Origin of the sequence: Mucilaginibacter phenanthrenivorans (genome assembly GCF_024721155.1) — a bacterium.
Taxonomy (GTDB): domain Bacteria; phylum Bacteroidota; class Bacteroidia; order Sphingobacteriales; family Sphingobacteriaceae; genus Mucilaginibacter; species Mucilaginibacter phenanthrenivorans.
In genome coordinates this window covers 114,411-172,081 of record NZ_JAHVAP010000001.1, presented here as the reverse complement: position 1 = coordinate 172,081, position 57,671 = coordinate 114,411, and the positions used below count along the sequence as shown (strand labels likewise).

Annotated in this window: 47 protein-coding genes (2 of these 47 cut by a window edge); 31 read left to right on the top strand and 16 right to left on the bottom strand. The window is 41.9% G+C overall.

The window, feature by feature from the left end; all coding sequences use genetic code 11:
- Positions 1-115, bottom strand: the start of a protein-coding gene (locus KXD93_RS00820) for an MBL fold metallo-hydrolase (RefSeq protein ID WP_258134956.1). Its footprint begins 842 nt before the window's first position; the window shows 115 of its 957 coding nt (coding positions 1-115); it begins with the start codon at positions 113-115; its stop codon lies beyond the left edge, outside the window.
- A 207-nt stretch (positions 116-322) separates the two neighbouring features.
- On the opposite strand from KXD93_RS00820, the gene KXD93_RS00815 reads away from it, so the two are divergent.
- From KXD93_RS00815 to KXD93_RS00780, 8 genes are read left to right on the top strand one after another with little or no spacing between them, the layout of a single operon-like run.
- Positions 323-1,042 (top strand): SDR family NAD(P)-dependent oxidoreductase, encoded by a 720-nt coding sequence (locus KXD93_RS00815; protein ID WP_258134955.1) that lies wholly within the window; start codon positions 323-325, stop codon positions 1,040-1,042.
- Positions 1,039-1,635, top strand: a complete 597-nt coding sequence (locus KXD93_RS00810; RefSeq protein ID WP_258134954.1) for a hypothetical protein — start codon at positions 1,039-1,041, stop codon at positions 1,633-1,635. The genes KXD93_RS00815 and KXD93_RS00810 overlap by 4 nt, the downstream gene beginning before the upstream one ends.
- 1 nt (position 1,636) lies before the next feature.
- On the top strand, positions 1,637-1,912 hold the full coding sequence (locus tag KXD93_RS00805) for an acyl carrier protein (RefSeq protein WP_258134953.1): 276 nt from the start codon (positions 1,637-1,639) through the stop codon (positions 1,910-1,912).
- A gap of 3 nt (positions 1,913-1,915) precedes the next feature.
- Positions 1,916-3,265 carry a beta-ketoacyl-[acyl-carrier-protein] synthase family protein gene (locus KXD93_RS00800; RefSeq protein ID WP_258134952.1) on the top strand — a complete coding sequence of 450 codons (1,350 nt, stop codon included), beginning with the start codon at positions 1,916-1,918 and terminating at the stop codon, positions 3,263-3,265.
- Complete coding sequence (locus KXD93_RS00795; protein WP_258134951.1) at positions 3,266-4,084, top strand: enoyl-ACP reductase FabI; 819 nt, start codon at positions 3,266-3,268, stop codon at positions 4,082-4,084.
- Positions 4,068-4,466: a holo-ACP synthase gene (locus KXD93_RS00790; RefSeq protein WP_258134950.1), complete on the top strand. Its 399-nt coding sequence runs from the start codon at positions 4,068-4,070 to the stop codon at positions 4,464-4,466. The genes KXD93_RS00795 and KXD93_RS00790 overlap by 17 nt, the downstream gene beginning before the upstream one ends.
- Before the next feature lie 6 nt (positions 4,467-4,472).
- Positions 4,473-5,294: an alpha/beta fold hydrolase gene (locus KXD93_RS00785; RefSeq protein WP_258134949.1), complete on the top strand. Its 822-nt coding sequence runs from the start codon at positions 4,473-4,475 to the stop codon at positions 5,292-5,294.
- The gene (locus KXD93_RS00780; protein ID WP_258134948.1) at positions 5,291-5,956 is read left to right on the top strand and encodes a glycerol acyltransferase; all 666 of its coding nucleotides are present in this window, start codon (positions 5,291-5,293) and stop codon (positions 5,954-5,956) included. The genes KXD93_RS00785 and KXD93_RS00780 overlap by 4 nt, the downstream gene beginning before the upstream one ends.
- Here KXD93_RS00780 and KXD93_RS00775 read toward each other — a convergent pair.
- Entirely contained in the window at positions 5,950-7,431 is a 1,482-nt protein-coding gene (locus tag KXD93_RS00775; protein ID WP_258134947.1) for a tetratricopeptide repeat protein, read from the bottom strand. The genes KXD93_RS00780 and KXD93_RS00775 overlap by 7 nt on opposite strands.
- A 298-nt stretch (positions 7,432-7,729) precedes the next feature.
- Between KXD93_RS00775 and KXD93_RS00770 the strand changes: the two genes are divergently transcribed.
- From KXD93_RS00770 to KXD93_RS00695, 16 genes are all read left to right on the top strand, one after another.
- Entirely contained in the window at positions 7,730-14,314 is a 6,585-nt protein-coding gene (locus KXD93_RS00770; protein WP_258134946.1) for a polyketide synthase, read from the top strand.
- 17 nt (positions 14,315-14,331) lie between these two features.
- Entirely contained in the window at positions 14,332-18,348 is a 4,017-nt protein-coding gene (locus KXD93_RS00765; protein WP_258134945.1) for a non-ribosomal peptide synthetase, read from the top strand.
- A gap of 21 nt (positions 18,349-18,369) precedes the next feature.
- Positions 18,370-19,134: a 4'-phosphopantetheinyl transferase family protein gene (locus tag KXD93_RS00760; protein ID WP_258134944.1), complete on the top strand. Its 765-nt coding sequence runs from the start codon at positions 18,370-18,372 to the stop codon at positions 19,132-19,134.
- 275 nt (positions 19,135-19,409) lie between these two features.
- Positions 19,410-19,799, top strand: a complete 390-nt coding sequence (locus KXD93_RS00755) for a response regulator (RefSeq protein ID WP_258134943.1) — start codon at positions 19,410-19,412, stop codon at positions 19,797-19,799.
- Positions 19,777-20,865 (top strand): sugar transferase, encoded by a 1,089-nt coding sequence (locus KXD93_RS00750; protein ID WP_258134942.1) that lies wholly within the window; start codon positions 19,777-19,779, stop codon positions 20,863-20,865. Before KXD93_RS00755 ends, KXD93_RS00750 begins: the two co-directional genes overlap by 23 nt.
- Before the next feature lie 5 nt (positions 20,866-20,870).
- A complete protein-coding gene (locus KXD93_RS00745) occupies positions 20,871-21,551 on the top strand; it encodes a TolC family protein (protein ID WP_258134941.1) in 681 nt (226 codons plus the stop codon).
- Between the two features lie 4 nt (positions 21,552-21,555).
- Complete coding sequence (locus KXD93_RS00740; RefSeq protein WP_258134940.1) at positions 21,556-23,718, top strand: GumC family protein; 2,163 nt, start codon at positions 21,556-21,558, stop codon at positions 23,716-23,718.
- Positions 23,719-23,776: 58 nt separating this feature from the next.
- Complete coding sequence (locus KXD93_RS00735; RefSeq protein ID WP_258134939.1) at positions 23,777-23,917, top strand: hypothetical protein; 141 nt, start codon at positions 23,777-23,779, stop codon at positions 23,915-23,917.
- Between the two features lie 17 nt (positions 23,918-23,934).
- Positions 23,935-25,431, top strand: coding sequence for an O-antigen ligase family protein (locus KXD93_RS00730; RefSeq protein ID WP_258134938.1), 1,497 nt, complete (start codon positions 23,935-23,937; stop codon positions 25,429-25,431).
- Positions 25,432-25,459: 28 nt separating this feature from the next.
- Entirely contained in the window at positions 25,460-26,074 is a 615-nt protein-coding gene (locus tag KXD93_RS00725; protein WP_258134937.1) for an acyltransferase, read from the top strand.
- The gene (locus tag KXD93_RS00720) at positions 26,075-27,415 is read left to right on the top strand and encodes an oligosaccharide flippase family protein (RefSeq protein ID WP_258134936.1); all 1,341 of its coding nucleotides are present in this window, start codon (positions 26,075-26,077) and stop codon (positions 27,413-27,415) included.
- A 38-nt stretch (positions 27,416-27,453) separates the two neighbouring features.
- Complete coding sequence (locus KXD93_RS00715; protein WP_258134935.1) at positions 27,454-28,692, top strand: glycosyltransferase; 1,239 nt, start codon at positions 27,454-27,456, stop codon at positions 28,690-28,692.
- A 42-nt stretch (positions 28,693-28,734) separates the two neighbouring features.
- On the top strand, positions 28,735-29,919 hold the full coding sequence (locus KXD93_RS00710) for a glycosyltransferase family 2 protein (protein ID WP_258134934.1): 1,185 nt from the start codon (positions 28,735-28,737) through the stop codon (positions 29,917-29,919).
- A 104-nt stretch (positions 29,920-30,023) separates the two neighbouring features.
- Complete coding sequence (locus KXD93_RS00705; protein ID WP_258134933.1) at positions 30,024-32,681, top strand: non-ribosomal peptide synthetase; 2,658 nt, start codon at positions 30,024-30,026, stop codon at positions 32,679-32,681.
- 21 nt (positions 32,682-32,702) lie between these two features.
- On the top strand, positions 32,703-33,617 hold the full coding sequence (locus KXD93_RS00700) for a glycosyltransferase family 2 protein (RefSeq protein WP_258134932.1): 915 nt from the start codon (positions 32,703-32,705) through the stop codon (positions 33,615-33,617).
- Positions 33,614-34,780, top strand: coding sequence for a glycosyltransferase family 2 protein (locus KXD93_RS00695; protein ID WP_258134931.1), 1,167 nt, complete (start codon positions 33,614-33,616; stop codon positions 34,778-34,780). The genes KXD93_RS00700 and KXD93_RS00695 overlap by 4 nt, the downstream gene beginning before the upstream one ends.
- 49 nt (positions 34,781-34,829) lie before the next feature.
- Here KXD93_RS00695 and KXD93_RS00690 read toward each other — a convergent pair whose 3' ends face one another.
- The 5 genes from KXD93_RS00690 to KXD93_RS00670 all read right to left on the bottom strand — a co-directional run bounded on the left by KXD93_RS00690 (position 34,830) and on the right by KXD93_RS00670 (position 39,218).
- A complete protein-coding gene (locus KXD93_RS00690) occupies positions 34,830-35,240 on the bottom strand; it encodes a DUF2000 domain-containing protein (RefSeq protein WP_258134930.1) in 411 nt (136 codons plus the stop codon).
- A 9-nt stretch (positions 35,241-35,249) separates the two neighbouring features.
- Positions 35,250-36,194: a bifunctional helix-turn-helix transcriptional regulator/GNAT family N-acetyltransferase gene (locus KXD93_RS00685; protein WP_258134929.1), complete on the bottom strand. Its 945-nt coding sequence runs from the start codon at positions 36,192-36,194 to the stop codon at positions 35,250-35,252.
- 82 nt (positions 36,195-36,276) lie between these two features.
- Positions 36,277-36,636: a VOC family protein gene (locus KXD93_RS00680; protein WP_258134928.1), complete on the bottom strand. Its 360-nt coding sequence runs from the start codon at positions 36,634-36,636 to the stop codon at positions 36,277-36,279.
- Between the two features lie 199 nt (positions 36,637-36,835).
- Positions 36,836-37,723, bottom strand: coding sequence for an SMP-30/gluconolactonase/LRE family protein (locus KXD93_RS00675; RefSeq protein ID WP_258134927.1), 888 nt, complete (start codon positions 37,721-37,723; stop codon positions 36,836-36,838).
- Between the two features lie 13 nt (positions 37,724-37,736).
- A complete protein-coding gene (locus KXD93_RS00670) occupies positions 37,737-39,218 on the bottom strand; it encodes an alpha-L-fucosidase (protein ID WP_258134926.1) in 1,482 nt (493 codons plus the stop codon).
- A 127-nt stretch (positions 39,219-39,345) separates the two neighbouring features.
- Here KXD93_RS00670 and KXD93_RS00665 point away from each other — a divergent pair, with 127 nt between their 5' ends.
- Both KXD93_RS00665 and KXD93_RS00660 read left to right on the top strand, forming a co-directional pair.
- The gene (locus KXD93_RS00665) at positions 39,346-39,807 is read left to right on the top strand and encodes a DUF4268 domain-containing protein (protein ID WP_258134925.1); all 462 of its coding nucleotides are present in this window, start codon (positions 39,346-39,348) and stop codon (positions 39,805-39,807) included.
- A 19-nt stretch (positions 39,808-39,826) separates the two neighbouring features.
- Complete coding sequence (locus KXD93_RS00660; RefSeq protein WP_258134924.1) at positions 39,827-41,029, top strand: DUF763 domain-containing protein; 1,203 nt, start codon at positions 39,827-39,829, stop codon at positions 41,027-41,029.
- A 289-nt stretch (positions 41,030-41,318) separates the two neighbouring features.
- Here the strand turns inward: KXD93_RS00660 and tmk are convergent, their stop codons facing one another.
- The 3 genes from tmk to KXD93_RS00645 all read right to left on the bottom strand — a co-directional run bounded on the left by tmk (position 41,319) and on the right by KXD93_RS00645 (position 45,245).
- On the bottom strand, positions 41,319-41,963 hold the full coding sequence (gene tmk / locus KXD93_RS00655) for a dTMP kinase (RefSeq protein ID WP_258134923.1): 645 nt from the start codon (positions 41,961-41,963) through the stop codon (positions 41,319-41,321).
- Positions 41,964-42,049: 86 nt separating this feature from the next.
- Positions 42,050-42,574 carry a DUF4142 domain-containing protein gene (locus KXD93_RS00650; RefSeq protein WP_258134922.1) on the bottom strand — a complete coding sequence of 175 codons (525 nt, stop codon included), beginning with the start codon at positions 42,572-42,574 and terminating at the stop codon, positions 42,050-42,052.
- Positions 42,575-42,665: 91 nt separating this feature from the next.
- Complete coding sequence (locus KXD93_RS00645) at positions 42,666-45,245, bottom strand: phosphoenolpyruvate carboxylase (protein WP_258134921.1); 2,580 nt, start codon at positions 45,243-45,245, stop codon at positions 42,666-42,668.
- Positions 45,246-45,484: 239 nt separating this feature from the next.
- Between KXD93_RS00645 and KXD93_RS00640 the strand changes: the two genes are divergently transcribed.
- Complete coding sequence (locus KXD93_RS00640; protein ID WP_258134920.1) at positions 45,485-47,632, top strand: FUSC family membrane protein; 2,148 nt, start codon at positions 45,485-45,487, stop codon at positions 47,630-47,632.
- 194 nt (positions 47,633-47,826) lie between these two features.
- Here KXD93_RS00640 and KXD93_RS00635 read toward each other — a convergent pair whose 3' ends face one another.
- On the bottom strand, positions 47,827-49,179 hold the full coding sequence (locus KXD93_RS00635; protein ID WP_258134919.1) for a PhoH family protein: 1,353 nt from the start codon (positions 49,177-49,179) through the stop codon (positions 47,827-47,829).
- Between the two features lie 799 nt (positions 49,180-49,978).
- Here KXD93_RS00635 and KXD93_RS00630 point away from each other — a divergent pair.
- The 4 genes from KXD93_RS00630 to KXD93_RS00615 all read left to right on the top strand — a co-directional run bounded on the left by KXD93_RS00630 (position 49,979) and on the right by KXD93_RS00615 (position 53,622).
- A complete protein-coding gene (locus KXD93_RS00630) occupies positions 49,979-51,220 on the top strand; it encodes an MFS transporter (RefSeq protein WP_258134918.1) in 1,242 nt (413 codons plus the stop codon).
- Between the two features lie 2 nt (positions 51,221-51,222).
- A complete protein-coding gene (locus tag KXD93_RS00625) occupies positions 51,223-52,071 on the top strand; it encodes an ROK family protein (protein WP_258134917.1) in 849 nt (282 codons plus the stop codon).
- A 182-nt stretch (positions 52,072-52,253) separates the two neighbouring features.
- A complete protein-coding gene (locus tag KXD93_RS00620; protein WP_258134916.1) occupies positions 52,254-53,069 on the top strand; it encodes a helix-turn-helix transcriptional regulator in 816 nt (271 codons plus the stop codon).
- 76 nt (positions 53,070-53,145) lie between these two features.
- Complete coding sequence (locus tag KXD93_RS00615) at positions 53,146-53,622, top strand: YybH family protein (RefSeq protein ID WP_258134915.1); 477 nt, start codon at positions 53,146-53,148, stop codon at positions 53,620-53,622.
- A gap of 135 nt (positions 53,623-53,757) precedes the next feature.
- Here the strand turns inward: KXD93_RS00615 and guaB are convergent, their stop codons facing one another.
- The 5 genes from guaB to KXD93_RS00590 form a co-directional block, all read right to left on the bottom strand.
- Positions 53,758-55,227, bottom strand: a complete 1,470-nt coding sequence (gene guaB / locus KXD93_RS00610; protein ID WP_258134914.1) for an IMP dehydrogenase — start codon at positions 55,225-55,227, stop codon at positions 53,758-53,760.
- Positions 55,228-55,355: 128 nt separating this feature from the next.
- A complete protein-coding gene (locus tag KXD93_RS00605) occupies positions 55,356-55,625 on the bottom strand; it encodes a Txe/YoeB family addiction module toxin (protein WP_258134913.1) in 270 nt (89 codons plus the stop codon).
- Positions 55,616-55,813, bottom strand: coding sequence for a DUF2683 family protein (locus tag KXD93_RS00600; RefSeq protein ID WP_258134912.1), 198 nt, complete (start codon positions 55,811-55,813; stop codon positions 55,616-55,618). Before KXD93_RS00600 ends, KXD93_RS00605 begins: the two co-directional genes overlap by 10 nt.
- Before the next feature lie 60 nt (positions 55,814-55,873).
- A complete protein-coding gene (locus KXD93_RS00595; RefSeq protein ID WP_258134911.1) occupies positions 55,874-57,154 on the bottom strand; it encodes a M16 family metallopeptidase in 1,281 nt (426 codons plus the stop codon).
- A 117-nt stretch (positions 57,155-57,271) separates the two neighbouring features.
- Positions 57,272-57,671: the end of a M16 family metallopeptidase gene (locus KXD93_RS00590; protein ID WP_258134910.1), read on the bottom strand. 842 nt of this gene lie beyond the right edge of the window; the window shows 400 of its 1,242 coding nt (coding positions 843-1,242); its start codon lies off the right edge, out of view; it ends in the stop codon at positions 57,272-57,274.

The window sequence follows — 57,671 nt, the reverse complement described above, 5'->3', positions numbered from 1 at the left end:
TGCCGCCCTTGATACCCAGGGGAATTATTTTGAAGGATTTGTTGCCTTGCGAAAGGCCCACAAACGGCAACATCAGGAAAATCAAAGCGTTTATTATGAGACATTTGCGTAACATACCTGGTTATGGATATCTATTACTGAATTTATTAAAATAGGATGCCTAAATTATTATTATAATTTAACATGTTTGCAGCCGAATTGATTTAATGTGTCAGTCCCCTCGAAAGTATCGTTCAAAGTCGATCTACACCAATAAGCATTAATCACTTTATTTTTATTTATTATATTGCAGCAAATATTAATTGGATCGTCGCCAAACCTAATGGAGAAAAAAAAGATATTAATTACCGGGGCTAGTAAGGGGCTTGGATTGGCCATTTCAAAAAAGTTAGCAGGCGAATACACTTTAATATTACACGCATCGAAGCCGGAGAGCTTTACTGAAATAATTCCTGGCAGTCATATTTTATGCGCCGATTTTTCGGATGCCGATGCTATAAATAGCTTTTGTAAACAACTAAAAAAAGAGCACGGCGACCTGTATGGGGTGATAAATAATGCAGGCGTTACCTACGACAAGCCGCTTAACTACCAGCCTGAAAAGGAAATTGATGCCATGCTGAATGTAAACCTTAAGGCTCCTATCCTGATCTGTAAAACAGCGATGAAGATCTTTAGCCTTACACAAGAGGGCGTAATTATAAATATCAGTTCAGTAGTTGGCGAAAGTGGCAATGCATTTCAATCTGTTTATGCCGCTACAAAAGCGGGGTTAGCTGCATTGTCAAGATCATTGGCGCAAGAGGCTGCCGCCACTAATACTGAACATAAAATCAGGGTATTAAGTGTATCCCCTGGTTTTATTGAAACAGACATGACAGCCGGAATTCCGGAAGCAATAAAACAGAAATATTTTAATATGATTCCAGCTAAAAGGTTTGGAAAGGTTGATGATGTGGCGGATACGATTGAATTCCTGCTTTCAGAAAAGGCATCATACATTAACGGAACAAATATCCACATCAACGGCGGCTTAATATGACAGAAGAAGAAAGGGCGGCTTATTTCGAAATTCTTCAACACGGCAACCTGGTTGGAGTAGATCCCTCAAAGCTATTGCTGCATGGCCCAACAAAAAGATTGGTGCACAATTATCATTGGCATTCGCCTGCTAAGGGGATAGTAGCCAGCTATTCGCCAACCGAAAGGGATGTGGAGGACCATTTCGGCGTATTTCGTGGTGTGGACCAGGTGGAAGCATTTGCGCAGGCAACCATTGTTTCGTGCGCTACATTTTCAGAATGCCGCAAGCAAAATTGCCTGCCGGATGTGTTGCGGGATAAATTTGTCCCTGCATTTATCAGTATTGGAAACGTTAACTTTCAGAATTATCTTGAGCTGGGCGATACCTTTATCAGCATTGGCAATATTACCTTTTACAAATGGCGGCAAATGGTTTGTGATGGCCGTATTTATCGGGTGCCAAAGGGATTAGATCTGGATGAATATTTTAGTGACTTTACCGAAGAAAGATTATTAAAGTATGATATTAGCAAAGATTTTGTGAAGGTAGCCGAACTGCATGATATAACCGGAAGGGCGATTTTAATAGAACAATTTAACAAATTAGCATAATATGGAAAACGAAAGACAAGAGATACTTGACGGCTTACTGGAAGTTTTAAAAACGGTACGTACTATTGATCCGGAGAGATTGGTTGGCGTTACCGAAGAAACCGACTTTCTTACGGACCTGAGCACACCATCAACCGAACTGATCAATATTGCAGCAAAGGTTGAGCAAAAGTTCGATATCGAATTTGAAGACGAAGATATCGACCGCATGGGCTCGAAAGTTAAGGACGTTATCGACCTGATAATAATGGTGAAGGAACGCACGGCAAATAAATAATATATGAACGTAACAGGCAGAAAAGTAGCAGTTGTTGGTATGGGCGGGGCTTTTCCAACCTGTACAGATTTGGATGATTTTGATAGAAAATTATTCTCAAGCCAGAGTTTAATCCGCGAATGGCCTAAGGCGCGGGCCTATGAAAAGCAGATCAGATCGATGGTGGCAGGTTATATTACAGAACCTGAAATGAACCTGGAAGCTATTCACCCTGTGCCTGAAACCGAATGGCCTGAAACTTATGTCGATCACCTTGGTCGTATTCCCGATTTAAACCTTGCAACTGCTGATCTTGGTTGCGTATGGGCAATGTTAGGTGCACTGGAATCCATCAAAATGGCCGGCTGGACGACTGCTGAAACAGAGTCGGAGCAAACCGGCGTGGTAATAGCCTCAGGCGGTGGCGGAAACGTAGTATCTCGCCATGCCTGGCACGCGTTTTATGAGCTTGGCAAAAAAACCCGGATGGCCGGCTCGCATACTGTCGACCGTGCCATGTCATACCGTGAAGCTGCTAACGTATCGTGCCTGATAAAAAACAAAGGGGTTTGTGAGTCCATCATATCTGCTTGCGCAACCGGCTTAGGCAATATTGGCTATGCCTATCGTTTGATAAAATTCGGCCTGCAGGACCGCGCTATTACCGGCGGTGTTGAAGGCACCGCGTTAGAGACTTTTATTGGTTTTGATGCCATGCAGGTGTTAAGCAAGGGCTTTACACCTGAACAAAGCTCACGCCCGTTCGATTTAAAAAGAAATGGCTTTGTTTGCTCATTCGGCGCAGGTATAGTTGCTCTGGAGGAATACGAAATGGCAAAGGCCCGTGGCGCAAACATCCTTGGTGTTATTGATGAATATTTTAACAATTCCGATGGTGATGGCAACATGTTCTATCCATCTTACGATGGCCAAAAAAGGTTATGGAAAGGCCTGATGGCAGGAGGAAATATCAAGCCTGATGTTGTTAAGGTGCATGGCACTGCCACACCTGTTGGCGATATCCTGGAATTGATCAGTGTTGTTGACACCATTGGTGAGGAAGGTTACCATATTGCGGCGCCGAAGGCACAGTTTGGCCACATGCTGGGGGCTGCCGGCTCGGTTGAATTTATCACAGCACTCTTAATGCTTAAAAACCAAAAAGTGTTACCGTGCATAAACTCTGATGAGCTGAACCCCGAAATAGAATCCTTTCAAAAGAAGGAAGGTTGGCAGGGCTCAGATAAACCTGCGGCTGCTTACAGGCACCTGATATCGCAGGAAGTTGTAGCTAAGGAGATTAACCAGATTGTTTGTTTAAATTACGGTTTTGGCGGAACAAACAGCGCGATGGCTGTTTCAAGAGACATATAAATGATAGATAACAAAGGTAAAGTTGCGGTGATATTCGGTGTACGGAACGAAAGCTCCATCGCTTATGATATCGCCGTAAAGCTGCATCGTTCGGGCTGTATAATTGCACTAAGCTATGTTGCTGATACTAAAGATGAGGTTTTATACCTGATGCAACAAAATGGCATGGATCCCAAGCTATCCGCAGAGGTTGACGTGCGATTAGAGGAAGAGATCAGTGCATTTATGCGGATGGTTTATGATAAAGTCGGCCCGATAGACTATGTGCTGCACGGCGTGGCGTTCGGAACACAGTCGGTTATGTGCTATAGCCTACCGGGCAGCAATGAACCGGCTCCCTCCTACATCGATATCCCGTTTGATGATTTAATGGATGCATTTAATATCAGTGCCTATTCGTTACTACGGGTTTGCCGGGTTGCCCAACCGTTACTTTCTAAAAATGCATCTATTTTAACGCTTACCTATAATGCATCGCAAAGGGTATTCCCGGGGTATGCCGGAATGGCAATTTGCAAGGCAGCATTAGAAAATATAATGATCTATCTCGCCAGCCATTTCAGGGGCACCGGCGTACGCGTAAATGCTATTTCGGCGGGCCTGGTAATGACCACCTCTTCCGGTGGAATCTTTGGCGTACGAAAGCTGCGTAAAATGGGTAAGTTTACCGCCCCGCTTGGTAATATCGACTCAGGAGATGTGGGTGATGCCGCCTTGTATTACTTCTCTGATCTTTCAAAAAGAGTTTCCGGTAATATCCATTTTGTTGACGGCGGTTTTAATATTATGGGGCTTGGTGTGGATGGAGAAAGCAATTAAAAAAACATTGGATGAACTGATCCCGGCACAAAAATTTTCGGCAGGCAACGATATTGTGTTCATTCCTGATTTCGAAAAATCATTTACCGAGTCGTTCAAAAATAAAGTCTACACAGCAAATGAGATTGCCTATTGCGATCAATTTGAAAATCCGTTACTCCGTTACGCATCCACGTGGGCAGCTAAGGAAGCTGTATACAAGGCCGTAAAACAAATTGATCCATCAGCCCTCGGCCCCAAAAAGATCGAGATCCTGCGTGATAAGCCAGTTGGCAGGCCTACGGTAATTATTCACCGCGATTCTGCTAAATTTGATATTGCCCTGTCAATCTCGCACGACGGCGATTATGCGTGGGCAATTGCCTTTATAGAAAATCTGTAACACCTGATGACAGACCATTACTTTGAAAATAATTTGGTTAAACTGCACTACTATAAATTTGGTAGTGGCCCGCAGATAATGCTGAGTTTTCACGGCTATGGAATGCACGGAAAACAGTTCAAGATCTTAGAAACTAATTTAGGCGAAAAATACACTTTTATTGGCTTCGACCTTTTCTTCCATAAGGAAACGAAACTAAAGGATCAAACGCTGACCACCGTAAAAAAGGGGATTACCAAAAAACAACTTGCCGATCTTATTCTTGGTTTTTGCGAAGACCAGGGCATCAAACGCTTTTCTGTTATCGGCTATTCCATGGGGACGCACTATGCCACAGTTGTTGCCGAAGAGCTTCCAACAATGATTGATGAGTTAATTATTGCCGCACCATCATCATTAAATCCGGGGAGGTTAATCACCTTCTTCAGTAAAAGTAAAACCGGTAATAAAATAATGGAGAAAATGGTTTTAAGCGAAACCACTCTAATAAGGATGCTTAAGCTATTTAAACGCCTCAGGGTGATTGATAATGAAGCATATAAGATCCTCTATGGGGAAATAGGCACGGCTGATCTCCGGTTTAACTTTTACGCCTGTTTTACCTACCTGCGCGCCTTTGAAACTGATGAACGGCGCCTGACGCAGGCGCTTAATGAGCAAAATATAAAAAGCATCTTTATATTTGGCAAACGCGACAGGGCATTTCCGCCGGGTATCGGCAAGGATTTCATCGCAAAATTGAACAACGCCACGGTTGTTGTTTTGGACGAGGGCCATGAGATGATCAAAAAGAGTTTTGTCAATACGTTAACCGATCTGCTGTTATGATAATAAAGGCGAAGCCGCTTCCTTTTTTCCTGGTCAAATGGGGTTCATCAATCCTGGTGTGGTTTGTGCGGAAGCGCTTTAATAAAATGGTTATCCATCCCATCGATATAAAACCTGACCATTCCTATATCCTGATGTGCAACCATTTTGGATTTTTGGATGGCTTTTTTGCATATTACCTGATCTTTAAAATGATCGATAAGCAACAAAAAATCAAAGGCTTGTACGCCATGTCGGTTAAAAAGCAGATGGAGAAAAAGCCATGGCTAAAATACTTCGGATCGTTTTCTGTCGAGCCGGGAAGATGGTCGATAAAGGAAAGCCTGGTATACGCGGCAGAACTAATGAATACTCCTGGAAATATTCTACTTTTTTACCCACAGGCCGAACTCGAGTCGCAGCACATCAGGCACATTGATTTTAAAGATGGGATCAGGGAAATTGTAAACAGGATCAACGGCGATTGCCAACTGATCTGGAGCAGCAACCTCACCGAATACTTTGAAAGCCTTAAGCCCTCAGCTTATTTTAACGTGTTGGACTGCGGCACAAATCACGATTTCGATTTTGAAACATTAAAGGAAAACGTGAACCTCCATCACTTTCAAAGTATGAAAAAGCTGGTTCGCTTTACACGCGAGCCGGGCAACCTGACCTACTGACCGATCCTTTTTAAACCAGCCTTGGCGTCGTTATCGATATCCGTCTGGTAATCATGGTTTTTCATACCGATTGCCTGGTTATAATATTCCGCAGCCTTTTTATAATCTTTAATTTCCTCGTAGATATTACCGATAAGCAAAGCGGCATTGGCAGCGTAGTAGTAGCTGGTTTCCCTGCCAAGGGCAATTGCTTTTTGATAATTTAATACAGCTTCGTAATTCTTCTCAATTTTATCGTTGATCCTGCCTAAACGATAATAATAATCAATTTTGTCCCGTGGTAATTTAAGGCTATTTACATCTTTATTGGCAATTTGCGCCATTGCTTTACTGTAGTAGCCGCCATCAAAATAAAAGCGGGCCCTCAGCAGGTCAATATCCTGTTTGGGTTCGTTAGCCTCGCGCAAAGCAATCCTGTCCTTAGCATCAAGGGTATATCCCTTGGTTCGCACTAGTTTTAAATAGTTGTTATATCTTTCGGTATCATTTTGAAGCAGGTAGTAATAAGCGATCTTTAAATACGCGTCCTTTATAAAGCTGGTGCCTTTGTACTCGTTTACATACCGGGTTAATGGCGCGGGCGTATCTCCATCCATGCGATTGAGCCTGGCAATGCCAAGCATATAGTCAATTGCCGGAACAAGCAGGTACTGGTTTGATTTTGGCGCAGCCTCCAGATATTTTATAGTTTCATCGTTATGTGCGGTTTTTGATGATACATAGCCTTGCAAATAAGATTTCAACATGCTGTTGTTATCCATTCCTGCGAGGTAGCCCATTAACTTGTTGTAGCTATTTTTGCCATGGAGTACGTTGATATCTGTAATACATAAAAACCAGATCACTTCACCATCATAAAAGCTGTATGGTGATTTGGGCAGTTGCGCCCTGAGGTTTTCAAGTTGGGTAATACCCAGTTGGGCATTTCCGCTCATACCGAACAACCGGGCCATGCCTCTGAAATTTGCCGGGATAGAACCGAAAATGATATTTACCAGCGCCAGGCTTTTTTGGTTCGGCAAAAAGCCCGGGAACTTTTTTTCATTGTCTTTTAAAAAACCATTCGCTTTTTTTGCGTCGGTGCCCGAAGTAAAGTAATCGCCAAATTTTGCCTTTAAGAACGACCATTGCAAACAGATCTCCGCCTGCGAAAACAAGTAATAAGGCGAATTCTGATCATTATCCTCCAAAGCAGACAGGCGGGTGGACTTACGATCCTTAAGCCGTTCGTAATCGTTTTTATTTTCGGAAGCCAGCAGGCTAAAGTAATCAATGTAATTCTCCAGTAAAATGGTGATGCCGTTTTGAGGGTTCAGCTGTTTTTCCTTGTTGATGAGTTGCGTGGCTTCGTTCATCCGAAAGCTTAAAATGGCTTTGTAGGCTTCCACACAATTCGCGTCAAAAACAAAATTGGCCTTTGCAGTTAAACCGGAGAACAAAAGAAGCAGGAAGATAAGCGGGTACTTTTTAGTCATTGAACGCAAAGATATTGAAAACATTTATTAGGAGGCTAAGGCTTACTAACGCCAATCTTATTAAAATGTTTAGCAATAACGTAGCAACCAGGATTTTAATATTCCTTACGGCTATAACCAAAATGAAAAAGCAGACGTATAAAATGCATAATTGTTTTCAAGAACACTTTTTACCCCTATTTTTACAAATTTACTTTACTAAACAACTATTTAAGTTTAAATTGAACAATTATGCTTTAATGCAAAGCATTTTAATGCTAAGCGTGTTACCGTTGATTTTACTCAAAAAAAATAGCTTATGAGCAACCTGGCCGAAGCACAAAAAGAAGATATGAACAAATTGCTGATCCATCAACTGTTTGAGCTGCAAAAAAATAAAACTCCTGATTCAGTTGCCGTTATTTTTGGCGATCAAACTTTAACCTACAGCCAGCTGGGCCAAAAAGCCGATAGCCTGGCCGCTGCGATCATAAAGCACTCTCCCAATTCACTAAATGCGGGAGTAAGCACTCATCGGGCTATAGAAACTGTAATCAGTGTGTTAGCAATATTAAAGTCGGGCAAGGCATATTTACCGCTTGATCCCGAATACCCGCTGGATCGCCTCCAACAAATAGTAAATGACTCCAAAATCGATCTTTGTTTATCAGTATCTGCTCAAAAACATTTATTTGAGCCGCTGGGTATTACTGTACTAACATCCGATAACGAATACGAAATTGCCGATCAGGCTATCCCCGAAAGCAAGTCGGCATGTTTTGTTTTATATACATCTGGTTCCACCGGGACCCCGAAGGGAGTTTCGATGGGACACACTGCTTTGGCAAATTTGCTTTCATGGCAACAAAAAAATTCGATCTCAAAAACAGGTATAAACACATTACAATTTGCACCGTTAAGTTTTGATGTTTCATTCCAGGAGATCTTCTCTACATTAACAACCGGTGGCACGTTAGTTTTGGTTGATAATGACCTCCGTGTTGATCCTTATCAACTGTTACGCTACATTGAGCAATACAACGTTAACCGCATCTTTTTACCGTTCGTTGTTCTCCAGTATTTAACAGAAGCCGCTGATGCGGAGAAATATTTTCCCGCATGTTTAAAGGAGGTGATGACAGCCGGTGAGCAATTAAAGATCACGCCGCAAATAGTTCGCTTCTTTTCTGCTTTGCCGGATTGTGTTTTGTTTAACCAATACGGCCCAACTGAAACGCACGTAGTAACACAGTTAAAGTTAGATGGCGATCCCTCGTTATGGCCGCCACTACCCTCAATCGGCATTCCGATAGACAATACCGAGATCCTTATTTTAGATGAAGAACTGAAACAGGTTCCCTACGGTGAAACCGGTGAACTTTGTGTAAGTGGCCTGGCATTAGCCGATGGTTACCTGAACCGCCCGGAGATGACCGCCGAAAAGTTCATAAACTGGAATGAATCGACAGATAAAACAACCCGAATTTACCGCACCGGCGATCTGGCTAAATATATGCCAGACGGGAATATAGATTATTTAGGCCGCAGGGATACGCAGGTTAAAATCCGGGGTAACCGGGTTGAACTGGGTGAGATAGAAGTACTGATCAACCAATTGAATGATATTCAACAGGCCATAGTTGTTGCCCGTGAAGATGTTATCGGTCAAAAACGACTGGTGGCCTATATGGTGTCCGCTACCAATAAACCAGACACCGACTATGTGCGCAAAAGCATTGAACAGGCGTTGCCTGATTTTATGCACCCATCAGCCTACGTTTGGCTGAGCGAGCTGCCTAAAACTACCAGCGGGAAGGTGGACAGGAAGAATTTACCAAAGCCAGACCTGAAAAGGCCGGAGCTCAGCACATTATACAAGGCGCCCTCTACTCCTATCGAAAAAAACATCACCGCTATTTGGATGGAATTACTGCTGCTGGATAAGATCGGCATTGATGATAATTTCTTCCTGCTTGGCGGCAACTCATTGCTGGCCCTGAAAACGGTGGCGATGTTAAAGCAACAGTTTAATTACCAGGTACCCATTACCAAACTATATCAATATCCTACGGTTAGCGGCATGGTAAACTTTATTACCGGGGCAAATAAAACATCGGCATTCACATTCAAAAAGAATACAGACAAAAAAGCCAACAGCGACATTGCTGTAATAGGCATGGCGGGCCGCTTCCCCGGAGCCAAAAACGTTGATGAATTTTGGAACATGCTTATTGAAGGTCGCGAGGGAACCAGTTTCTTTACAGCCACCGAACTTGATGCATCGATACCGGCGGCTATAAAGAACGACCCTGCTTACGTTAAGGCAAGAGGTGTACTTGATGGTGCAGATGAATTTGATGCCGCATTCTTTGGCTTCAACCCGCGTTCGGCTGAATTGATGGATCCACAACAACGCATCTTTTTAGAGATTGCCTGGGAAGCGCTGGAAGGCACCGGCTATCTGCCACAAAAATATAACGGCCAGGTAGGCGTATTTGCAGGCACGGGTTACAATACTTACTATACACATAATGTACTTAGTCACCCTGCTAAGGTTGACCAGTATGGTCATTTTAACGTTCGCACACTAAATGAAAAAGATTACATAGCAACCCGCACAGCTTACCAGTTAGATATGAAGGGACCGGCTGTAGCTGTGCATTCTGCATGCTCAACCTCATCGTTGGCAATTGCACAGGCGGTAAGCAGCATCAGGAGCGGGCAATGTGATATAGCCCTTGCGGGTGCAGTATCTATTACATCGCCTATAAAAAGCGGGCATTTTTACGAGGAAGGCTCCATCATGAGTAAGGATGGCCATTGCCGCCCGTTTGATGCCGAAGCTACAGGCACCGTGTTTAGCGATGGCGCAGGTGTGGTACTTTTAAAAAGTTTAGAAGATGCAGAACGTGACGGCGACACAATTTACGCCGTAATAAAAGGGATCGGCATAAACAATGATGGCGCTGACAAGGGAAGCTTTGGCGGCCCGAGTGCACAGGGACAAGCTGGCGCTATCGCTATGGCGATAAATGACGCTGACATTGATCCGGCTACGATCAGCTACATTGAGGCACACGGCACGGCAACTCCATTGGGTGATCCGATAGAAATAGAGGGCCTTAACCTGGCATTCGGTGAACAGGCGCAAAAACAATATTGTGCCATAGGCTCAGTAAAAAGTAATATAGGACATACTACCGCGGCATCAGGAGTAGCCGGTTTGATAAAAACCGCGTTAGCCTTAAAGCACCGGCAGATCCCTCCATCGCTATTTTATCAACATAGCAATCCAAACATTAATTTGACCGAAAGCCCGTTCTACGTTAATTCAACGTTGAAAAATTGGGAATCGACAGAAAAAAGAAGAGCGGGTGTTAGTTCTTTTGGGGTTGGCGGCACCAACGTGCATATTATTTTAGAGGAGCACATAAGTGTTCCTATGCAAGCCAGTATGCCTAAGCCTTTAAGTTTAATCACATGGTCGGCAAAAACCGAAACAAGTGTTGGTAATTACGCCAAAAAGCTTGCGGATTTTGTTGATGATAATAAGGATATTAGCGTTGCTGATATTGCCTCAACCCTGCAAAAAACCAGGACTGAGTTTAATCATCGCAGGTTTGTAATTGCAGAAGATAACGAGATGCTATCGGCGAAACTAAATGCGCCGATTGAAACGTCGTCGTCAAAAAATCTCACATCAAAAGCTTCTGAAATTGTGTTTATGTTCCCGGGCCAGGGTTCGCAATATGTGAACATGGGCCGCGAGCTTTATGATAATGAACCGGTATTTGAAGCCGCTGTTAATGAATGCATCGATCTTTTAAAAGATACACCCCACGCACAGATCTTCGATGTGATCTATCCTAAGACGATTGACCAGACATCAGCGGAAACTATAAAAAACACATTCTATACCCAACCGGCCATATTCATAATGGAGTATGCCATGGCTAAGCTATGGATGAGCTGGGGAATTGAGCCGGCCATATTAACGGGCCATAGCATCGGCGAATTCGTTGCCGGGCACTTAGCTGGGATCTTCAGCTTAAAGGATGCACTACTGCTAATCTCAACCCGCGCAAAAATGGTAAGTGAAGTTGCTAAAGGCAGCATGCTTTCTGTTCGGATCGATGCAGAAACATTAGCCACTATTTTGCCTGCGAATCTCTCCATCGCGGTAATTAACAGCAATAAGCTTAGCGTTGTGGCTGGTCCGGATGAACTGGTGGCAGCTTTTTCGGAAGAGCTTGCACAAAAATCTATTCCTAGTATGCTGCTGCAAACCAGTCACGCCTTTCATTCGGCTATGATGGATGATATTGTTGCGCCGTTTGAAGCAGTTGTTAAATCGGTTAAGTTATATCCGCCGGTTAAACCAATTGTATCAACAGTTACCGGAACATGGATGAGCGAAGCCGAAGCCACCAACCCGCACTACTGGGCAAATCACCTGCGCAGCACTGTCCGCTTTGCAAATGCTGTGGATACATTGCAGGAGGAAGATGGCCGCATTTTACTGGAAGTAGGCCCTGGAAACGTGCTTGCAACCCTTGCACGCCAGCAGGTTACGGTGAAAACTACGCCAATTATGGCTGGATTTGAAAAAAACGCAACACTTACCGAGTACTATTCCGTATTAAGGGCATTAGGTCAGTTATGGCTGAATGGAACGGAGCCTGATTGGAAGGCTTTTTACCACGATCAGCAGCGGTTAAAAGTAAACCTGCCAGCCTATGCATTTGATAATAAACGTTATTGGCTTGAAGCAGCACTGCCTGTAAGCGCAACGACAACAGAAACAGAACAAACAGAGCAAACAACACCCATACAACAAGAACAAACCCATTTACAACAATCCCTGATGAGAAAAGAACTATTAACCGGTAAACTAAAGGAACTATTTGAAGATGCCTCCGGAATCGAGATCGATGGAGCATCAACCGATATGAATTTTATCGAGATCGGCTTCGATTCGCTTTTGTTAACGCAAATCGCCACCAATCTTAAAAAAGAGTTTAATGTTCCCATTACCTTCAGAAAATTATTTGAAGAATATAACACCATTGACCTGCTTGCAGCTCATTTGGATGCAAACCTGCCCGCAGGCGCATTCCAGCCGCAATCAGCACCTGTGGTAAATAATAACCAGCCCGTATATGCTAATACAGCGCCTTCTCCAGCACCTGTTGCAGCTAACCCGGCATTGGATATGATCCAGCAACAAATTCAAATGCTTGCAAGCCAACTGGCAATGATGCAAAACGGCAATGCGCCGCAAGCGCCTGCCTCGGTTACGCCTGTTGTGGTAGCCCCTGCCGCAAAAAATGGTATTGTATACGACCTTACACCTGAAGAGCAGGTTGAAGTTAAAAAACCATTTGGCGCCACCGCGCGTATTGAAAAACAGGTACAAGGCTTAAGCGAAAAGCAACAAACTTTTTTAGCTAACCTAACCAAACGATATAACGCCAAAACCGGCAGCAGCAAAGCTTACACACAGGAACACCGTGAGCATATGGCAGATCCACGCGTAGTAAGCGGTTTCAGGCCATTGACTAAGGAAGTTGTTTACCCTTTAGTTGTTAACCGCTCAAAGGGCAGCCACGTTTGGGATATTGACGGCAACGAATATATTGACGCATTAAACGGCTTTGGCTCAAACTTTTTGGGCTACCAGGTTGACGTATTAAAAAAGGCTGTTTTAGAACAGGTTGAAAACGGCTACGAAATTGGCCCGCAGCATGTTTTGGCTGGTGATGTTTGTAAACTAATCACAGAATTAACAAACTTTGATCGCGCCGCATTATGTAACACAGGTTCGGAAGCGGTATTGGGCGCTATGCGTATCGCACGTACAGTAACAGGCCGCTCGCTAATGGTTGCCTTTAGCGGATCGTACCATGGTATTAACGATGAGGTTATAGTTCGCGGAACTAAAAAATTAAAGACCATTCCTGCAGCTCCGGGTATTATGCCTGAGGTGGTTCAGAATATGCTGATCCTGGATTACGGCACAGAGGAATCATTAAAAATAATTGCAGAAAGAGCTCACGAGCTTGCAGCAGTATTGGTTGAACCGGTACAAAGCCGCAGACCTGAATTTCAGCCCGTTGATTTCCTTAAAAAGGTTAGAGAGATCACTAAACAATCAGGCACTTGCTTAATATTTGACGAGGTTATCAGCGGTTTCCGTATGCATCCGGGTGGCGCACAGGCCATGTTTGGCATAAAAGCGGATTTGGGTACCTATGGAAAAGTTATCGGTGGTGGTATGCCTATCGGCGCAATAGCGGGTGTAAAACACTTTATGGATGCGCTTGACGGTGGTTTCTGGCAATACGGCGACAATTCGCAGCCCGAAGCAGGTGTTACTTATTTTGCAGGAACATTTGTAAGGCATCCATTAGCACTTACTGCAGGTAAGGCCTCACTACAATACATGAAGGACCAGGGCCCTGCTTTACAGGAGGGTCTTAATAAATTAACAGCTTACCTTGCCGGCGAATTGAATGCCATCTGCGAAAAAACAGGCATCCCATTATATTCGCCATCGTTCGGTTCGTTGTGGAAGATAAAATTTAAGGATGAATTGCCGTATGGTGAGTTATTGTTTACCCTGATGCGTGAAAAAGGTATTCATATCTGGGATTTGTTCCCATGTTTCCTTACTGCATCACACACCAAGGAAGAGGTTGACAAGATTATTACCGCCTTCAGGGAAAGTGTTGACGAATTGATTGAATCAGGTTTCTTTCCATCAAAACCAGCAGCTAAGGAAGAGTTTAATCCCTTTATGGAGGCACCGTTTCCGGGCGCAAGGTTAGGACGCGACAAAGATGGCAATCCGGGCTGGTTTATCAGCGACGCGAATAACCCTGGTAAATATTTACAAGTAAAATAATTGTTTTGGAACAGATTATGATCGATACAGACCCTGTTGAGTTTGATCCGTTTGCGGGCCCCGAAATTTCCTTGATAGCACCTGCTACTGAACCGCAGGTGGAGATCTGGACTTCGTGCCTAATAGGTGGAGCAGCTGCAAACTGCTCCTATAACGAATGCTTTTCGCTGTTGCTGACAGGTATTTTTAATACAAGCGCAATGATGCGTGCCCTCCAGGAAATGGTGAACATGCATGAAGCGCTAAGAACCTCCTTCAGCGCTGATGGTACTAACATTTGCGTTTATAAAGAACTAACGCTTGACATCGACTACAAGGATCTTTCAACATTAGCTGAGGCACAAAAACAAGATTTTATACAAGAGTATAATAAGCAGCTTGTTTTAACCCCGTTTAACCTGGTAACAGGGCCTTTATTTAAGGCAGCTTTGTTTAAATTTTCCGAAAGTGAGCATCTATTAACGTTTGTTGCACATCACATCGTTTGTGATGGCTGGTCGATAGGAATTATGATGCAGGATTTAAGCAAACTATATTCTGCATTTGTAAAACAGGAATACATTAAACTTCCGGATGCGCTATTGTTTAGTGATTATGCCCTCGATCAGTTGGCACAATCAGAAAGTGAATCGAACAAGGAAACCGAACGCTATTGGCTTGACCAATTTATGGGAAGCGGCCATTTGTTAAATATACCAACAGATTTCCCACGCCCAGCACTGCGCACTTATAAGAGCCACAGGGAAGACCTGGTTCTTGACGGCGCATTAACAAACGAAGTTAAAAAGCTTGCTAAAAGCACGGGCAGCAGTTTTGTAACCACCCTGCTTGCAGCATTCGAAGTATTTTTAAAACAGGTAACCGGCCAGGAAGAGATTATTGTTGGTTTACCGGCCGCCGGACAGCCTGCTACTGATAATTACAGGTTGGTTGGTCATTGTGTGAATTTACTAGCGCTGCGCAGCTACCCAAAAAGCAATATCTCATTCAAGACATATTTAAGACAACGCCGAAGCGAAGTGCTGGATGCCTACGATCATCAGCTTTACACGTTTGGCAGCCTACTTAAAAAATTAAATATTGCCCGCGATGCCTCAAGGGTTCCCCTGGTGCCGGTTATGTTTAATATTGATATGGGGCTTGACGATGATGTTGAATTTTATCAATTGCATCATAAGCTGATCAGCAACCCGCGTGAATACGAGAATTTCGAGATTTTCCTGAATATCGCTGGGCATGAAGAGTCCCCTACCCTGGAGTGGTCGTACAACACCCAATTATTCAAGGCATCAACCATCAAAAAGATGATGGACAGTTTTGAATTTTTATTGCGTGAGCTGGTAAAGGATCCCGATGTATTGATAGGAAATATCCTGTCTATGGATTCGGGCGAATTAACACACCAATTGGACGCATGGAACAACACCCAATGCGATTATCCAAAGCACACACCTTTGCATCAGCTGATCAGTGAGCGTGCTGTGCAAATGCCGTCAAAAACAGCAATAACATTTAATAAACAGAAAACTACTTATAGGGAACTAAACGAAAGGGCCAATCAATTAGCCGCTATCCTGGTAAAAAACGGAGTTCTGAAGGGTGATAAAGTTGCATTTTCCATGGACAGGTGCGCCGAAATGGTTATAAGTATGCTGGCCATTATGAAGGCAGGTGCAATTTATATTCCGCTTGATCCCATCTTCCCTATCAACCGTATCAATTACATGCTGGAAGATTCGCAGGCAGTGGTTCTTTTAACTTCTCAAAATTATAAAGGCAAATACCAGTCGAATGCTAAAGAATTGGTGCTTGAGGACGAGTGGCTGACCATTAATGAATACCCTAATACCGATCCTGAAATTACCGTTACCGGTGAAGACCTTGTTTACATTCTTTATACATCCGGTTCAACCGGGATGCCAAAGGGTGTGCAGATAGCCCAACATAACCTGGTTAACTTCCTGTACAGCATGCAAAAGGAACCTGGCCTAACTGCCGACGACAAACTGCTTGCTGTAACAACCATCAGTTTTGATATTGCAGGGCTGGAGTTATTCCTACCGCTGCTAACAGGCGCCGAAATAGTATTAGCCGATGCTGCCACCGCAAAGGACGGCAGAGCCCTTCTCGACCTGATAAAAAGCCATAAGGCCACTGTAATGCAGGCTACGCCATATACCTGGCGTATCATGCTTGAAGCCGGCTGGAGCAAAAGTACAGCCATAAAGGCAATTTGCGGCGGCGAAGCGCTGCCTGCGGAATTAGCAGAGCGCATTCTGAAGTTCGCAAGCTCATTATGGAATGTGTACGGTCCTACAGAAACAACCATTTGGTCCACCGTAAAGCAGATAACAGATGCGGATAAAATATCAATAGGCAAGCCGATTGACAACACCTCCATTTATATTTTAGATAATTTTTTAAAGCCGCTAGGCCCTGGCATACCTGGCGAAATTTACATAGGCGGCGAAGGCGTTGCTAAGGGCTATCTTAACCGCCCGGAATTAACTGCGGAGAAGTTTATAAACGACCCGTTTTCAAAAACCACAGGCGCGAAGATCTATAACACCGGCGATTTAGGCAGATTTATGCCTAATGGTGAAATAGAATGCCTCGGCCGTGCGGACGCACAGGTAAAAATAAGGGGCTACCGTATTGAAACCGGCGAAATTGAATACAACCTTGTAAACGGAACCAATATTAAAGAGGCCGTTGTGATTGCAAGATCAGATAATTTCGGGATCGATAAGCTGGTTGCATTTGTTGTGGCTGAGTTTACAAACAATACCGTTAGCGAGGCTACCCAGGTGCAAAACTGGAAGCAGCACTTAAAAGATTCAGTACCCGATTATATGGTGCCTGATAATTTTATAATTATCCCGGCAATGCCTTTGACCCCAAATGGTAAGGTTGATAAAAAGGCGCTAGCTAAACATGGTGTATCAATAGTTGATGCAGGCAACGGCTTTGTTGCGCCACGTACCGATATTGAAAAGCTGGTTGCCGATATCTGGGTAGAATATCTTGGAGTTGAAAAGATCGGTGTTTACGATAACTTTTTTGAACTGGGCGGCCACTCGCTCATTGCGGTGCAGGTAATGACCCGGATCGAAAAGGAAACAGGTAAACGCTTGCCGCTGGCTGCATTATTCGAAACCTCGACGGTTGAAAAACTGGCGCAGTTACTTGAAATGGATGGCAAATCAATTACCTGGGATTCACTTGTACCGATAAAGCCCAAAGGGAATAAAATGCCATTGTATATGGTTCACGGTGCGGGATTAAACGTGTTATTGTTTAACACACTGGCCATGAATATGTCGCCCGACCAACCGGTTTTTGGCCTGCAGGCAAAAGGACTTGATGGAATTGAAGAGCCATTGGAGAGCATAGAGGAAATTGCAGACCACTATATTAAAGCTATAATGCAGCAAAATCCTACGGGCCCATATGCTTTAGCAGGTTACTCATTCGGGGGCATTATTGCCTTTGAAATGGCCAGGCAATTTGAAGCAATGGGCAAAGAGGTAAAGATGCTCGCAATGTTTGACACCTACGCATACCGCACACCGCACTATGATGATCCGCTAACGAAAACCTATAAACGGTTAAGGTTTTTTAAGGATAAAATGAAGTACGCAGTAACTTCTAAAAATGGGCTACGGGATACGGTGAATGATAAGCAAACATCCATAAAACGCAGAATCATCCGGGCTTACTGGAAATTGAAATACGGTAAAAACCAAAACCAGGAAGGCTTCTTCGGTTATTCAAATAAAATTGATGAAATGAATAACTATGCGGAGAAACGTTATCAGTTAAAACCATACGATATAGCTGTAGACGTTTTCAGAGCCGAAAACCGGACATTTTATATGGACGATTTTGAATACCTGGGATGGAAGCCGTATGCGCTTAAAGGCATTAATATTCACAAAATCCCGGGTGAGCATAATACCATCTTTAAGGCCCCCAACGATAAAATATTTGCGGATATACTCCAAAAATGTTTGGATGAAGCTATAAACAGGTAAATTGCCACCCTGTAAACTACTATGGGGCAAATAGCAATTACCAACAGGCTTATAACAGATCCACAATGGCTTAAACCTGCAGCATGTAGTTTTAAAACAGGCAGTAATGTTGATGTCTGGAAAATCATTACCCAAACCGATTCTTCATTAATTGATGATATTCTGCCCCTGCTGACTGACGAGGAAAAAGCAAGGGCAGACCGGTTTTACCGGCAACGTGATCGTGAAAGGTTCATTGTTAGCCGCGGGGCCTTGAAACATATTCTGGGGAAATATTCCGGTCAAAGTGCTTCGACCATTGAGTTTGGTATCGGGGAAAACAAAAAGCCTTATGTAAAAAACCAGGGAACACTAAATCTGCAATTCAACCTTTCACATTCAGAGGATGCTATCTTACTCGCGGTTTCAAATTTTGCAATTGGCGCGGATGTTGAATATATAAATTTCAATTTTAGTTTTAGTGAGGTATTGGAGGATAATTTTAGCCGTGCCGAAATTGCTTATATAAATGAGATTAGTCAGGCCAGTCGCTTTTTTAGAATCTGGACCCGTAAGGAAGCGCTTACCAAGGCCACGGCCCAAGGACTTGACGGCGACCTTAGATTACTACCCGGACTTGACGGTGTTCACCAAATTCAACCAGGTATAATAGCCTCAAACAACGATTGGGTAATAACCAGCTTTAACTTAAACGACAACTATACTGCAAGCATTGCAAATGCCCCAACTGTTGATAAAATCGTGTTTTTTGATATTGAGGATCCAAAAAATCTGCTTCTTTTGTAACAGCGAATTAATTAAAGTTCTTAAAAAAAAACAAAACAGGCCACTATATCGTTCATTATGTTCAAGTTAAGGAATTTTAAATAATTGTTTAAAATTCTTATTAATTAGGTATTTTTATAGAGTAAAAGTAAAAAAGCGGATTATTTCAGCCGAAAGTTTCTTACTAAAGTGACTTAGTGTAAAATAAGAAGTATATTTAGTAGTCTCTTGTTAAACCTTTTCACCAAAAATTACGTAATCAGGTAAAATTTACATTATCAGATCCAGATTAACACATGAAAAAAAGAATACTGATTGTTGATGATGACTTAAGTATTTTGAAGCTCCTAAATTTCATTCTGTCGAAGGATTACGATATAGTTGTTAGAAATAACGGAATCGACGCGTTTTCCTGGCTGGAAGACGGCAATATCCCGGAATTGATTATATCTGATCTTCAAATGCCTTATTTTGATGGGCAATCATTCATAAAAAACGTCAAAATAAGCGGTCTTTTTCGCGACATACCCATAATAATGCTTTCAGCGGCCCACGATTTGGATACCCAGGTTAGCAATATGCCCTTCCAGGTAGATGCATATATGCCCAAGCCATTTAATCCTGCTTTTTTAAAATCAGCTATTATTCAAGTATTAAGTATTTATGACGAGTCCCCTAGCCACTGAATGGAATGAGAACGCAGGTTCACACATCAGGATAGCTTATGCTGGTTTAGAAATAAAAGACCTCGTATCATCCGAGCTTAATAACTATTTCCAAATTGCTTACAGTGACACACTTAGTCAATTAGAGGAATACCTTGGAAACCAATCCATTTTAACCGTTCCGGAAATTATTTTGGCTGAAGTAGACGAGCAAGGCGAGTGTTTTGCGCTTATTGAAAGGCTAAAGTCAAATTTTCTTTTCAACGGGGTTATCATCGTGCTTATCTCATTATCTAACGACAGATCGTTAAAGCTGAGCGCCATGAAATTAAAGGTGCATGACTTTTATATTTATCCGTTCTCCATGTCAGATTTGCGTGAGCGTCTGAATTTTTTGGTAAAGTTTAAATTGATAAAGCCAAAGCTGATGGAGATCTCAAGGGAAGTTGATATTACCTATCGCACTCCGGTTGGGAAACGGTTTATGGATGTGTTTATTTCCGGCTGCATGATCCTGGGCCTGTCTCCCGTTATGTTGGCTGTGGTTATTGCAATTAAACTTGACTCCAAAGGCCCGGTAATTTACAAAAGCAAGCGCGTTGGTACCGGTTACAAAGTTTTTGATTTTTATAAATTCAGGTCGATGCGTACCGATGCTGATAAATTATTAATAGAGTTATCCACACAAAATCAGTACGCAAATGAGGATGGGGGCACAAAAGCCGCATTTGTTAAAATTAAAGACGATCCGCGGGTAACTAAACTCGGTAAATTTTTACGAAATTCGAGCCTCGACGAGCTCCCTCAATTGTTCAATATCTTGTTGGGAGATATGTCGTTAGTCGGCAACAGGCCACTACCTGTTTATGAGGCAGAGATGCTTACATCAAACGAGTGGTCGATGCGTTTTTTGGGGCCTGCCGGGTTAACCGGATTATGGCAGATAACCAAACGGGGGAAAGCGGATATGTCTGAACGTGAAAGAAAAAAATTAGACAATTTTTACGCGCAAAATTATTCTTTTTGGCTCGATTGGAAAATCCTTATAAGAACGGTGCCGGCAGTTTTTCAAAAAGAAAAAGTGTAAAAAAAATGAATAATAAATTACGCGCTGTTTGTTTAACGTTATTTATCTCAGTTTTAGCCGGTAACCTTTATGCACAGGAAACGATTTTCAAGGACCTGTCATACCCTTACCTGGAAAAACTAATTGCAACTGCAAAAAGGAATTACCCCGAAGTTAAAGTAAAACAAAAGCAGGTTGAAATTGCCCGAAGCACTTTTCACCAGGCGAGTTTCGGCTGGCTTGAGGCTTTTAGTGCATCCTACATTTATAGCCCGCAATCTTCTATTAATATAACCCAGCCAACCATTTTTAAAGGGTACCAATTGGTAGCATCAGTAAGTTTAGGTTCGCTTTTTGAAAGACCATACACTATCCACAATGCAAGAGAATCTGTTAAAGTTGCTGAATTTCAACAACAGGAGTATTTCCTGCTGCTGGAAGCGCAAATAAAACATGCGTACTTTGCCTACCTGGCGGCACAAGCCGACTTGAGAAACAAGGTAACAGCCGTAACAAATGCCGAGATCGCAACCAAAAATCTTAAATATACCTTTGAGAAGGGGGAAACCACGTTTGATGTGTACAATGCCGCATTGAATAACCTTTATAATCAAAACTCATTTAGAATTCAGGCCGAGTTAAATGTTTTTTCAGCAAAAACTGATCTTGAGGAGTATATAGGGGACAAGTTGGAAAGCGTTAAATAGATTAATGGAACTATCTGCATATTTTAAACTTTTAGGTAAATATAAATACGTAATACTAGCTATTGTTCTCGCAGCAGTAGTTGCTTCGTATTTCCTGGTGAAAAACCTACCGGACGAGTATGTTTCGCGTACGCAGATAGCCACCGGTATTGTTGACGCCTCCACACACCTGCTTGATAAGGACAACGCACCAAACGCCCAGTCGGATCAAATAAACCGGGAGTTTAGTAATTTGATGGAGATCATCAAACTGAAAAAACTGGTTGACCAGGTATCCTACCAGCTTATTATTCATGATCTGACCAGCAACGCTCCGTTCAGAAAGCTGAATCATGACTTTAAAAACTTGAGCCCGGCTGCAGTACAACACGCGCTTGTGGTTTACAGGGCCAAATTGGTGAACGGCGAACCACTTTCCTTGTATAATAAAGACGAAAGCGGGCTTAATGAGTTGCTTATTTCCATGCACTATGATGAGCGTTCGTTAAGAAAATCTCTTGATATTGCGCGTGAGGAGGAAAGTGACTTTATCTCGGTTACTTTCACATCTGAGAACCCCCAATTATCTGCATTTGTAGTAAACATACTTGCAAAGGAGTTTATAGAATACTATAGTGTAAACATCAAAAAGAATGAGTCGAATGCAGTAGATTTTCTTTCAAATTTAATGAATGAAAAAAAGAGTGCACTTGATCAGAAAAAGGAGGACCTGCAACAATACAAAATAAAAAACGGCATCCTGAATCTTGAAGATCAGTCAAAGTCCATTTTCGCACAAATCCTTGCCTATACCGATAAAAAGCTGGAAAATCAGCGAAACCTTGCCGCTAATGAAGGCGCGTTGCAAAATGTGGTTTCTAAGTTCGATCCGCAGAGCAGGAAGTACATTGAGTCTGCTATCAATCAAAATAATTCAGAAATTGCTGCTACAAATGAGCAATTGAAAACACTAAACGACGAATATGTTCATAGTGGCTTTAACCCGCAATACAAGCCTAAACTTGATTCGTTGCAAAGTGCACTGGTGACTCAGTTGCATACCACATCAGACAAATACCTGATTGACCCTCGTATTGGCAAGGACGCTCTGGTAGTGCAGGCACAAACCCTGGAAGTATCAAGGGATTTAGCCAAATACAGCGAAAAATCAATAAACCGGGAACTGGCCGATTTGAACGCCAAGTTTGCAAGACTTGTACCCTTTGATGCTACTGTTAAAACCTACGAATTTGATATTGACATTGCCACCAAGGAATACCTCGACGTTTTAAACAGGTATAATGCCACCAACCTTCAGTCAAAATTTTCAATAAGGCTGCTACAGGTTGAGGCTGCTACGCCCGACATAGCCCAGCCCTCAAAAAAAATGGCTTTGATTGCTTTAAGCGGGCTGCTTAGCTTGTTTATATGCCTGTTTGTACTTTTTGTTTTATTCTACCTGGATGACAGTGTTAAGGAGCCCTCGAATCTTGTGGCCCGCACCAACCTGCCGATGCTGGGCGCATTAAATATGGTAAAAGGCCCCAAACCAGACTTACGAACAATCTGGGAGGTGGAAAATAGGAACAAAATGCAGCAATTTAAAGAGCTGTTGCGATCTGTTAGATTTGAAATTGACCAGGAATTAAAAGGCGAAAAAGTGCTGGCAATTACCAGCCTCAATAAACATGAAGGCAAAACACTCATAGCTGTGAGCCTGGCCTATGCCTACTCGGCCATTAATAAAAAGGTGCTTTTAATCGACGGTAATTTTGATAACCCGTCAATAACCCGGAATTTACAACCTACATTGTTTGTTGAAGATTACTTCAGGACCAATGCATATATTGAAAGAGACAACAGCAAAATAAGTGTTTTGGGCAACCGTGGCGGCGATGTTACCTTGCTTGAGATCAACGATGAAAAATATATCCAAAACGAATTTGACCAGCTACGGTTAAGATATGACATAATCTTGATCGATCTTCCACCGCTTGATTCGTTAAATAAAGGCAAGGAATGGATCTTATTTGCCAATAAAACGGTGGCGGTTTTTGAAGCCAACAGAAGTATTTCAAAATCTCAAAAACAATACATTGAATACTTAAAACTGCTGAATAATAAATTTGCCGGATGGATCTTAAACAAGGCAACTGTAATTGCTTCATCAAAGAAAAGCAAAAAATAAGCCTTTAATTTATTCTTAGGAGTTCATTTTTAATTATATATAAATAATTAATAAACTAATGAAGCTTGTACCAGCCAATACTGCATCTGATGATCCCATTAAAAAGTTAAGCAAGCTACAGCAAAACTGTTATCATGTAGCTGTAGTTGTCGCTTTTGTGGGCATTTTTGTTTGGGCCGCCAAAATTCTGTTTTTTTAATAATATAACCATTGCAGATGTCAGATGACCGCATCAGAAATAGTGAACGTAAAAAGACAATTTGGGAAAATATAGTTCTTCATAAATTCTCAAAACCACTTGTGCCGATATTTCTATTGGTAGCATCGTTATTTGTAAGCTATTTAATAGCTACGCAGGGCATTGTAGCCGGTATCCTGATCCTGATGATGCTTATAGGCGTTCCGTTACTATACGCTGTGGTTGCCTATCCGAAATTCGGCATTATCATTTTCATAATTGCGTCATTCTTTATCAACTACCAATTTATTATAAGCCTCACTCCTCCCGACACCCCAATCGGCCTTGTGATGGATGTTTTAACCTACCTGCTAATCCTGGGTTTTTTTGTGAAGCAGAAGGCAGAAAAAAATTGGAGCTATTTCAACGACCCGATCAGCTACTTTATCCTGGCATGGCTCGGGTACAACATGCTGGAAGTTATTAACCCCGCAGCATCTTCGGTTTTAGCCTGGGTTTATACAGTGCGTACCATTGCCTTTTTAATGCTGCTTTACTTTGTGTTTGTTTTCCAGATCAGGTCTAAGGCCTATATCAGGCTCCTGTTTAAATTATTGCTGGTACTTGAGTTGATAGCTGGCATTGCTGCATTCATACAGGAAAACATAGGTTTCTTTCCTTTCGAAAACAAATGGCTCAACGCAGACCCGCTTCGAATTAGCCTGCTGTTTATTTATGGACACATGCGTAAGTTCGGTATATTTTCTGACCCTGTGGTATTTGCCTACAACATGGTTTTGGCCGCCTTATTATGCCTGTGCTTACTGTTTGCCAATATTAAAAAGGGCAACAAATTTATCCTTGTTGTTTTAATGTGTTTCTACTTAATGGTGATGCTTTACTCAGGCACCAGGGCCGCTTTTGTACTTATCCCCGCAGCTTTGGGTTTAATGGCGATCTTGAAATTCAATAAGAATGTATTAATATTTGTTGTAGGAGCCGGCTTGTTCCTGGCATTTTTAATCAAAGTGCCTACTTCAAATCCAAGCCTCGTTAGGTTTCAAACAGCATTTAACCCATCGCATGACGCATCATTTAACGTTAGAGCCGAAAATCAACGCCGAATCAAGCCTTATATTTTATCCCATCCTATGGGCGGAGGTTTAGGCTCTGTGGGAGTTTGGGGGCAGCGATTTTCGCCCAACTCCTACCTCGCCAAGTTCCCGCCCGACAGCGGATATGTTCGTGTAGCTGTTGAGATGGGCTGGATTGGACTGCTACTTTTTTGCGCTTTTAACTTTGTGGTATTGCAACGGGGGATCTATTATTACTATATAATAAAAGACCCTGAACTAAAAACTTACTGCATGGCAATGGTAATAATCATTTTCGCACTTGATATTGGCAACTATCCGCAGCAAGCATTCGTACAATACCCCACTAATATTTTACTTTATTTAGCAATGGCCATAATAAACGTTACGCACCGCTTAGATAAAAAGAATAACACGCCCCAACCTGCAATAACGGGTTGATTTAATATGCTGAAATAAATAAAAAGTAATGTCCCTTTTATCAACTATTAAGTCGAATCCTAAGCTGAAAAAAATTGCGCACTGGCTGATAATTCCTACTGGACAGGCAAGGCCGCGGCTATGGGTAAGGCTAGCTGTTAACCCGTTTATTCATAAGCGGGGCAAAAACTCGATTATAAGATTTAACACACGCATGGACTTATTCCCGTTCAAAAATTTTGAAATCGGGTCAAACAGCATAATTGAAGATTTTGCCACAATAAATAACGGTGTTGGCGATGTTTTAATTGGCAACAATTGCGGCATTGGGTTAAGTAATGTAATTATCGGCCCCGTTAAAATGGGGAATTATGTCATGCTCGCGCAAAATATAGTCATCTCAGGTCTTAACCATGGTTACGAAGACGTAACGGTGCCGCCGAGGGTACAAAAAGTAGTAACCAAACAAATAACCATAGAAGACAATGTATGGATTGGAGCCAATTGCGTAATAACTGCCGGTGTAACAATCGGTAAACATGCAGTGATTGGCGCCGGCAGTGTAGTAACAAAAGATATACCCCAATTTTCTGTTGCTGTAGGAAACCCTGCCCGTGTAATAAAAAAATACAACTTCGAAACCAATTCCTGGGGGAAAATATAAATGTCTATCGCGAAAAAACTAATAAATAAACATACCCTTTCATTAGCCAGTAATGCAGTTATGCCAGTTGTAGGCATGGTTACCGTCGGCTTGCTGGCACGCAGCATGAGCGTGGAGGCATTTGGCGACTGGTCGTTCTTTTTAATAACTTTTACATTGGCCAACTTAACCCGCAGCGGTTTTTTGCAAACCTCCCTGGTTAAATTTTATGCCGGGGCTACTAAGGAACAGGCAGATATGGTGGCGGGTTCAACATGGTTTTTAGGCTTTGTAATTACGGCTACATTAGGCTTTTTTAGTTTGATTGCTCTTATCTTTTACCACGGTCATCAAACCACCGAAATTACCATAAAATGGTTTGCAATCATCTATTTCAGCACGCTCCCCTCCAGTGTTGCTTTGTGGATTTTGCAGGCCGAAGAACGTTTCGACAAAATCTTCATCCTCCAGCTAATTTGGCAGGGCACCTTCTTATTGTTAATAATTGTGTTAATGATATTACACGAGGGTTCCTTTCAGGTAATTATTTACGCTTACTTCACTGCTGTTGTAATTACCAGCTTATATTCAATAACAACAGGTTGGGCCAGGATCAGCTCAATAAGCAGCCGAAAATGGGAATGTATCAGGGAACTGGCTAATTTTGGGAAATACAGCGTGGGCACATCTATAAGCTCTTATTTACTAAGAAGCTCTGATAACTTTATCATAAAATTCATGTTTGCGGATCCTGCGTTTATAGGGATTTACTACCTGCCGCAAAGACTGATGGAGATCATAGAGGTTCCGTTAAGAAGTTTTATTGCAACGGCGATGCCTGCGATGTCGGCCGCAGTTAACCGCGACGACAAAAACTATATTACTTATATCCTTAAAAAATACTCCGGCATCCTTACCATTTTAATTATTCCGGTATCGCTGGCTTCAATTCTTTTTGCCGACATTATAATAGACGTTTTAGGCGGACATAAATACCTGCATACCAATGCATCCAATATTTTTCGCATCTTTATGTGCTTTGCAGTACTATTGCCGGTAGATCGTTTTTTCGGGATTACGCTTGATATTCTGAACAAGCCGAAGATCAATATGATAAAGGTTATCATAATGCTCGTGGTAAACGTTATTGGTGATTTTGTGGGGATTTACTTTTTCCACAGCCTTTATGCTGTCGCGCTCGCATCAATATTTACTTTTTTAGCCGGAGTAATATATGGATATTGGGTTCTTAGAAAATACCTGAACTTTACCATGTTTGGGATTATAACGATGGGCTTTATTGAAACTAAAGCCTTAATCGCCGAATTAATACTGAAATACAAGAACCGGAATACCAAGTGATAACGCTTTTTGATAAATAAATTACCCCTATTATTTAGATGAGCCTTAAAAATCAGAACATCATTATTTTCTCGCAAATGCAGTTTGACGGGAAACTGGAGTCGACAAACTACACCATGGCCAAACTTTTGGCAAAGGACAATTTTGTTTATTACGTTGACAGGCCTTACACCTGGCGCGATTATATCAAATTTAAAAACACGCCTGAGTTTAAAACACGGCGACCACATTTCTTTTCATCTTCAAAAAGTATTATTCAAACAGACATCCCGAATTTAAAGATCATCATCTCCCCCCCTGTCCCATCCATCAATATGCTACCCGAGGGGAAATTTTACCGCACCGCACTAAAACTCAATGAGTGGCTGGTAGGCTCACGGATAAAAAAGGTGATCAAAAATTTAAGGATCACGGATTACATCTACATAAACTCCTACAACTTCACCCTTCCATCGCTTCATAAATTGCTTGAACCGGTACTGAGCGTTTACCATTGCGTCGATCCTATTATCGAACCTTACCAAACCAAGCATGGGTTAATTTCGGAGGATATTTTGGTAAAGAATGTAGATCTGGTTATTTGTACCAGCAAGGAACTGATGAACAAAAAGGCCTTAATAAATAAAAACTCCTACTTTATACCTAACGCCGCAAATATCAGTCATAGTTCAAAAACTCTCAATCCGGAACTAAAAATATCCGATATTTTCAAAGACATCAAAAAGCCGATTATTGGATATTTCGGGGCGATTGAACGGCGGATTGACTATGATTTGATGCAAACGCTGTTTAAGACCAACCCGGATAAAAGCTTTGTAATGATAGGGCCAATTGACAGATATTACATTAAAGAAGAAGAGTATAAAGCCCCTAACCTGTTTTTAACCGGAGCTGTCCCCTACGAAGAAATGCCTGCAGTATTAAAGGGATTTGACGTAGCTATAATCCCATTTAAAAAGGATGAGGTAAGCAGCGATATATTCCCTTTAAAACTTTTTGAATACCTTGGGTCCGGAAGACCGGTGGTTTCCACTGACTTTAATCCCGACCTGGAAGATTTTACATTTGATACTGTGTCCTACTGCAAAAACGCCGATGAATTTTCCGCAGCGGTTGAGGTTGCGTTAAAGGACACACCTGAATTGCAAAAAAAACGGCTCGATGTTGCTGCTGACAATACTTGGGAGCACCGTATATCCGAAATAAAATCGCTTTTAAAGATAAACTTCGAGGAGAAAAAGGACAGAATATTTACGTGGTCAAAAAAATTCAATTAAAACTAATCGTTTTAAAGCGTTCTTACGTATAAAAAAAAACGTATGGAGATTATCAGATTTACTGCAGCCATTATTACTACAATCCTATTTATTTACCTGGGATTTTATAGCTTTTACCTGTTCATTTTTTCGGTGGCAGGTAAGTTGTTTCCTGTAAAGGCGCCTGCGCAAAGCACAAAACTTACAAAATTTGTAATATATATCTGCTCATACAAGGAGGATGCAATCATTCTTAATTCAGCGGCCAGCGCAACAACGCTTGATTATCCAAAAGATCTTTTCCATATCTGCGTAATAGCTGACTCCTTACAACCGGAAACAATTGCGGAGCTAAGAGAAATGCCCTTACAAGTTTTAGAGGTTGTTTTTGAAAGCAGTACAAAATCAAAGGCGCTGCACAAGGCTATCGAGAATACAGTTGATGGATTTGATGCGGCAATTGTTTTTGATATTGATAATGTTGCTGCTCCTGATTTTTTATACCAGATAAATAATTACCTGCAAGCTGGCAACAAAGTAGTTCAGGGCCACCGTGTTGCAAAAAACACCAACACCTCAGTTGCGGTGTTAGATGCCATAAGTGAGGAAGTAAATAACCACATTTTCCGCAAATCGCAACGGGTTTTCAACCTTTCAGCAGCAATAATTGGTTCTGGCATGGCATTGGATTATAAAGTATTTACTGAAGTGATGATGCGGATAGACGCAGTGGGTGGTTTCGATAAGGAAATGGGGCTATTGTTAACCAATGATAGAATTGGCGTTGCCTATGCAGATGAAGCGCTGATATACGATGAAAAGGTTAGCAATAAAGATGTATTTAAAAAGCAAAGGCGCAGGTGGCTTTCGGCCCAATTCAACCTATTGAAAAAATATGGTAGCAGCGGCTTTTCTGCATTATTTAAAGGAAAATTTGACTATTTGAATGAAGTGTATCAGTTATCTGTGTTACCAAGGGTACTAATGCTGGGGCTCATGCCACTAATGTTGATTGTTGCCGTATTGACGCCGGGTATCGGGCCAGATTGGCACCTATGGCTGGTTGCTACCATTTGCTGCTATGCTGGGATTCTTATCGCCATACCAGTAAGTTTTTACAACAAAGATTTTTTTGGGGCGTTAATAAGGATCCCTGTAATATTCCTTACGATGTTATTACTACTATTTAAGCTAAAAGGCGCGAATAAAAAATTCATCCATACGCCTCATACACAAAGCGTTAAATAAGCACTTCTACTGTAATAAATTCGTTACTTTAGTGAGTAATATTATATATTTAGAAAGTAAAATTGTGTAATAATTGAAATGATCAAATCTAAATTAGATAAAAGATGAGTGCCCCTACGCATTTAGATACTGCAAATAGCCGAAATGATACTGTTATAGAATATCAAAAAGATAAGGCACTTCCTTATTTTTTAAATGATTGCGCTAAAAAGTACGCCGGCAAAATTGCCATCAAGTTTCATGGGCGGAATCTTACTTACAAAGAGGTTTACGAAAGTTCGAACAAGCTTGCTAAAATACTGATAGATAATGGCGTAAAAACAGGCGACATTATCGGGTTAGCGCTCGACCGTTCGCCTGAAATGATCATTTCCCTGCTTGCTATTTTGAAATCAGGGGCGGCATATATCCCACTTGATCCCGAATATCCAAAGGATAGGGTTGAATTTATGTTAGAGGATTCATCGGCGAAAATCCTGATCACCTCAAAAAAACGTCATAAACACTTTATTTCAAATGCCTCGGAAATATTAATTGAAGATGCATTTGAAAAATTCAGCAATTACACCGCTGACGAACCTGATATTGAAGTCGGTGGGTCCGATCTGGCATATGTTCTATACACTTCTGGCTCAACCGGGAAACCCAAGGGCGTACAAATAAAGCATTTTAACCTTGTGAACTTTTTGCTCAGTATGCAAAAAGAACCTGGCATGACCGCCAATGATAAGATATTAACCGTTACTACCATATCATTTGATATTGCAGGGCTTGAATTATACCTACCGCTTATTACCGGGGCTGAAATAACACTTACTGATTCCGACACCGCAAAGGACGGCCGCATGCTGTTTGACATGGTGAAGAATGACGGTATTACCTTTATGCAGGCAACGCCTTACACCTGGCGCATGATGTTGGAGGCTGGCTGGGAAAAACTGCTGCCGTTAAAAATTCTATGCGGCGGCGAAGCAATGCCAAAAGACCTGGTTGGGAAACTCACAGTGCGTACAAGTGAATTGTGGAACATGTACGGCCCCACGGAAACCACTATCTGGTCTACCATAAAGCTGATAGAAAGCGACGAAGACATTACTATTGGTAAACCTATCGCCAACACACAAGTTTATATCCTCGACGAAAATTCAAATAGCATAACTGACGGCTCAATCGGCGAAATAATTATTGGCGGCGATGGCGTTGCGGCCGGATATCTTAATCGTGATGAGTTAACGGCCGAGCGTTTTATCGACAACCCTTTCTCAGGTATTCCCGGCGACAAGATGTATCGTACCGGCGATTTAGGCAGATACAAGGAAAATGGCGACATTCTATGTCTTGGCCGAATTGATCACCAGGTTAAGGTTAGAGGCTACCGCATTGAACTGGAGGAAATTGAACACGCGCTGCAACAACAGCAGGATGTAAAGCAGGCCGTTGTAGTTGCAAGGGAAGATACCCCTGGCGATCCACGGCTGGTTGGTTACGTTGTGTTAGAGGATGGCAATGAAGGAATTGATTTTAAAACACAGGTAAATGATTGGCAGCAGGCTTTATTGGCCGAATTGCCTGAATATATGGTGCCCGACGACTTCGTTATAGTTACGGCTATACCGATCACTCCTAATGGAAAAATAGACAGGAAGGCGCTCCCGAAACCTGATTATAACCTAATAGTCAGTCGGCTGGGCGAATATTTAGGTCCTCGCACAGAAATTGAACAGCAGGTTGCCGAAATTTGGCAGGAAGTAATGGGGCTTGAAAAGATCAGCATCCTGGATAATTTTTTTGAGTTGGGCGGACGTTCATTGGTGGCAGTGCAAATCATGTCGCGAATTGAGAAGCTAACCGGGAAACGCCTACCATTAGCTACGCTTTTTGATCATTCAACAATTGAACAGTTAGCGGTAAGAATTAAATCCGATTCAAAATCAATTACCTGGGAATCACTTGTACCTATAAAGCCAAAGGGCTCAAAAATGCCTATTTATATAGTACACGGCGCCGGCCTTAATGTATTGCTTTTTAACGCATTGGCCATGAATATGGATAAGGAGCAGCCGGTTTATGGCCTGCAGGCCAAAGGCCTTAACGGAATTGATGAGCCCCTGGATGTGATGGAAGAAATAGCGGCCAATTATATTGCTGAAATTATCAACCAAAACCCTACCGGGCCTTATGCACTTGCCGGATATTCGCTTGGCGGAACCATTGCTTACGAAATGGCACATCAGCTAATTGCCATGGGCAAAGAGGTAAAAATGCTGGCTGTGTTTGACACCTACGCCAAGCAAACCGATGCATTTGATCCGCCGGTAAAAAGAACTTTTAACAGGGTTAGGCTTTTCTTTATGAAATTATTCAACAGTTTTGCACTGCTTGCCGAAGACCCTAAAAGGACTTTTGAATATAAAAATGAGCTATTAAGACGCAGGATAGTTCGGGCCTGGTGGAAGATTACCGGTAATAGTGAAAAACAAAAGGGATTTTTCGCCTATGATAATGAGATTGATGAGGCAAGTGCGAGGGCAAAGCGCAATTATTTTCAAAAACCACTTGATATAACTGTTGACCTGTTCAGGGCTAAGAAAAGAACCTTTTACATGGACGATTATGAATTCATGGGCTGGAAAAAGTTTGCACTTAAGGGAGTTAATGTTCATGATATCCCCGGTGAGCACAATACCATATTCGCACCACCGAATGACAAGGAGTTTGCCGTTGTTTTACAGGAATGCCTCGATAGGGTATCAAAACAATAATCGCCTGTTTTGAGCCATAGTATGAAGAAGGTATCCGTTATCACTGTAAACTTTAATCAACCAAAAGTTACGGAAGAATTATTATTATCAATTCCCGCTCCGTATACTAACCTGGAAATAATTGTGATTGATAATGGCAGTAAAACCGACTCGGATGACTGGCAATCAAAGTTTCCACATGTAAAATTCATTCGTTCCGAACAAAATCTTGGCTTCGCAGGCGGAAATAACCTTGGGATCAAAGCTGCAACAGGAGATTACCTCTTTTTTGTTAACAACGACACTGAATTTACTGATGGATTGGTTGAGCAGCTCGTTGACGTGATGAATGCCAACCCGAAAATTGGCATGATCTCGCCCATGATCAAGTACTTTAGCGATAAAGGTTTGATCCAGTACGCTGGCTATACACCAATGAACTATTATACATGCCGAAACAGTTGTATCGGGCTACGTGAAAGGGACAACGGTCAATACAATAACATCACTGCTCCTACCGCTTATTGTCACGGCGCCGCAATGATGGTTAGCAGGGAAGCTATCGAAAAGGCAGGGCTTATGAGCGAGGGCTTCTTTTTATATTATGAGGAAGTTGACTGGTGCGAACATATAAAACGTGCTGGCTACGACGCATGGGTTTGTACAGCAGCACTTATTTATCATAAAGAGTCGGTTTCTGTTGGAAAAAAGAGTAAATTGAAAGAATACTTTATGAACCGCAACCGGATTCTTTTTACAAGGCGCAATGCACCATTTTTTGGAAAGGTTGTATTCTACCCATATTTTATCTTGTTGGTGGTTCCGCGGAACGTTATCACCTATTTAAAGAACAAGAACTATAACTTTATTTCCATGCTGTTAAAGGCAGTTTGGTGGAATTTCACCCACGGCAAAAACAGCAAAAACCTAGGTTATCCAATAAATTCTATAAAATGAAGATCGTATTCTGGCTCAGTTTTTTTATCGTGTTTTACACCTTTGCCGGCTACGGGATCTTCCTGTATTTTTTGATTAAAATAAAAAGGGCAGTAAAAGGCAGGCCGGTTATCCCCGACCCCGCCGAAGATCTTTTGCCTGGATGTACCCTGGTGGTGGCAGCCTATAACGAGGAGGGATTTATTGAAGACAAAATAGCCAACAGCTTAAAATTGAATTATCCTGCCGGCAAACTCAAGCTGGTATTTATTACGGATGGATCTTCAGACAAAACCCCTGAAATAATTGCTAAGCATCCTGAAATTCAGCTATTACACCAACCACAACGAGCCGGAAAGATTGCAGCTGTACACCGTGCAATGGAATATGTTGATACGGAAATTGCCGTATTTACGGATGCTAATACTTTTTTGAATGCTGATGCCATTCTAAAAATCTGCAGGCATTACGCCGATAAAACTGTCGGCTGTGTAGCTGGTGAGAAACGCGTGCATATAGCCGAAAATGCTGATGCTAGCGCAGCCGGAGAGGGTTTTTACTGGAAATACGAATCGGCCCTTAAAAAATGGGACTCAGAGCTTTACTCTGTTGTGGGCGCAGCCGGTGAATTATTCAGCGTAAGGCGTTCGCTTTACCAGGATGTTCCCGTGGATACGGTACTGGACGATTTTATGATCTCGATGCTGATTGCTGAACAAGGCTATCGTATTGTATACGAACCGGAGGCCTACGCTATGGAAACCGCATCAGAAAACGTCTCTGAAGAACTGAAAAGAAAAATCAGGATAGCCGCCGGGGGAATGCAGTCCATATTGAGGCTTACAAAATTATTTAATCCGTTTAAATACCCGGTACTATCCTTTCAGTACGTCAGTCACCGCGTTCTGCGATGGACCGTTACACCTTTCCTGCTGATATTAATATTTGTGCTGAATGCATTTTTGCCCAATAACGCATTATACGATACCATTTTTGCGGCTCAAATCTTATTCTACCTGCTTGCCCTTCTCGGATTTATTATGGAGAAGCGCCACATCCGCATCAAGGCTCTGTTTGTACCCTACTATTTTTGCGTGATGAACTATGCGGTTTTAATGGGCATCATCAGGTATTTTACAAAAAAGCAAAGTGCTATTTGGGAAAAGGCGCAGCGAAAGCAGTAATATTCAGATTTGTCAACTTTTAAAAAGTTGACAAATCTCACCAAAACTTTCAATCATGAAACTTTAACCCGTCAATCGCCTTATTCACTTTTTTATTTTCACCGTAAATTACTAATCCAACCAAATCCTGCTCATCGTCAGTATACCTGGCGGTTTCATCCAAATTATCCTGCTCGGTCATGGTGTCAAATAAATGCGCAGAGTAAATTCCAATTTTCAATTCGCGCTCTTTTGCTCTTTTAAAAATGCGTTGCATCTGGTTAAGATCATCAGCTTTATAAACCAGCATGGGTTGCTTTAAAAATGGCAAATAAGTATTACCCGAAGCTGTCACCAATTGCCGGCCATGCAATTCAGGAAACTCGATGGCTACGGCACTTGCCAAAAAGGCGGTGACGTTTAGTTTTTGCCAGGTTTTCAAATCGTCCCGAACAATGATCACTATTTTATTTTCATGCATATTATTGACCTATAAGCTTAATTCCATCTGTATATTACTTCGTTCATAAGGCGAGGGCGGGCCGGTTATTTTTTTAAAACCAAGCTTATGATACAGGCTAATGGCCGGTTTAAGGATAGTGTTGCTTTCCAAATAAAGCCTTTTAGCGCCAAGCTCCCGGGCTTTTTCTATACAGGCATTGCCCAGCATAAACCCGATCCCTTTTCCCTTTGCCTCCGGGGCCACGCCCATTTTAGCCAGTTCAAACTGATCGCCATCCATTTTAACGATGGCGCAGGTACCAACCGGCTGATCTTTATAGATCGCCATAAAAATATAGCCGCCCTTGCTTAAAATATTTTCTTCCGGTTGATCCAGGTATTTATAATCAGAGGCCTCCATTTTAAAAAACTGGGTGATCCAATCTTCATTCAGCTTTTTAAAAGAGGTTTTATATTTTGGTTGATAAGGAATTATTTGCACTTCCTTGCCTTCGCGGAGTTTTTTTTCTACCTGTACCCTTTTTAGCAGGCTCTTTTGCTCGAGCAGGAATTCCCATTCTTCAATTGCCTTCCAGATATTGTATTGGGTTTCTGCAAACGCTGTTTCAATGGCTGCATTTACATCGGTGTATTGTGCCTGGATCTTATCGTTAATGCTTAAGCCGGCTTCGCTTAGCTTTACGAGGTTTTTCCGGCCATCGCTTTTTGATGGATCTGCTATCACCAACCCGCCTTTTATCATCTCCTTAACTATGGTGCTCACAGATGGATGTGAATGCCCAATCTCTACTGCAATTTGAGTTATGGATTTCTCCTCACCACCCGATAGCGCATAATAAACGGGGAACCATTTAGGCTGGATTTCAATTCCGTATACGGGGTATACCTGCGCAGATTGTTCGGCAAATAACTCCCCCAACCTGCGCAACCTACTGCCCAATGCCATCCTACCGGCTTTTTCATAAATATTCATAAGTAATAAATTACGTAATCACTTACGCAAATTTAGAAATTTATTATTTACTTCAAAATGGTTAGTTAAAAAATGAGATTATTTAGACAGGCTGCCCGAATTGAAGCAAATACCCGTTATTATCATAAATAGCGAACTCGCGCATTCCATAGCTGAACGTTTCCAGTTCGTAGCAGTTTATGGTTATTTCCTTCAGTTGGCTCCATAATTCGTCGACATTGTCAACCGAAAAATAAAGAGATCCCGTGAAAGTAGGTTTATCAAAAGGTGTATGTGCGTTGGGATAGGATACCATTATTTCAACTTCATCGCGCGACAGGGACGCCCACGTCCAATCCTCCATGTATCCGTTACAAGTAAAACCCAGGATCTCGATATAATACTCAACTGTATATTTCACCTGCTTTGAATAGATCACAGGCCGGAGTGCAATAAGCTTCATAATGGTTTAATTGTTAATTCCGGATAAAATTAACATTAATCGGCAATTATCAGCGGTTAATTTAAGGGGGGGCTCAAGGGTCGCTGTAGTTTCAAGTCAAGGCATGATTCAAAAACCGGATAGAATAAATAAAGGGACAAACTAAATCATATATAGCCTTTTGCCACTTTGGATGGTTGATTTAAATTCGAAATCAATCTCATTCCACCCCTCTCACATTCATCTTCAATGTATAAATAGCCTTCGATGCTGTGATAAACAAGATATCCTTGTTCACCCCGCCAAAGCAGAGATTGGCGGTCCACGGCTCGGGCACAGGGATATGGCCTATATTTTTCCCCTGCGGATCATAAATGGCAACGCCATCGCCGCTTATATACAAGTTACCGCGTTCATCCAGCGTGATCCCATCACCACCCTTCGGCGCAAATAAAATCCGGTTACTGAGCGTTCCGTCCTTTCCAATGGCAAATTTGTACATCTTATTGTCACCAATATCAGCAACATACAGGTATTTCCCGTCCGGCGTACCGACAATCCCGTTTGGTTGCTTCAGGCTGGCATCAACGGCAATGGGTTGATTTTTCCCTTTTGGGAGGTAGTAAACCTTTTGACCGTCGAGATCGGATTTTGTTCTCGTCCAGTAATCGCGCTGGTAATAGGGGTCGGTCATATAGATGCCCCCTCTATGGTCTATCCAGATATCATTAGGGCCATTCATTAAATGCCCGCCCAAATCCGTAACCAAAACCGTCACCTTTTTATCTGGGCTGATGGACCATAATTGATCGTGCTCATCAGCACAGGTAACCAAATTTCCCTTTTTATCAAAATACATTCCATTGGAACGACCTGCACTATCTAAAAAAACAGACAATTTGCCCTCTGTACTATATTCCCAAATCTTGTTATTAGGCTGATCTGTAAAGAACACGTTCCCTTTTTTATCAACAGAAGCGCCTTCGGTAAAGGCAAACTGTTTGGAAATTAATTGAGGCTTGGACAAGGTATCATATAAAGCCGCCTGCTGCCCAAACACCCTACAAATGCAGGCCATCAATAATATTACCGCCAATATTCTATACATTGCCTTCATCATTTTAACTTTTAGCAGGTTCTTTATATAACCCAAAATCGCTCAGCGCTATACAAACAGGCGATTTGGTTATCCTTAATCTTACTTTACTTGCCGAAATGTTTTCCGGCAGGCGGATGAGCCTGTTTCCTCCAATACTTGTAGCAGTAGCAATTTGGGCCCATTTACCATTCTGCCAGGCATCAACAGCAACCTCTTCAATACGTTGACCCAGCTTTATATTTTCCCTTAACCTGACAACATTAAAGGTTTTGGTTTTATGCAGATCAAGAATCAATTCCGGGGTTTTAACGTTATCATCAGTAGCCCAATAACTGTATCGGTCGCCGTCTAACAGGTTTGCAGCGCCGAACTTTACTTTGTTACCCCCTCGTGTGTTGCTGGCCTTTAAACTTGCGCCCCGGGCCAAATTAATCGCAAATGTTTGTTTAACTATGCTACCAAACTGCTTCAACGAATTCACGTCATTTTCAAACAACTGACCTCTCCTGTCCGGCGAAAGGCCAAGATCAAGGCTTGCCCCCCTGCCTACACTCTGATAGTAGAGGCTCAATAACGTATCCGGCGACTTTACCCCATTATCCTGCGTTTTGTGATAAAACCAACCAGGCCTTAACGATACATCGCACTCCGCAGGCATCCAGTATTTACCGTCCCGCTGACCTTCTACCCCTTCAAAATCCTTGGTATAACCATTGCCCGGCTCCTTACCCTCATCCGGCGCATGCGGTGTGTAGGTTGCCCAACAGGTTGCGCCTGCGTGTCCGTTCTCATTGCCTACCCAGCGCACATCCGGCCCCACATCGCCAAACAAAGCAGCATTGGGCTGCATCCTGCGCGGGATCGCCCAGGTGTCCTTCCAGCCATAATAAGTTGAGCGATCTATCTTTCTTACCTCCTTTGCGCCGCCGTAATAACCATCCCCGCCGTTTGCACCGTCAAACCACGAGATAAATACAGGGCCATAGTGGCTGTACAATTCCTCCAATTGCTTGCGGTAAACTTCGGTCACGTACTCCGGCTTGCCATATAAGGCGCTATTCCGGTCCCATGGTGAGCAGTATACGCCCATCTTCATGCCTAATTTATTGCAGGCATCACGGTATTCCTGTAAAATATCGCCCTTCCCATTTTTATAAGGGCTCTTTGAAATATTATGTTCTGTTGTTTTTGTAGACCATAAACAAAAACCATCATGGTGCTTGGCCACTACTACTATCCCTTTGAAGCCTCCTGCCTTTGCAGCGCCGACTATCTGCATGGCATCAAAATGTGTCGGGTTAAATATTGCGGGATCTTCATCGCCATAGCCCCATTCCTTATCAGTATAGGTATCCGGACCGAAATGAATAATGCAGTACATTTCCGTTTCCTGCCAGATTAACTGCCCTTTTGATGGTAAAGGGCCATAAGGTTTTGGTGCTGGCTGGCAAATGGCAAATAAGGCAATTGATAAAAAAGCGGCAAGTAGGGTTATTTTTTTCACAGTTGTATTATATTTTAATCCGTTTACGAATGTAATAAATTTGCATTTCAGATAACCGAACAAATTGTTTTGAGCGCCATTTTGTGTCGAATTTTCTATTAAGTTTATCCAATAAATAAAAAACGGTTTGTACAGCAAGGAAGAAGCATCACAATTAAAGCAGGAATTCTGGACGGCCTTCGGGCAATATATTTCACCGCATCAGTCGGCAGAGGGCTTGCGGGTTAACTGGGTAAATTATAAAACCGGGATAAAGCATGTATTTTTTAAAATGCAGGCCGATAAACGCACAGCGTCGATTGCCATTGAACTTACCCATCCCGACCCGGGAATACAGGAATTATTTTTTGAGCAATTTAAGGAGTATAAAAACATCCTGGCCGCTGCTCTCGATGAACCCTGGGAGTGGGAACTACATGCGAGGGATGAATATGGCAAAACCGTCAGCCGCATTTACAAACAAATAAATGGTGTAAGTATTTTCAATAAAAACGACTGGCCAACATTGATCTCCTTTTTTAAACCACGGATAATTGCTTTGGATGAATTTTGGAATGATGTAAAATACGGATTTGATGCGTTGAAGTAATTTTACTAAATTTGTTAGCATGAAGCGTTCGGGAAGTGCTGACCTGCCTTTACATTATGGCTACGTGCCTGTTTGGCTTGCCGAACGGATGGCGAAGCTGGGTTTGGCTGTGGTGGAGAATATTGTGTTGGATTATGGCAAGGATGAAGTGCTCCGTCGATTAAGCGATCCCTTCTGGTTCCAAAGCCTGGGCGCGGTGATGGGGATGGACTGGCATTCGTCCGGCATTACAACTTCGGTGATGGGGGCATTAAAACGCGCGGTAAATCCGCATAGTAAAGAGTTAGGGATTTACATTTGTGGTGGCAAGGGTAATCATTCCCGGCGAACACCTGACGAGTTGATAAAGGTCAGCGAAGCCACAGGCCTTGATGGTAATCACCTGGTTAAATGCAGTAAGCTAAGCGCAAAGGTTGACAACACTGCTATCCAGGATGGCTTTCAATTGTATACCCACAATTTTATTTTAAGCAGCAGTGGCAAATGGGCCGTGGTACAACAGGGAATGAGCGCTGCAAGTAAAACAGCCCGCCGTTATCACTGGCATTCAGAACAGCTCACCTCGTTTGTAGACGATCCGCATACGTTTATATACGGACAAAACACCGGCAACATTTTAAACATGGCCGACACGCAGGCTGATAGCGCCCGAAAAGGGGTTATGCAAATTGCATCCGAACATCCTGAAACCATGCTCAGGGAAATCAGCAAATTAACGATGCCCAATCATCACGACGTACGGGCAAAAGACGTGGACTTGAAAAGACTTGGTGCAGTCTTATGGCTGGCACACGAAAAACAGCCAAAAGATTTTGAGGGATTATTGCAATTACAGGGGCTTGGCCCACGAACACTGCAATCATTAGCATTGGTGAGTGAGGTTATCCATGGTACGCCATCACGATTTAAGGACCCCGCCAGGTTCTCGTTTGCGCATGGCGGGAAGGATGGACACCCATTCCCCGTACCTACAAAGGTTTATGACGAAACCATCGGTGTACTTCAAACAGCTATTTATAAAGCCAAATTGGGCGAATCGGAAAAGAATGAAGCTATAAAGCGCCTTACACAAATTGCACAAAGGGCTGAACAGGATTTCATCCCAAATGCCAATTTTGATAAAGTAATTGAAGAGGAGCGAAATAATTCCTGGAAATACGGAGGCCGCACCGTATTAGGAAGAGCAAAACCACCGCAACAACATCAACTTACTCTATTTTAAGCATTTGTGTTATTTGCCTGATTAATTAAACAAATGTCAATAAACGCTGTTGTTAATTAAATTGACATTAAAAATATTTGGATTTCTCATAATTATTTATAATTTTGAGGAAGAGAAAACGTTTGATAGATTATTACCTTAAAATTGACAAACATGAAACGCAATACACTAGTTGACTTTTTAATAAAACACGGTTTTCTGCCAAACAAAAAAGCTGTTCTTGCTCCTGTTCCTGTGAGAGCTAAATCGCCCCTACCATCACGCAAAGGCAATTAATTAGCCAGAATCTTTAATTTTTATTTTCGGGATCTTCCAGGAACCTGTTCGATATTTCTGTCCAAATTTCATTTGCTATTCCACCAGGCGCCTGGTTTCCATTTGTAACAAAGATTTTTTCCTCGTTTTTTAGCAATTCAATTATTTCAAAGTATTTGTCCCTTACATTCTTTAGGTTACCAATGGTCTCGTAAAGTTCAACAGAGGTTCTTCCTTTATTAATTCGTTCAATACTTATTTCCGGCGATATGTCGATGTAGATATTCAGGTCTGGTCGCAGCAGGCCTGCGCTTAATGAGTTTGCCTGGATTACCCAGTTCAGATCCATATAGGGGCTTTGATAAGCGTACGACGAAAGATAATACCGGTCAGTTATCACCGTATAACCATCTTCCAGCATTTTTAAAATTCCATTGGTTTTATTCAACAAATGATCAAGGCGGTCTGCTACAAATAGCGCAGCAATCGTTCGATGGTCAGCTTCAATTTTATGACTGAAGATGTCCCTTATCATTTTACCCATTGGGCTATCTGTGGGCTCGCAAGTAACATAAACTTTTAAGCCGGCAGCTTCCAGCTTTTCCTTCAATAATTTTACCTGTGTGCTTTTACCGCTGCCGTCGATCCCCTCAAAGGCTATAAAAAAATTCTTCTTCATTAAATATTTGTATGCGCCCAAATATACAGTGTTACACAAGAAATCGCCTAGTAAATAATAACTAAGGAGGCAAGATAATGGGGTTGTTATTTCAGGGTAGTTGAAATTGCATTTGCAGAATCCAGGTGCATTTTTATGGTTGGGAGATTTTCAGATGCTACTTTTTTTATAGCATTATCCGGACTTGTGCTGGCTGCAGTAAATAACTTTACCGCCTGTTCATGATCAGCAATCATCATTTGTATATAAGCTTTATCAAATGCCACTCCTGATTTTTTTGAAAGATCACCGATCATTTGCTGATGTGCACTGCTGATGGTGTCATTCTCAGCGATCTTTTTATCCGATTCAAGTTTCTTGAATTCATCTCCCGCGTTTGTATGATCGTCGATGATCATTTTTGCAAGCCCAATAACCTTTTGATTATTTGAATTGGTGATAGCCAGGCCAGACGCCTTTACTTCAGTAAGCCCACCTTCTATGCCGCTCTTAACAAATGTTATCTCGTCTTGTTGCTGCTGGTTATAATTTCTACCTTTTTTATCCTGGCAAGCTTCGGTAAAAAGCAAAAACATTAAACCTGTCAGCAGGTAAATTAAGTTCTTCATCATAAAGCGGTTAAGTTTATCTGCAAGTATAACAAATAAACGCGCTTGAAGTTTGGAAAGAAGTCAGAAAGACAGAAATATAACGAGTTAAATGTTATGCCAAATTCCTCCCTGCATTCACAATGCCATATACCGTACGGATCACCAACTTATTATAAATCTTTATCAGTTCTTCATCGTTACAGCCATTTAAACATTGCAATGCATAGTGCTGCATAATAACCAGCGGTAACACTATTCGCTCACGGATGGCGATTGATTTTCGTTCAACCGGATATTCCTGCATTAAAACATTACTGCCTGTTAATTCAAGCAACATGGCCTTCGTTAGTTCAAATTCATCCTTAAGTAGTTTCCAGAATGGGCCGAACTTTTCATCATTTTCAAGGTAAGCGGTAACCCGAAAATCTGATTTTGACATTGACATGGTACAATTATCCACCATTGTTTTAAAGAAGCCTGAACGCTGATACAATTTTTTTATCTCGTCCCAATTTCCACTTTCCTTCATTTTGCTTAGTGCAGTACCCACACCATAAAAACCGGGAATGCTTTGTTTAAGCTGGCTCCATGAAGTAACAAAGCTAATTGCACGCAGGTCTTCCAGCTTTAAGGCAGAATCGGTATTACGTTTTGTCGGCCTGCTGCTGATGTTGATATGAGAAAGTAATTTTAGCGGACTAAAGGTCTCTAAATATTCCACAAACAAAGGATGCTGGCGTAGTGCAATAAACAATTTATAACTCTCATCTGCCATTGTAGAGATCAGTTCCTTGTGGCGATTATCGAGCAGGTCGTTACGATTTGGATGCAACGCAGATATAATACCAGCATTGATCAATTGCTCCATATTGAAACGGGCAGTTTCCACCGAGCCATACTGAGAGCTTACAGTTTGTCCTTGTATAGTTAACTGGATATGTTCGTTAGCTATCTCCTCGCCCATCGACGCATAAAAACGATGTGTTTTGCCACCGCCACGCGCTGGCGGGCCGCCTCTGCCATCAAAAAAAGCAAGGGCAATGCCATATTTCCGTGCCATAGCCGTAAGTTCAACCTTAGCCTTGTAGATAGACCAGTTAGCCATAAGGTAACCACCATCCTTTGTACTGTCGGAAAACCCTAGCATTATTGATTGCAGGTTTTCTCTTTTCTGCAAATGCTCCTTATAGAATGGATGCGTATATAAACGCTCCATAACCTCGGCTGCGTGAGTTAGATCATTTACGGTCTCAAACAATGGCATGAAGTCAACACTCAGGTTATCCTTATCCCATCCGCTCCATAAAAACAGATCTATCAATTGCAGAATATCAGACGCCTGCTGGCAATTGCTGATTATAAAACGCTGGCATGCCTTTTCACCATTGGAATGCTGAATTTGTTTCATCAGCCTGATGGTATTCAGGGTATCACAAATCAGCTTATCAGCATCAACCGGGCAATGGTAATCAACCTTATTAAACGAGATTTGCTTCAATTTTTCAGCCTCATCCAGGTCGCCGTAACCAGCTACGATTCCGGTTTCCGGTGCTTTTTCTGTTGTAAAATTGAATACCTTACGCAATACCCTGCTGTCCTGTCTTATGTCAAGCGTTGCAAAATAGCAGCCAAACAGCCGTACCTTTTTAATCAAATCGTCAACAACTTTAACAAACAAACTGTCATGATCAGCAATTAACGTCTGTCTTATAGACTGTAGCACCTCAAGGATTTCCGGTTGAACGTTCTTCGGTTCTTGCTTGCTGTAGGCATTATCATAGATCAGCCGTTCAAGCGTCACCATCGACTTTTCTACTCCCCTAAACGTTATCCTGCGCTTAAGCACCCTAAAGTCGCGGTAATATGCCCGAAAAACTCTTTGCCTTAAAAAACCAGCCACAGCCTTAGTAATATCACTGCTTACATTTGGATTACCATCCCTGTCACCACCCGGCCAAAAGCCCAGCTGTAACATTTGATTGACCCGATCGGTGTCCAATTCAAACTCTTCCTCCAGTTTTGATTGAATTCCTGATATCGCGTTGTAAAATATATTTTCAAGAAACCAGGCAAGGCTCACTGCCTCATCAAACGGTGTTGGCGATGTTTTATTAAAGAATGGTGTTTTACCGAGTTGCTGTAATAAAACATCAATGGTGTTTATATCGTTAGCCTTTAAGGCCTCGATAAGATCGGTCATGATACCAAGAACTGAGCCCGGGTAAAATTGTGTGGGGTGTGCGGTAAGTACCAACCTTAGCGAAAACTCATCCAGCTTTTTGCCGATATTAGCCCGCTGTTGCTCACTTACCGATGCTTGCTGTAATAAGCTTTGCATGGTACCTGTTTCGTCTTCACGCCCAATCTTGGTAAATGAAGAGTCCTCAATCGCGTCAAACAAAACCACCTGCCGCTCTATATATTGTATAAAACGGAACATGCGGTTGATCTGCTCGCGATGATCAATATCCGGAACATATTTCTTGAAAAACGACTCAATAATTTCCGTAGGTGACAACTGCTTGTTTGCCTCTTTCTCGCAATGCGAACTAAAAAACGGCAACAAAATCCCCGTATCTTTAACCTGGTAAAAAGGCAGCGTTTGGAATAAACTGTTATATAACTCAAAACGGGTTACAACTTCATTATTAAAAGCTGTTTCTCTTTGACTGAGTTTTAACGTTGATGGCATATAGCTATTAGATAAAAAATAAGTTTACTATAATTGGTTATACAATTGGCGCAGATAAAGGATTCAAAACCTCTGTTTTATTTTTCGGCTTATGAATTACGGTTTCTGACGCTTAAAATTAATAAATAATGAGTAATTAATAATGGTTAACTAGTATTAATGCCATATTTATTAAAATAAACCTTTATAATTTAATTTTTGTAAATTTGAGTGCTGATTTTAGGCCTAAAAAAGCATTTATGAAAACAGACTTCAGGGAGATAAAAAGCTTTTTTTACAGCCAGTATTTTTCTGATGGTTTAAGAATGTCGTTCGGCATTTTGTTTCCTTCACTTTTTTTAATGCAGCTTAACCATTTTGATGTGGGTATTACCATGTCGTTAGGGGCTTTATGCATTTGCACTATTGACGCCCCGGGGCCATTATATCATAAGCGTAATGCTATGGCCATCGGCAATTTGTTCCTTTTTGTTGTAGCAGCTATAACTGGTTTTGCGCGGCTTAACGTTTTTACTTTGGGGTTGGAGATCACACTTTTTTCCTTCTTCTTCTCCATGTTTATTGTTTATGGCAACCGGGCCGCGTCTGTAGGAACATGTGCCTTGCTTGCCATGATATTTATGATGGATAAAGCGGCAAAGCCAGATGAGGTATTACCGTTGAGCCTGACAATTTTAGCAGGCGGCATTTGGTACTTGCTGTTTAGCCTGATTTTCTTCGGAATTCGCCCCTATCGCGCGGCGCAACAAACTCTTGGCGAGAACATTGCCGATATAGCCAAGTTCGTGCGGATAAAGGCAGATTTCTATTTATCAGATACAGACATCGACGAAAACTATCGCAAACTGGTATCGCAGCAAATAAAGGTAAGTCAGCACCAGGACGCTGTTCGCGAGCTGCTATTCAAAACCCGGGTAATGGTAAAGGAATCCACTAATCCAAGTAGGCTAATGGTCTTAACTTTTATTGATTTGGTGGATATGTACGAGCAAATTATGGCAACTCACTACGACTATGGACATATCCGTGAAAAATTTAAGGCAAGCGGCGTTTTGAAACAAATAGCCGATTTACTGCAGGAAATGGCTGATGAGCTGGACAATATCGCCTACATGGTTTTGTCCAATTCGCGCAGCAAACATAAACCTGATTTTAACACCGGCCTTGAAAAATTAAAGATCAGGATTGATGAAATTGGCACCAACGACCAGGCCACCAGCAACATCGCCTTAAAGAAGATCTTGATAAACCTGCGCGACCTGAATGAACGGATAAAAAGCATCTATGGTTATTATAACTCGCGATCGGCGGAGGCTCTATTAGAGAAAAACGATGATAATTATGAATATTCAAAATTTGTAACTCACCAGGATTATGCACCCCATATATTTTCAGATAACCTATCCTTTAACTCAGCTACTTTCAAACACGCTTTAAGGGTTGCACTTGTTTGTCTGGTTGGTTTTGTCACTGCAAAGTTCATAGCGTTAGGCCATCATAGTTATTGGGTGTTGCTAACTATTATCGTGATTTTAAAACCAGGATTTAGTTTATCCAAACAACGCAACTACCAGCGCCTTATCGGCACCATAGCAGGCGGCATTATAGGCATTGGCGTTTTAATGTTTATTCCCGACAAGGATACACAATTTATTTTGCTGGTTATCCTGATGATTGGTACGTATAGTTTCCTGCGATTAAACTATGTCGTTAGTGTGATATTCATGACACCTTATGTACTGATCCTGTTTAAATTCCTGGGGGTTGGGATGGTTGTTAAAGAGCGAATCATCGATACCGTTATAGGTTCCTCCATTGCATTTATTGCCAGCTACCTGATTTTCCCGAGCTGGGAGTTTGAGCAGATCCAGCAAAACCTGCGTGAAGTGATAAACGCCAACGTTAGCTATCTCGCTAAAATTGCTGAAAGTATCCTGGGCAAGGAGGTAGGCTCGATAGAATATAAACTGGCCCGAAAGGATGTTTATGTAAAGTCGGCAAACTTATCGGCTGCCTTTGAGCGGATGACTTCAGAGCCAAAAAGCAAGCAGCGAAAAATAAAGGAGGTTCATAAATTCGTGGTGCTTAACCATATCCTGTCCTCGTATATCGCGACTATTGCATCTTCAGTGACAACCAGGGCATTGCACAAGGCCCCGGCCGAAAATCTTAAATTGTTAAAGCGCAGCATTGCGGTATTGAATGATTCATGTAGAAAGCTGGATGGTGACGTGGTTGAGGTTAATTCGCCTAAGGTTTTATCCGGCAATCCGGATGTTGAGCCAAAAGCTGTTTCTGCGGATGATTTACTGCTAAAAGAACAATTGGGATTTATTAATAAGATAAGTACGGATATTGCAAGGGTGACGGAGAGTATTGTCAACTAATTAATTTGCTGTCGCGGGGGGGGGGGTAGTGTAATACATTTTATGGCAAAGCGTTCCATTTTTCACAGTGGAACACCCGGAACACTTTGAAACATGCTCATTATCAGCCTGTTTTATTTTGTTCCATTATTTGTGTAAACCTATTTCAGGACAAGACACACAGACAACCCGCTTATTATAAACCGCCCTGGCGATTACAAAAGTTCCGTAGCCAAATTAGCCAACTCACTCCGCTCTCCTTTTTGTAATGTTATGTGCGCATATAACGGATGCCCCTTGGCCTTATCAATCAAATACGACAATCCGTTGCTTTCAGCATCTAAATAAGGTGTATCAATCTGGTATATATCGCCAGTAAAAACAAACTTGCTGTTCTCACCTGCCCGTGATATAATGGTCTTTACTTCGTGCGGGGTCAGGTTTTGGGCCTCATCAACTATAAAAAAGATCTTGCTTAACGTACGGCCACGGATAAATGCCAGCGGCGCTATCGAGATTTTGTCGTTGGCAACCAGTTCATCAATCTTTGCCTGCATCTTCTCATCATCAGCAAACTGATCCTTTATAAACTTAAGGTTATCCCATATAGGAGCCATGTAGGGATCGATCTTTGATTTTATATCGCCCGGTAAAAAACCGATGTCTTTATTGCTTAAGGGCACAATGGGTCGGGTAACATAAATCTGCCTATAGTACTTTCGTTGCTCTAAAGCGCTCGCCAGCGCAAGCAATGTTTTACCCGTGCCGGCGTTACCCTGTATGGTAACCAGTTTTATATCGGGATGCAGTAAAGCGTGGATAGCGAATGCCTGCTCAATGTTTTTTGGATGGATATTAAAAACAGGCTGCTCTGTTATTTTCTCCAGTTGTGCGGTTTGTGAATTGTAGAACCCTGGTGTTGCTCCTTTTTTACCGTTTAAAATATAAAAATGATTGATGGTATGCGGCTGCATTTCAAAATCGCCGCCGGGCAGACTCTCAGCTTTATTCAGCTGATTGATCAGTTTTTCAGGCACCTTATTTAATGTGGTTTCACCGGTATACAGCTCATCCAGGTTTTTTATTTTACCGGTTTCATAATCTTCTGCATGAAGCTTCAGCGACTTTGCTTTTAACCTGAGGCAAATATCCTTCGATACCAATACCACCTTCTTATCAGGGTTTTCGTCCTGCAAGCCCAAAGCTGCATTTAGAATACGATGATCGATTTTATCAGATCCAAATACAACAGTCGCGTCGGTTGAAGCAATATTTGTATCTATTATTACCTTAAAATTCCCTTTACTTTTCCCGTTGATAGGCCGCCATTCGTTAATGAGGTGATTTTGTGAGATATCATCCATCAGCCGGATAAAGCTGCGGGCTTCAAAGTTGCGGGTGTCGTTACCGCTTTTCATGTTATCAAGCTCCTCCAGCACCTGGATCGGGATGGCAACATCGTGCTCCTGGAAGTTTTCGAATGCGTTATGATCGTATAAGATTACCGAGGTATCTAAGACAAATATTTTGGGTCGTCCGTTGCTCTTGCTTTTACCGTCCTTGCTCATGTAGCGCTAAATTAGCCATTTTAGGGCTGCCAGAAAAGCAGAGGCAGAAAAAAATGGTATAAAAGCGAAAACGGAAGCGTCCTCTTGCGATTCTTCTTCCGTTTCCTGACTCTATGCTCAACCGTAGTTGCTCATAAAGCACCAAGTTTTGTGTAAATTAACCGATCTGCTATTCTGTTGTTCTTGCGAACATTGATGCTTTCAGTTCATCGCCAGTTTCCGCCTTTCTCCGTAAAAAATTGCGGTCTTTCCGATACCTCTTTTAATTATCCTTCATTTTCCGCAGCTTTCGCTGCTTCTGTTTCCGGTAACTCAGGCACTTCCGTGATCTTTAGCTCCCCCGAAGGTTCGCCCGATTCAATTCTGTAATCCTGTAAGGTTGTCAAAGTACGTCGTTCTTGATGATTCTAAGATAGGGTCTTATATAACATTTGCCAAGACTTTTTTTTAGTTTTTCTTAACAAGTTTTTAACAATTTTATACCATCCCTATTCACATTGACAGATAGCTATTTCAGCGGATTATGAGCTGATTCTTAAAGGTTATTAACATCGTACTTATTCACAAAAGCTTTCAAATTGGGTCATTTTATCCAGTACAAAAATTCTTAAAAATCAGAAAAGTCTAATTTTCTTTGTTAAAATCATCCAAAATATTTTTCAAAAACCTGTTCATTTTATCATTTACCATAACAAATTCACTACAAACTTTTTAAATTACTTCATTGGCTTGTAATTACTAAAGATTTCCTTTAAATATGTAAGCTGGTCAATCCAAACCGGCCACTTAATTTAAACCAATGAAACGCAGTTACTACATCGTAGCACTTATAATGCTCACGTTTTTTGTTATTTCCTTTTTAACAAACATCATAGGGCCGCTAAGCACTAATTTTGTTAATGATTTTAAATTAAGTGATTTAATGGCAGGGGTATTACCGTTTGCCTTTTTCATTGCTTATGGAGTAATGTCTATACCATCAAGCATGATGGTTCAAAAATACAACGAAAAAACTATAATGATGGCCGCGTTTATAGTGGCGTTTTTCGGTTCTTTGCTTTTGGCTGTTGCCCCTGGTTATTTATCGGCGTTGTTATCACTCTTCCTTATAGGATGCGGTATGGCTATGCTTCAGGTCGTAATAAACCCATTGCTTCGAACTGCTGGAGGAGAAGAGAATTATGCATTTACCTCCGTATTGGCTCAATTAATATTCGGGGCGGCATCATTTCTTAGCCCGTTGGTAAAAACTTTGATGACATCTGAAATAAATAAAAAAAGCACATTGGGGATTTTTCCATTATTGGAACGGTTGGTTCCGGCAGGAATGTCATGGATATCACTTTATTGGGTATTTACAATCATCTGCTTAGTGATGTTTTTGATAATGCTGATCTCCAAATTCCCTAAAGTAGAGTTAAATAGCGACGAAAAGGCCGGTCCGTGGAAAACACATGTACAATTACTTAAAAAACCGGTTGTGATAGCATTCTTTGTCGGCTTGTTTTGCTACGTAGGCACAGAACAGGGTGTGTCTTATTGGATGTCGATATTTCTAACCAGGTATCATCATTTTAATGAAATACAGAGTGGGAAGGCCGTTGCATGGTTTTGGGGATTGATGACCGCTGGTGGAGTGTTAGGTTTGTTCCTGTTGAAGTTGATGGACAGTAGAAAACTGCTGGTTATTTTTTCCATATTCGCTATGATATTCTTATCGCTCGGCTTATTTGGCAATTCAACTGTCTCATTATACTCATTTTCCATTGTCGGTTTTTTTATGTCAGTAATGTATCCGGTAATATTTTCTCTTGCCTTAAGTTCCGTTGATGAGCACCACGGCTCATTTGCGGGAATCCTGGTGACGGGAATAATTGGAGGCGCAGTTGTACAGCTCCTCATAGGTGGCTTAGGCAATCTTTGGGGACTAAAAACCGGAATGTGCTTTTTATACCTGACATTCGGCTACATGCTCGCTATTGGTTTTTGGGCCAAGCCGCTTATCACCAACAAAACTATTTTTGACAAGGAAAAATCCTGAACATGAACAACGTAAAAATTATAGGTATTGACCTTGGCGCTACAAACATTCGCGGGGCCGTCGTAAGCGGCGAAGTGATGTCTGCTATCGTGTCGCGAAAAATAACCGTTAAGGGCACAGAGGAACAGGTGCTGGAAGATGTTTATTATACCATTGACCAGCTTATTGATAAAGACATTAAAGCTATCGGCATTGGCGTGCCAAGCGTAGTTGATGTTGAACTGGGGATTGTTTATGATGTCGTCCATATTCCTTCATGGAAGGAAGTGCATTTAAAGCAAATTCTGGAGGAGAAATATAAAGTCACTGTTTTTGTAAATAACGATGCTAACTGCTTTGCCCTTGGCGAATATTATTTTGGGAAGGGCAAGGGTGCCAAAAACCTGGTTGGTTTAACGCTGGGCACCGGCCTTGGTGCCGGGATCATTATTAACAACCAGTTATATGCAGGCCCGAATTGCGGCGCAGGCGAGTTTGGCTGCGTGGACTATCTCGACAATAACTACGAGTTTTATTGCAGCGGATCTTTTTTCAACAACGTTTACGGACTAAATGGCCAGGATGTATTTAAGGATGCACAAAACGGCGACGCAAATGCTTTAAAACTCTATGCAGAACTGGGCACACATTTGGGCAATGCCATAAAATTGGTGATGTATACCTATGATCCCTCATTGATTATTTTAGGCGGGTCGGTGCCTGCTGCTTATGACTACTTTGAAAAAACAATGTGGGAGCGCATCCATACACTGGTTTATCCAAAAAGTGTAGAAAAATTGAAAATTGAAACATCAGCACTGGAGAATAGCGGAATATTGGGAGCAGCCGGTTTATATTTCGATTCCTTATAACCGGCAAAGCGTTCCACTTTTACACATGGAACACCCGGAACGCTATGAAACATTCTGATTATCAGAATGTTTCACTTTTTGTATAAACCTATTTCAGGACAAGACAGACTGACATATCTCATAATCAAAATGTTCCACCAATATTTATATCGAACTTAGGTTATAAAACAAATTAAATGCCCATGCGCTATAAAGAATTTCGTCCGAATAGCTTTTTGAAGGATTATGTACAATGTTATTTTGTATGTGAAACGGATACTGCTGTGTTTACAGAAGACAAAGTTTTTGCGACAGGATTCATCGAAATCATGTTCAACCTGGGAGCAGATGGCCCGCAGCAAATAAAAAATGGTGATTTAATAAATCAGCCGGATATACAATTGTGGGGGCAAACAATTCACCCGTTCACTTTCGCTTCTTTTGGAAGGCACTCCATGTTGGGCATCCGGTTCTTCGCACACACGGCCGCGTTTTTTTTCAATGAGCCGATAGAGGAATTTAACGACCAGGTAATTGATTTTAAAGACATCGGTGGAAAAGAAGCCGGTTTACTGCATTCAAAATTATTGGAAGCCGAATCATTGGATCGGAGAATTAAATTAGTGGAAGAATTTTTATTGCAAAGACTTTCGCGTTTCGCGAATAAATTTAATCGTCTAAAGCTGGTAAACAGCATAATGCATGATTTAAGCAGAGACGACTTTTTTGAAAATATTAATTCGGTTGCATGTCGTTATGGTATTTCATCCCGTTACCTGCAAACAATATTTTTGAACTATGCCGGCATTACTCCCAACCTGTTCAGTAAAATAATCCGGTTTCAAAGAAGCCTGCATCTTGTGGCAGACAAAGATGTATCACTTACTACAATTGCACATAAATGCGGCTATTTCGATCAGTCACATTTTATAAAGGACTTTAAATTCTTCACCGGATCAACCCCTTCCCAGTTTTCCCCGGAAAGCTCAACCGATCTTATTGCCGCCCTCAATAATTGAATCTGTTCCGTTTTTTACAATTTATCTTTTTCCTGAGGAGATAGTTTTGCTTTAATTATTCATTAATCAAAGCATCATGAAACAAAACAATTTATTAACCGCTATCGCCTTTATAGCCTTCATTTTCATTTATGCCGACTGTAGGGCTCAAGTCGACGGTACTGCTGGTTTACCCGGTGTAAAAAAGGCGATTGAAAATACTAATGCACTTTATTTTAAACTATTCGCAAAAAAAAACGGGGCTATTGTGGACCTTTACTCAGATGACGCATGCCTTTTAGCGCCGAACATGCCTCCAATAGCCGGCAAAAAAGCGCTCAAAAAAGACTTCGAAGACACGTTTACAGCCGGGAAAGTTAAGGGCGTAAAGTTTGAAACTACCAATATTTACGGAGATGGCAAGGAATACGTAACCGAAGAAGGTACCTGGCAGGTTTTTACTACGGGCGGAAAACTTCTGGACGATGGTAAATACTTGAAACTTTGGAGGCTAACAAAAACCGGCTGGAAAATATTCCGGGATTCGTTTAACAGCAATCACAAGATGCAGTGACGGTTCGGTTATAAACAATATTCTGTTTAACAATTAGTCTAAAAACGAAAAGACTTCCGAAGTTTAAAAACTTCGGAAGTCTGTCGATATATTATTCCGTCTTTCGGACTTTACTGACTTTCGGTCTTTCCCGACTTACCGCGTATAATTCGGAGCTTCCTTAGTAATAGTTACATCATGCGGATGGCTTTCACGCATGCCGGCAGCAGTTATCCTTACAAATTTTGCTTTTTGCAAATCTTCAATAACAGCAGCACCGCAATAGTGCATCCCTGCGCGTAAGCCTCCTATATACTGGTAAACCACCTCAGCAAGGTTACCTTTGAATGGAACACGACCAACTATTCCTTCCGGAACTAATTTGGTAACTATATCCGTTTCATCCTGGAAATAACGATCCTTTGAGCCTTTGTCCATGGCCTCAACAGAGCCCATACCGCGGTACGATTTAAACTTACGACCTTCATATATAATAGTTTCGCCCGGCGATTCTTCAACCCCGGCAAATAATGAACCTGCCATTATAGAGCTCGCCCCTGCAGCTATCGCCTTAACAATATCCCCGGTTTGTTTAATACCACCATCAGCGATAACGGGTACTCCCCTGCCCTCTAATGCCTTGGCACATTCATAGACCGCAAATAATTGCGGAACACCTACACCGGCTACTATGCGTGTAGTACAAATTGACCCGGGACCAATCCCAACTTTTACAGCATCCGCGCCTGCATCAGCAAGCGCTATTGCAGCCTCGCCGGTTGCTATGTTTCCGGCTATCACCTGCAGATCAGGAAATAATGCTTTTACGCTCTTAACCATGTCGATAACCCCTTTTGAATGGCCATGTGCAGTATCAACGGTAATAACATCTACTCCTGCCACAACAAGCGCCTTTACACGGTCGATATTATCGGCAGCTACTCCAACAGCTGCACCAACACGCAGGCGGCCAAACTCATCCTTACAAGCGCTCGGGAAATTCTTGAATTTTTGGATATCCTTAAAGGTGATCAGTCCGCGTAAAACACCATGCTGATCAACAACCGGTAATTTTTCAATTTTATAATTTTGAAGGATCGCCTCCGCCTGGATCAGGTTGGTTCCCTGTGGTGCAGTGATCAGGTTTTCTTTAGTCATCACCTCACTTACCGGGCGGTCCATTTCCTTTTGGAACCGTAAATCACGGTTGGTGATGATACCTTTTAGTTTGTGCTCGCCATCAATGATCGGGATACCGCCAATGCGATACTCCCGCATAATTTTTACAGCATCAGCCACAGTGGATGATTCGTGCAAAGTAACCGGATCCTGGATCATTCCGCTTTCTGAGCGCTTTACTTTACGTACCTCGTCAGCCTGTGCCTGTACGCTCATGTTTTTATGAAGAATGCCGATTCCGCCCGCCTGCGCAATAGCAATTGCCAGTGCCGATTCGGTAACGGTATCCATCGCTGCTGAAATAACAGGAATATTCAGCCGGATCTTTTTTGTGAGCCAGGTGCTTGTATCAACATCGCGCGGTAAAACTTCGGAGTAAGCCGGGAGGAGTAAAACGTCGTCGTAAGTTAATCCTTCGGCAACAAATTTTTGGGGGTCTAATTGCATAGCAAATAATGTGTTTGGAGTTATTATTTGCCGGGCAAAGCTAACAAATTATTTCGGATTTCGGATGTTCGATGTCGGAATTGATGAGGAGATTTGAAAATATGTCAATTTGATGATTTGAAAAAGGGCTAATAATGCCCCCTTAATGAAAGGATATCCAAAATGATAATCTGATCTTTTTCATTTACCTCGTAAACTATTCGATGTTCCTGGGTTATTCTTCTGGACCAGGCACCCGATAAATTATATTTTAAAGGTTCCGGCTTCCCAATTCCCTCGTACGGATTATCCTGTATGGCATCAATAAGTTTTGTTATCTTATTTTGGACAGCCTTATTACCTGACTTCTTCCAATAAATTAAATCCTCTAAAGCTTTTGGAGAATAAATTACTTCCATAAGTCTTCAGTAGCAATCTTTACGCCTTTGCCATTTTTTATATCTTCCCGCCCCTGAAGAATTTTCTCCACGAATTCGGGATCATACGGGCTTTTCTCTGATTTGAAATCAATTTTCAGTGCTTTAATAAATGCTTTCAAAGCAGTTAATTGTTCCTTTGTTTTGGGTTGTACAATCAGCGTTTCCATATTACAAAAATACTTATTTATTCAACCATCTTCAAATCAACAAATCAGCACATCATCAAATTAACACTTCCCTACAATCACTTTATAAAACTTATCAAAATCCAGGTATTTATTAGCCAAATCTTTTAAATGTGTTGCATCAACCGTTTTTATAGCATCCACATACCTGTCGTAATAATCATAATCCAACCCGGCGAAATACAGGTTCTTAAACTTATCAGCATGTGAGAAAACATTTTCAAGGCTGCCAAGTAATGAGCCCAGCATATAATTACGCACAAGTGAAAGCTCTTCTTCAGGGATCAGATCTGTTTTTAGCAGATTAACCTCCTTCTCAATTTCGGCGACTGCCGACTTACAAACATCCGCACCAACTTCGGTAGCTATAAACATTGCCCCCGCGTGCTTTAACGAACTAATGCCTGAGCCAATGCCATAAGTATAACCCTTATCCTCGCGGATATTAGCCATCAATCTCGATCCGAAGTATCCGCCCAGTACGGTATTCAGCACCTGCAGGTATGGAAAGTCGGGGTGATTGCGATTAATTACCGATAAACCCATCCGAATAGCGGATTGTAGGGCATCCGGTTTTTCTGTAAAATAAAAATGCTCCGGCGCAGGGTTAGCTTCCGGTTGACTGGTATCTGCTTTAATTTCGCCGTTTGTCCAGTCCTTATCAAAAGTATCAGTGATCAGCTTTAATATTTCCGGCTCAATTTTCCCGGCAATAAGTATCGTACAGTTAGATGGCTGATACATCTGTTTAAAATGAACCAGCATATCCTCACGATGCAGCGTTTTATAAGTGTCCATATCTGCGCCGAGCCCATACAAGGTATCGCCAAACAAGGCCTTGTTAAAAGTACGGCGTGCAACAACATCGTTCTTTTGCAGGCTCACCTGCAGTTTTTGCTGTTGATTGCGGATGTAAGTGGCTAACTCTTTTTCAGGGAAAATGGAGTCAGTAAGTATATCCTTCAACACAGGCAGTGTATGCTTTAAGTGTTTATTCAAGCTGTAAAGCGTAACCACCGAATTATCATACCCGTAGTCGACCTGCAAAAATGCGCCGTAAAAATCAACTTTATCAGCAATTTGGGAAGCGGTTAGTGAGTTGGTTCCCTCAGTAAGCATGGTGTTTACTGCTACATTAAGCAGAGGCTTTTCCGGGTTAAAACGCTGGTTGCCAAACACCCACTCGATCCTTACCAACTCCTGATCGCCAGAGTTAAAGCAAAATACGTTACAGCCGTTATCCAAAGCCTGGTGAGCCGGGCGTAATAAGTTTATATTATCTATCGCCCTAAATTCCGGGGCTTGTTTTCTATCTATGGTCATTTTTTGTTGTAATGGTTTTAAAGGTTGTAGTTGTTGTAGAGGTTAAGGGCTGAAGATGAGAAATGTTTTTTTAACATTTACAACTTTTACAACCCTTACAACTTTTCCCAACCCTTCTTAACTAACTTCCGCTAAATAAATAAGCGTAGTTGAATTGTCTCTTCTGAATAATTCGTTGGCAAGGTCCTTTATTTTGCCGGATGTTACTTCCAGGTATTTTGCCGTTTCGTGGTTAAGCATGTCTGCATCGCCAAGCAACTCAAATTGCGCCAGGTTCATCGCCTTATCAAGTAACGACATCTCAGAAAATATCATGGTCGATTCGGTCTTATTTTGAACCTTGGTCAGCTCATCAGCCGGGATCTCGATGGTTTTTATTTTCTCCAATTCCTCCCAAATGGCTGCCTCGGCCTGTTCAATACTAATATTTTCAAGCGGCTTGCCTTCAAAAGCAAAAATTCCTTTATCCATGCTGCCTGTCATGTAAGCGTGTACCTCGCTAAAGATCTGTTTCTCC

Coding starts and splice junctions, on each gene's coding strand:
- KXD93_RS00625 (WP_258134917.1), top strand. CDS start 51,223: ATGAACAACGTAAAAATTATAGGTATTGACCTTGGCGCTACAAACATT.
- KXD93_RS00640 (WP_258134920.1), top strand. CDS start 45,485: ATGAAAACAGACTTCAGGGAGATAAAAAGCTTTTTTTACAGCCAGTAT.
- KXD93_RS00645 (WP_258134921.1), bottom strand. CDS start 45,245: ATGCCATCAACGTTAAAACTCAGTCAAAGAGAAACAGCTTTTAATAAT.
- KXD93_RS00605 (WP_258134913.1), bottom strand. CDS start 55,625: ATGGAAGTAATTTATTCTCCAAAAGCTTTAGAGGATTTAATTTATTGG.
- KXD93_RS00685 (WP_258134929.1), bottom strand. CDS start 36,194: ATGAATATTTATGAAAAAGCCGGTAGGATGGCATTGGGCAGTAGGTTG.
- KXD93_RS00620 (WP_258134916.1), top strand. CDS start 52,254: ATGCGCTATAAAGAATTTCGTCCGAATAGCTTTTTGAAGGATTATGTA.
- KXD93_RS00780 (WP_258134948.1), top strand. CDS start 5,291: ATGATAATAAAGGCGAAGCCGCTTCCTTTTTTCCTGGTCAAATGGGGT.
- KXD93_RS00805 (WP_258134953.1), top strand. CDS start 1,637: ATGGAAAACGAAAGACAAGAGATACTTGACGGCTTACTGGAAGTTTTA.
- KXD93_RS00725 (WP_258134937.1), top strand. CDS start 25,460: ATGTCCCTTTTATCAACTATTAAGTCGAATCCTAAGCTGAAAAAAATT.
- KXD93_RS00660 (WP_258134924.1), top strand. CDS start 39,827: ATGAAGCGTTCGGGAAGTGCTGACCTGCCTTTACATTATGGCTACGTG.
- KXD93_RS00690 (WP_258134930.1), bottom strand. CDS start 35,240: ATGCATGAAAATAAAATAGTGATCATTGTTCGGGACGATTTGAAAACC.
- KXD93_RS00740 (WP_258134940.1), top strand. CDS start 21,556: ATGGAACTATCTGCATATTTTAAACTTTTAGGTAAATATAAATACGTA.
- KXD93_RS00815 (WP_258134955.1), top strand. CDS start 323: ATGGAGAAAAAAAAGATATTAATTACCGGGGCTAGTAAGGGGCTTGGA.
- KXD93_RS00730 (WP_258134938.1), top strand. CDS start 23,935: ATGTCAGATGACCGCATCAGAAATAGTGAACGTAAAAAGACAATTTGG.
- tmk (WP_258134923.1), bottom strand. CDS start 41,963: ATGAAGAAGAATTTTTTTATAGCCTTTGAGGGGATCGACGGCAGCGGT.
- KXD93_RS00680 (WP_258134928.1), bottom strand. CDS start 36,636: ATGAAGCTTATTGCACTCCGGCCTGTGATCTATTCAAAGCAGGTGAAA.
- KXD93_RS00600 (WP_258134912.1), bottom strand. CDS start 55,813: ATGGAAACGCTGATTGTACAACCCAAAACAAAGGAACAATTAACTGCT.
- KXD93_RS00715 (WP_258134935.1), top strand. CDS start 27,454: ATGAGCCTTAAAAATCAGAACATCATTATTTTCTCGCAAATGCAGTTT.
- KXD93_RS00720 (WP_258134936.1), top strand. CDS start 26,075: ATGTCTATCGCGAAAAAACTAATAAATAAACATACCCTTTCATTAGCC.
- KXD93_RS00770 (WP_258134946.1), top strand. CDS start 7,730: ATGAGCAACCTGGCCGAAGCACAAAAAGAAGATATGAACAAATTGCTG.
- KXD93_RS00635 (WP_258134919.1), bottom strand. CDS start 49,179: ATGAGCAAGGACGGTAAAAGCAAGAGCAACGGACGACCCAAAATATTT.
- KXD93_RS00745 (WP_258134941.1), top strand. CDS start 20,871: ATGAATAATAAATTACGCGCTGTTTGTTTAACGTTATTTATCTCAGTT.
- guaB (WP_258134914.1), bottom strand. CDS start 55,227: ATGCAATTAGACCCCCAAAAATTTGTTGCCGAAGGATTAACTTACGAC.
- KXD93_RS00810 (WP_258134954.1), top strand. CDS start 1,039: ATGACAGAAGAAGAAAGGGCGGCTTATTTCGAAATTCTTCAACACGGC.
- KXD93_RS00795 (WP_258134951.1), top strand. CDS start 3,266: ATGATAGATAACAAAGGTAAAGTTGCGGTGATATTCGGTGTACGGAAC.
- KXD93_RS00760 (WP_258134944.1), top strand. CDS start 18,370: ATGGGGCAAATAGCAATTACCAACAGGCTTATAACAGATCCACAATGG.
- KXD93_RS00595 (WP_258134911.1), bottom strand. CDS start 57,154: ATGACCATAGATAGAAAACAAGCCCCGGAATTTAGGGCGATAGATAAT.
- KXD93_RS00800 (WP_258134952.1), top strand. CDS start 1,916: ATGAACGTAACAGGCAGAAAAGTAGCAGTTGTTGGTATGGGCGGGGCT.
- KXD93_RS00675 (WP_258134927.1), bottom strand. CDS start 37,723: ATGTATAGAATATTGGCGGTAATATTATTGATGGCCTGCATTTGTAGG.
- KXD93_RS00700 (WP_258134932.1), top strand. CDS start 32,703: ATGAAGAAGGTATCCGTTATCACTGTAAACTTTAATCAACCAAAAGTT.
- KXD93_RS00750 (WP_258134942.1), top strand. CDS start 19,777: ATGACGAGTCCCCTAGCCACTGAATGGAATGAGAACGCAGGTTCACAC.
- KXD93_RS00710 (WP_258134934.1), top strand. CDS start 28,735: ATGGAGATTATCAGATTTACTGCAGCCATTATTACTACAATCCTATTT.
- KXD93_RS00775 (WP_258134947.1), bottom strand. CDS start 7,431: ATGACTAAAAAGTACCCGCTTATCTTCCTGCTTCTTTTGTTCTCCGGT.
- KXD93_RS00630 (WP_258134918.1), top strand. CDS start 49,979: ATGAAACGCAGTTACTACATCGTAGCACTTATAATGCTCACGTTTTTT.
- KXD93_RS00735 (WP_258134939.1), top strand. CDS start 23,777: ATGAAGCTTGTACCAGCCAATACTGCATCTGATGATCCCATTAAAAAG.
- KXD93_RS00790 (WP_258134950.1), top strand. CDS start 4,068: ATGGAGAAAGCAATTAAAAAAACATTGGATGAACTGATCCCGGCACAA.
- KXD93_RS00765 (WP_258134945.1), top strand. CDS start 14,332: ATGATCGATACAGACCCTGTTGAGTTTGATCCGTTTGCGGGCCCCGAA.
- KXD93_RS00615 (WP_258134915.1), top strand. CDS start 53,146: ATGAAACAAAACAATTTATTAACCGCTATCGCCTTTATAGCCTTCATT.
- KXD93_RS00695 (WP_258134931.1), top strand. CDS start 33,614: ATGAAGATCGTATTCTGGCTCAGTTTTTTTATCGTGTTTTACACCTTT.
- KXD93_RS00755 (WP_258134943.1), top strand. CDS start 19,410: ATGAAAAAAAGAATACTGATTGTTGATGATGACTTAAGTATTTTGAAG.
- KXD93_RS00705 (WP_258134933.1), top strand. CDS start 30,024: ATGAGTGCCCCTACGCATTTAGATACTGCAAATAGCCGAAATGATACT.
- KXD93_RS00650 (WP_258134922.1), bottom strand. CDS start 42,574: ATGATGAAGAACTTAATTTACCTGCTGACAGGTTTAATGTTTTTGCTT.
- KXD93_RS00785 (WP_258134949.1), top strand. CDS start 4,473: ATGACAGACCATTACTTTGAAAATAATTTGGTTAAACTGCACTACTAT.